This window comes from Paracoccus limosus (genome assembly GCF_009711185.1).
GTDB lineage: Bacteria > Pseudomonadota > Alphaproteobacteria > Rhodobacterales > Rhodobacteraceae > Paracoccus > Paracoccus limosus.
This window is the reverse complement of the sequence record NZ_WMIF01000026.1, coordinates 1-51929: the sequence shown is the minus strand read 5'-3', so window position 1 is coordinate 51929 and position 51929 is coordinate 1. Positions and strand designations below refer to the sequence as shown.

The 51929-nt window shown below is 62.0% G+C and carries 40 protein-coding genes, 1 tRNA gene and 3 pseudogenes; 20 read left to right on the top strand and 24 right to left on the bottom strand.

Annotation, left to right across the window (positions count from 1 at the left end):
- Nucleotides 1-78 precede the first annotated feature (78 nt).
- Nucleotides 79-155: transfer RNA gene (locus GL279_RS15505), tRNA-Met, on the top strand.
- A gap of 133 nt (nucleotides 156-288) precedes the next feature.
- Here the strand turns inward: GL279_RS15505 and GL279_RS15500 are convergent.
- The 5 genes from GL279_RS15500 to GL279_RS15480 form a co-directional block, all read right to left on the bottom strand.
- Nucleotides 289-1386: a Fic family protein gene (locus tag GL279_RS15500; RefSeq protein WP_036702666.1), complete on the bottom strand. Its 1098-nt coding sequence runs from the start codon at nucleotides 1384-1386 to the stop codon at nucleotides 289-291.
- A gap of 215 nt (nucleotides 1387-1601) precedes the next feature.
- Nucleotides 1602-2264, bottom strand: a complete 663-nt coding sequence (locus GL279_RS15495; RefSeq protein ID WP_155065522.1) for a pyridoxamine 5'-phosphate oxidase family protein — start codon at nucleotides 2262-2264, stop codon at nucleotides 1602-1604.
- Between the two features lie 14 nt (nucleotides 2265-2278).
- The gene (locus GL279_RS15490; RefSeq protein ID WP_155065521.1) at nucleotides 2279-3463 is read right to left on the bottom strand and encodes a trans-sulfuration enzyme family protein; all 1185 of its coding nucleotides are present in this window, start codon (nucleotides 3461-3463) and stop codon (nucleotides 2279-2281) included.
- Entirely contained in the window at nucleotides 3460-4095 is a 636-nt protein-coding gene (locus tag GL279_RS15485) for an FMN-binding negative transcriptional regulator (RefSeq protein ID WP_071166603.1), read from the bottom strand. Before GL279_RS15485 ends, GL279_RS15490 begins: the two co-directional genes overlap by 4 nt.
- Nucleotides 4096-4101: 6 nt before the next feature.
- Complete coding sequence (locus tag GL279_RS15480) at nucleotides 4102-4719, bottom strand: XRE family transcriptional regulator (RefSeq protein ID WP_071166602.1); 618 nt, start codon at nucleotides 4717-4719, stop codon at nucleotides 4102-4104.
- Between the two features lie 114 nt (nucleotides 4720-4833).
- Between GL279_RS15480 and GL279_RS15475 the strand changes: the two genes are divergently transcribed.
- The gene (locus tag GL279_RS15475) at nucleotides 4834-5547 is read left to right on the top strand and encodes a B3/B4 domain-containing protein (RefSeq protein ID WP_071167252.1); all 714 of its coding nucleotides are present in this window, start codon (nucleotides 4834-4836) and stop codon (nucleotides 5545-5547) included.
- A 206-nt stretch (nucleotides 5548-5753) separates the two neighbouring features.
- On the opposite strand, the gene GL279_RS15470 is transcribed toward GL279_RS15475, so the two are convergent.
- The gene (locus GL279_RS15470) at nucleotides 5754-5999 is read right to left on the bottom strand and encodes a hypothetical protein (RefSeq protein ID WP_071166600.1); all 246 of its coding nucleotides are present in this window, start codon (nucleotides 5997-5999) and stop codon (nucleotides 5754-5756) included.
- A pseudogene (locus GL279_RS15465) lies at nucleotides 5996-6358 on the bottom strand (YcbK family protein); the annotation flags it as partial. The pseudogene GL279_RS15465 and the gene GL279_RS15470, both read right to left, overlap by 4 nt.
- Nucleotides 6359-6467: 109 nt before the next feature.
- Here GL279_RS15465 and istA point away from each other — a divergent pair.
- From istA to GL279_RS15445, 4 genes and pseudogenes are all read left to right on the top strand, one after another.
- Nucleotides 6468-8000: an IS21 family transposase gene (gene istA / locus GL279_RS15460; RefSeq protein ID WP_071166599.1), complete on the top strand. Its 1533-nt coding sequence runs from the start codon at nucleotides 6468-6470 to the stop codon at nucleotides 7998-8000.
- Nucleotides 7990-8784 carry an IS21-like element helper ATPase IstB gene (gene istB / locus GL279_RS15455; protein ID WP_071166598.1) on the top strand — a complete coding sequence of 265 codons (795 nt, stop codon included), beginning with the start codon at nucleotides 7990-7992 and terminating at the stop codon, nucleotides 8782-8784. Before istA ends, istB begins: the two co-directional genes overlap by 11 nt.
- 35 nt (nucleotides 8785-8819) lie before the next feature.
- Complete coding sequence (locus GL279_RS15450; RefSeq protein WP_071166597.1) at nucleotides 8820-9146, top strand: Rossmann-fold NAD(P)-binding domain-containing protein; 327 nt, start codon at nucleotides 8820-8822, stop codon at nucleotides 9144-9146.
- Nucleotides 9083-9280 (top strand): annotated as a pseudogene (locus GL279_RS15445) (ATP-binding protein); the annotation flags it as partial. The gene GL279_RS15450 and the pseudogene GL279_RS15445, both read left to right, overlap by 64 nt.
- A 527-nt stretch (nucleotides 9281-9807) precedes the next feature.
- Here the strand turns inward: GL279_RS15445 and GL279_RS15440 are convergent.
- Entirely contained in the window at nucleotides 9808-10440 is a 633-nt protein-coding gene (locus tag GL279_RS15440; RefSeq protein ID WP_170294000.1) for a TetR/AcrR family transcriptional regulator, read from the bottom strand.
- 261 nt (nucleotides 10441-10701) lie between these two features.
- Here GL279_RS15440 and GL279_RS15435 point away from each other — a divergent pair, with 261 nt between their 5' ends.
- The 9 genes from GL279_RS15435 to phbB all read left to right on the top strand — a co-directional run bounded on the left by GL279_RS15435 (nucleotide 10702) and on the right by phbB (nucleotide 22988).
- On the top strand, nucleotides 10702-11769 hold the full coding sequence (locus GL279_RS15435; protein WP_155065520.1) for an HlyD family secretion protein: 1068 nt from the start codon (nucleotides 10702-10704) through the stop codon (nucleotides 11767-11769).
- Nucleotides 11766-14504 (top strand): ribosome-associated ATPase/putative transporter RbbA, encoded by a 2739-nt coding sequence (rbbA, locus tag GL279_RS15430; RefSeq protein ID WP_036707940.1) that lies wholly within the window; start codon nucleotides 11766-11768, stop codon nucleotides 14502-14504. Before GL279_RS15435 ends, rbbA begins: the two co-directional genes overlap by 4 nt.
- Nucleotides 14505-14511: 7 nt before the next feature.
- The gene (locus GL279_RS15425; protein WP_155065519.1) at nucleotides 14512-15624 is read left to right on the top strand and encodes an ABC transporter permease; all 1113 of its coding nucleotides are present in this window, start codon (nucleotides 14512-14514) and stop codon (nucleotides 15622-15624) included.
- 6 nt (nucleotides 15625-15630) lie between these two features.
- Complete coding sequence (locus GL279_RS15420; RefSeq protein WP_071166594.1) at nucleotides 15631-16707, top strand: alpha/beta hydrolase; 1077 nt, start codon at nucleotides 15631-15633, stop codon at nucleotides 16705-16707.
- A 430-nt stretch (nucleotides 16708-17137) separates the two neighbouring features.
- The gene (locus tag GL279_RS15415; protein ID WP_052171691.1) at nucleotides 17138-18904 is read left to right on the top strand and encodes a PHA/PHB synthase family protein; all 1767 of its coding nucleotides are present in this window, start codon (nucleotides 17138-17140) and stop codon (nucleotides 18902-18904) included.
- Between the two features lie 4 nt (nucleotides 18905-18908).
- Complete coding sequence (locus GL279_RS15410; protein ID WP_036700992.1) at nucleotides 18909-20312, top strand: bifunctional enoyl-CoA hydratase/phosphate acetyltransferase; 1404 nt, start codon at nucleotides 18909-18911, stop codon at nucleotides 20310-20312.
- Nucleotides 20309-21478, top strand: a complete 1170-nt coding sequence (locus GL279_RS15405) for an acetate/propionate family kinase (RefSeq protein WP_036700973.1) — start codon at nucleotides 20309-20311, stop codon at nucleotides 21476-21478. The genes GL279_RS15410 and GL279_RS15405 overlap by 4 nt, the downstream gene beginning before the upstream one ends.
- Nucleotides 21475-22239, top strand: coding sequence for an enoyl-ACP reductase FabI (gene fabI, locus GL279_RS15400; protein WP_036700972.1), 765 nt, complete (start codon nucleotides 21475-21477; stop codon nucleotides 22237-22239). Before GL279_RS15405 ends, fabI begins: the two co-directional genes overlap by 4 nt.
- 23 nt (nucleotides 22240-22262) lie before the next feature.
- Complete coding sequence (gene phbB, locus GL279_RS15395) at nucleotides 22263-22988, top strand: acetoacetyl-CoA reductase (protein WP_036700970.1); 726 nt, start codon at nucleotides 22263-22265, stop codon at nucleotides 22986-22988.
- 255 nt (nucleotides 22989-23243) lie between these two features.
- Here phbB and GL279_RS15390 read toward each other — a convergent pair.
- Nucleotides 23244-23501, bottom strand: a pseudogene (locus GL279_RS15390) (hypothetical protein); the annotation flags it as partial.
- Between the two features lie 116 nt (nucleotides 23502-23617).
- On the opposite strand from GL279_RS15390, the gene GL279_RS15385 reads away from it, so the two are divergent.
- Complete coding sequence (locus GL279_RS15385) at nucleotides 23618-24178, top strand: DUF3489 domain-containing protein (protein WP_036700986.1); 561 nt, start codon at nucleotides 23618-23620, stop codon at nucleotides 24176-24178.
- 13 nt (nucleotides 24179-24191) lie between these two features.
- Here GL279_RS15385 and GL279_RS15380 read toward each other — a convergent pair whose 3' ends face one another.
- The 7 genes from GL279_RS15380 to GL279_RS15350 form a co-directional block, all read right to left on the bottom strand.
- Entirely contained in the window at nucleotides 24192-25274 is a 1083-nt protein-coding gene (locus tag GL279_RS15380; protein WP_081972910.1) for an HNH endonuclease signature motif containing protein, read from the bottom strand.
- Nucleotides 25275-25493: 219 nt separating this feature from the next.
- On the bottom strand, nucleotides 25494-26756 hold the full coding sequence (locus tag GL279_RS15375) for a site-specific DNA-methyltransferase (RefSeq protein ID WP_036700968.1): 1263 nt from the start codon (nucleotides 26754-26756) through the stop codon (nucleotides 25494-25496).
- A 499-nt stretch (nucleotides 26757-27255) separates the two neighbouring features.
- Complete coding sequence (locus GL279_RS15370; RefSeq protein WP_155065518.1) at nucleotides 27256-28995, bottom strand: nuclease-related domain-containing DEAD/DEAH box helicase; 1740 nt, start codon at nucleotides 28993-28995, stop codon at nucleotides 27256-27258.
- Nucleotides 28983-30872 carry a DrmB family protein gene (drmB, locus tag GL279_RS15365; protein ID WP_211371333.1) on the bottom strand — a complete coding sequence of 630 codons (1890 nt, stop codon included), beginning with the start codon at nucleotides 30870-30872 and terminating at the stop codon, nucleotides 28983-28985. Before drmB ends, GL279_RS15370 begins: the two co-directional genes overlap by 13 nt.
- A gap of 1 nt (nucleotide 30873) precedes the next feature.
- On the bottom strand, nucleotides 30874-34080 hold the full coding sequence (locus GL279_RS15360) for a DNA helicase (RefSeq protein ID WP_211371332.1): 3207 nt from the start codon (nucleotides 34078-34080) through the stop codon (nucleotides 30874-30876).
- Nucleotides 34077-36260, bottom strand: coding sequence for a UvrD-helicase domain-containing protein (locus tag GL279_RS15355; RefSeq protein ID WP_155065516.1), 2184 nt, complete (start codon nucleotides 36258-36260; stop codon nucleotides 34077-34079). Before GL279_RS15355 ends, GL279_RS15360 begins: the two co-directional genes overlap by 4 nt.
- A 210-nt stretch (nucleotides 36261-36470) precedes the next feature.
- Complete coding sequence (locus GL279_RS15350) at nucleotides 36471-38024, bottom strand: DNA cytosine methyltransferase (protein ID WP_155065523.1); 1554 nt, start codon at nucleotides 38022-38024, stop codon at nucleotides 36471-36473.
- A gap of 67 nt (nucleotides 38025-38091) precedes the next feature.
- On the opposite strand from GL279_RS15350, the gene GL279_RS15345 reads away from it, so the two are divergent.
- Nucleotides 38092-38595, top strand: a complete 504-nt coding sequence (locus GL279_RS15345) for a very short patch repair endonuclease (RefSeq protein ID WP_155065515.1) — start codon at nucleotides 38092-38094, stop codon at nucleotides 38593-38595.
- Between the two features lie 58 nt (nucleotides 38596-38653).
- Here GL279_RS15345 and GL279_RS15340 read toward each other — a convergent pair whose 3' ends face one another.
- From GL279_RS15340 to GL279_RS15320, 5 genes are read right to left on the bottom strand one after another with little or no spacing between them, the layout of a single operon-like run.
- Nucleotides 38654-39331, bottom strand: a complete 678-nt coding sequence (locus tag GL279_RS15340; protein ID WP_155065514.1) for a hypothetical protein — start codon at nucleotides 39329-39331, stop codon at nucleotides 38654-38656.
- A complete protein-coding gene (locus GL279_RS15335) occupies nucleotides 39328-40335 on the bottom strand; it encodes a helix-turn-helix domain-containing protein (protein ID WP_155065513.1) in 1008 nt (335 codons plus the stop codon). The genes GL279_RS15340 and GL279_RS15335 overlap by 4 nt, the downstream gene beginning before the upstream one ends.
- Entirely contained in the window at nucleotides 40332-40727 is a 396-nt protein-coding gene (locus tag GL279_RS15330; protein WP_155065512.1) for a VRR-NUC domain-containing protein, read from the bottom strand. Before GL279_RS15330 ends, GL279_RS15335 begins: the two co-directional genes overlap by 4 nt.
- Nucleotides 40724-40963 (bottom strand): hypothetical protein, encoded by a 240-nt coding sequence (locus tag GL279_RS15325; RefSeq protein WP_155065511.1) that lies wholly within the window; start codon nucleotides 40961-40963, stop codon nucleotides 40724-40726. Before GL279_RS15325 ends, GL279_RS15330 begins: the two co-directional genes overlap by 4 nt.
- The gene (locus GL279_RS15320; protein ID WP_155065510.1) at nucleotides 40960-41208 is read right to left on the bottom strand and encodes a helix-turn-helix transcriptional regulator; all 249 of its coding nucleotides are present in this window, start codon (nucleotides 41206-41208) and stop codon (nucleotides 40960-40962) included. The genes GL279_RS15325 and GL279_RS15320 overlap by 4 nt, the downstream gene beginning before the upstream one ends.
- A gap of 625 nt (nucleotides 41209-41833) precedes the next feature.
- Here GL279_RS15320 and GL279_RS15315 point away from each other — a divergent pair.
- Entirely contained in the window at nucleotides 41834-42436 is a 603-nt protein-coding gene (locus GL279_RS15315) for a hypothetical protein (RefSeq protein WP_155065509.1), read from the top strand.
- A 3-nt stretch (nucleotides 42437-42439) separates the two neighbouring features.
- Here GL279_RS15315 and GL279_RS15310 read toward each other — a convergent pair whose 3' ends face one another.
- On the bottom strand, nucleotides 42440-43711 hold the full coding sequence (locus GL279_RS15310) for a tyrosine-type recombinase/integrase (RefSeq protein WP_155065508.1): 1272 nt from the start codon (nucleotides 43709-43711) through the stop codon (nucleotides 42440-42442).
- Between the two features lie 248 nt (nucleotides 43712-43959).
- On the opposite strand from GL279_RS15310, the gene GL279_RS15305 reads away from it, so the two are divergent.
- The gene (locus GL279_RS15305; protein ID WP_155065507.1) at nucleotides 43960-47739 is read left to right on the top strand and encodes a hypothetical protein; all 3780 of its coding nucleotides are present in this window, start codon (nucleotides 43960-43962) and stop codon (nucleotides 47737-47739) included.
- Nucleotides 47740-47999: 260 nt separating this feature from the next.
- Here GL279_RS15305 and GL279_RS19680 read toward each other — a convergent pair whose 3' ends face one another.
- Nucleotides 48000-49679: a recombinase family protein gene (locus tag GL279_RS19680; protein ID WP_343039828.1), complete on the bottom strand. Its 1680-nt coding sequence runs from the start codon at nucleotides 49677-49679 to the stop codon at nucleotides 48000-48002.
- A 50-nt stretch (nucleotides 49680-49729) separates the two neighbouring features.
- On the opposite strand from GL279_RS19680, the gene GL279_RS15295 reads away from it, so the two are divergent.
- The gene (locus GL279_RS15295) at nucleotides 49730-51286 is read left to right on the top strand and encodes a hypothetical protein (RefSeq protein ID WP_155065506.1); all 1557 of its coding nucleotides are present in this window, start codon (nucleotides 49730-49732) and stop codon (nucleotides 51284-51286) included.
- 60 nt (nucleotides 51287-51346) lie between these two features.
- Here GL279_RS15295 and GL279_RS15290 read toward each other — a convergent pair whose 3' ends face one another.
- On the bottom strand, nucleotides 51347-51685 hold the full coding sequence (locus tag GL279_RS15290; protein WP_155065505.1) for a hypothetical protein: 339 nt from the start codon (nucleotides 51683-51685) through the stop codon (nucleotides 51347-51349).
- Nucleotides 51686-51929 lie beyond the last annotated feature (244 nt).

Below are 51929 nucleotides of genomic sequence, written 5' to 3'. Positions count from 1 at the left end.
ACCGCCAGACCTGAAAAGAAGCGAGAGCATCTCTCGAAACGATGAAAAGCAAGCACCGCAGACCACGCGATGCAATGGCGCGGGGTAGAGCAGCCCGGTAGCTCGTCAGGCTCATAACCTGAAGGTCGCAGGTTCAAATCCTGCCCCCGCAACCAGAATATCCAATAGTATCAAAGACTTCAAAGCCGAGCATAACCCTCGGCTTTCGCGATTCCAAATTCTTGTCAACACCTGGTCAACGTTTTGCGAGCCCCCCTTCGAGGGGGCAGACAATCGTGGCCATCGGCGTCACAGCACCAGCTCATAATGCGTGCTGCGGCCGCCACCATCGCCTTTCCGCAGCAGCCCGAGGTCCAGCAGTGCCGCGATGTCACGGTTCGCCGTGTCCTGTGAGCACTTGGCAATCACCGCCCACTTCGATGATGTCATCTTGCCTTCGAACCCGTCGAGAAGGCGGTTCAGTACCTTGATCTGGCGTTCGTTCAGCGCCAGCGCCGCAGCGCGCTCCCAGAACTGTCCCTTGGCGACCACCGCCGCCAGAACGCCATCTGCGCCGTGGATGGCTCTGCCGAGGCAGTCGAGGAACCATAGGATCCACGACGTCACGTCCGTGGCACCCTTCTGGGTGCGCTCAAGCTGGTCGTAATAGGCGTTCCGCTCGGTCCGGATCTGCGCGGACATGCTGTAGAACCGCTGCGAGCTCCCCTCCGACCGGGCAAGTGCCAGGTCGGCGATGGCGCGAGCGATGCGGCCATTGCCGTCCTCGAAGGGGTGGATCGTGACGAACCAAAAATGTGCCAGTGCCGCCTTGACCACCGGATCGGTGGTCAAGGGCGCGTTGAACCAGGCGAGAAAGGCTTCCATCTCCGCCGCGACCCGCGGAGCCGGGGGCGCCGAGTAATGAACCTTCTCTCGGCCGTAGGGCCCAGACACTACCTGCATCGGGCCGGTACTGTCATCGCGCCAGTCCCCGACGATGATCTTCGTCATGCCGCTGCGGCCGGTCGGGAACAACGCCGCATGCCACCCGAAAAGGCGCTCGGCTGTAAGCGCGGCCTGATAGTTCCGCGTCGCGTCCAGCATCACCTCGACGATGCCTTCCACATTGCGATCTGTGGGGGGCAGGGCGCCGATGTCTATGCCAAGCCTTCGCGCGAGGGATGACCGCACCTGTGTGGCGTCCAGCTGCTCGCCCTCGATCTCGCTCGTCTTGACGACATCCTGGGTCAGCGTCTGAAGGACCGCCTCTTCGCGCAGCTTGAAGCCCAGCGCTTCCATCCGGCCGATCAGTCGCCCCTGGTCGTGACGCACGGCAGCTAGGGGCGCGGCGATGCTGCCATCCTGCCAGGTCAGCCTTGGCCAGTCTGGTTGCTCCCAGATGTACATCATATTCTCCGCGCTAGGTGCGGCGATTGTGGGCTGCATTCTCCGCATATGCAAGACTAAGCGACGCAGAACTTGCGGAGAATATGGACGCTAATCTCCGCATGAGCTTGATAAGTCGGGGACCTGACGCCAGGCGCGGCCATTGGCCCGTCGCGCTGCAACGACTTCTCTCGGCCCAAAGCGGACGTTCAGGTAAATAAAACCGCCGGTCGCGCTCAGGCTTGCCCGGCTATGCGAGCAACTCCCTTTGCATGGTCCGGCGTATCGGCACCATCCTTGTTGCGTGGGTCGGCGATGGGAGCACCCAGCGTGACAGATGCGGGCAAGACACCGGCCCAGATCGGCAGATCGTAGTCGTCGGGTTCGTCCGTGGGCGGGCCAGATCGGATCTTGGCGCTGCCTTCGGTGATGGGCAGCGAGAGGATCGTTGTAGCCTTCACCTCCTGCGGCAACATCGGACGCAAGAGCGCGCTGCGGCCCGGCCAGAGGCCCTCGATCATCGCGGTGAGGTGCGCGGCCTTTTCCTCCTCTGGCACCACCTCGGCAATGCCGAACAGCGTGACGGAGCGCGTATTGACCGAATGGTTGAAGCCGGAACGGGCGAGGACGAAGCCGTCGAGGATCGTCACGTTCATACAGACATCCTGCCCCTTCCCTGCGCGCAGGGCGTGGCTGGCGGAAGAGCCGTGCCAGTAGACCCGATCCCCCTCGCGCCATTGCAGCGTCGGGGTGAGGTAGGGCTTGCCGTCGCGGACGTAGGCCACGGTGCAGAGCGGTTGGGCATCGAGGATGGCGTGGATGGTGGCGACGTCGAACCTGCCGAGGTCATGCATACGGCGGAGGCGGCTGCGGTCGGTCAGGGGGAGAGTTTCGGTCATCTTCAGCGCTCCGGTCACAGGCAGCGGGCCAGATCGGCGCAGATGTCGTCGGGGTGTTCCAGCCCGACCGACAGGCGGAAGATGCCCCGCCCCGTAAGCGCACGGAACCGCGCCTCGGCCTCGGGAGGGTGCTGATAGGTCGATTGCAGGATGTCGTCAGTGCCGATCCAGTAGATCAGGCTGCGGAGATGGCCGAGCGAGACGGCGAAATGCACGTGTTGCAGGTCGCTCACCATCCGGCGGGCGATCTCGGACCCGTCTTGATGCGTCTGGAAGGCAATCATGCCGGAGAAGTTCGCCATCTGCCTGCGGGCAAGGTCGTGCTGGGGGTGCGAGGGCAGGCCGGGGTAGAACACGCGGGACACGGCAGGGTGCAACTCGAGCCATTTTGCGACCACCATTGCGTTGTATTGATGGGCACGCATCCGGATCGGCAATGTCTCGGCTCCGCGCATGATGAGCCAGGCGTTGAAGGGCGACAGGACGCCGCCGAAATGCACCGCAGCTTCGAGGTTCAGCGCATCGAGATCGGCCTTGCGACCCAGCACAGCGCCGCCCATCGCATCACCATGGCCCGAGATGTATTTGGTCAGCGAGTGCACCACGAAATCCGCGCCGAGCGCCAACGGCCGTGTGCCGATGGGCGAGGCGAAGGTGCCATCGACAACCACATCGCGCAGGCCACGCGCATGGGCAAGATCGGCAAGAAGCGCGATATCGGCGAGTTGGAGCGTCGGATTGCAGGGCGTCTCGAGCCAGAGCATGCGGGTCGCGGGGGTGATCGCGGCGGCGACCGCGTCCGCATCGGTCGTGTCCACGAAGCTCGTATTGATGCCGAAGCGCGGCAGGCTGTTGCGGATGAACTCTGCCGTGCCGGAATAGGCGTTTTCCGGGAAGATCGCATGATCGCCCGCGCTGAGACGCCCCATGATCACCGCATGGGTCGCAGCGATACCCGAGGCGAAGCAGCGTGCATCCTCGGCCCCTTCCAGTGCTGCGAGTTTCTCTTCGAGCTGCCGCACCGTCGGATTGCCCGAGCGGGCATAGATGTATCCTGCGCTCTCGTCCTCGTCCAAGGCCGAGAAGCCGGTCAGTTCGCGGGGCAGGAAGGTCGCGGACATGACGAGGTTCGGGGAGGAAGCGCGGGTCGTCGGGTCCACCGCTTCGCCAGCGTGGACAGCCATGGTTTCGATCTTCATGCCCCTTCTCCGATCCTGCCGTAGCGCCGGACGAGCGCTGCCATTTCCGGATGCGCCTCGGCCAGTCCTGCGGCCACCCCCTTGCGATCACCTTCGGGCCGGTTCTGGCTGACCTTCCACTTGCCTTCGAGGCGCTGGATGTCGATCTCGATCCCGACGATGCCCCGCAGCTGCGCCTCGATATAGGTGCGCGGCGCGTCGGAGACGTGCCAGGGCTCGGGCCTGTCGGCCTCGTGCCGGTCGGTCAGCGCGGAAATCTGCGTGTCGAGCCACTCGGTATCCGCCCGCACCCGCGCCGTGCCGCGCGCCTGAACCATCGCATAGTTCCAGGTCGGCACGACCTTCCCAGTCTCGCGTTTTGTCTCGTAGAAGGCGGGCGTCACGTAATTCAGCGGGCCTTGGAAGACGACCAGCACCTCCGCCCCGTCGAGCTCGCGCCACTGCGAGTTGGCGCGGGCAATATGGGCCTGCAACCGGCCGAACGGTCCGATGGAGCGTTGCAGCAGGAACGGCAAGCCATTCGCCTGAAGGCCTTCGCGGTCGTGCGAGATCAACAGGCCGAAGGGGTGGGTTTCGATCAGGTCGTGCTGGACGTCGAGACGGTCCTCGCGGTGCTGTTCGGGTTGATACATCGAGGGCTACTCCGCAGCGGGTTCGTGGACGGTCATTGTGAAGCGCAACGGCTCCTTGCCGGGGTTGGCGTAGGCGTGTGGCCTGTCGGTCAGCGCGATGGCCGATCCTCCCGCCGAGACCAGATGGGTCGCCCCATCCACGGTCAGTGCCAGCGTGCCGTCGGTCACATGGATCAGCTCCCGCGTTCCGGCCCCATGCACGGCCGCCTCGAAGCTCTCGCCGGGCATCAAGACCCAGTCCCAGATCTCGAGCATGTCGGGACCTTGCGTCCCCGCAAGCAGTGTTGCGGTGCCGCCGGATGGGCCCGTCCAGAGTTGCCGAGCATCGTCACGGCCAAGGACTGTCACGGCCTGAGCGGTCGCCTCGGTCGGTGCCACGAGGTCAGCCACCGAAACATCCAGCGCCGCGGCAAGGCGGCAAAGCGTCGAGATGCTCGGATTGCCGCGCTGCTGTTCGATCTGGACCAGCGTGCCTTTGGCGACGCCGGCCTTCTGGGAGAGAGCGTCGAAGGACAGGCTTTTCGCTTTGCGAAGTTCGAAGATACGCGCGGCGACCGTGGCGGCGAGGACCGCTTCCTGTTCGTCTGCGCGGGGGGGGCTGGGTGGGCGTGCTATTTCGGTCATTATGATGTGATACTTCCCTTCAAAGTCCACAGTCAACGACCATCTCGGTTCACTTTGTTGACACGTAGCGCGTCGCATGCGACGAAGTCCCCCGCCCAACGGACCGAGGACCACATGACACTCCACCCCATCATCGACGCCGAGATCTTCGCCCTGCGTCCGGATTTCATGGCCCTCAGCATCCATGTGAGCGGAGGACGCAACGGCCCGAGCGATGCCACCAGCGAGGCCCTGCTGGCCGAGGCGCTGCTGTCCCTCGACGCTTTTCCTTGGGCCGAGGCGCATCTGGACGCATGGCGCGATGCCTACCGCGCCTTCGGGGCGAAACCGAAGAAAACGCCGTGCTCGGCCGAAGCCCTTCGCAAGCGCGCCGTGAAGGATGGCGCGATGCGCCCGCTCAACGCGGTCGTCGATCTCTACAACGCCGTCAGCCTACGCTTCGCTATTCCCGTTGGCGGAGAGGACGCCACCACCTACGCGGGCCTACCGCGCCTATGTCTCGCCAGGGGAAACGAACCCTTCCATACGACGGCCGAAGGCCAGCCCGTGATCGAAGCACCCGAGGCGGCCGAGGTCATCTGGCGCGACGACCTCGGCGTCACCTGCCGTCGTTGGAATTGGCGACAGGGTCCGCGCACACAGATCACCGAAGCGAGCCAGGACATGTGGTTCGTTCTGGAACGGCTCGACCCGATGCCAGTGGAGGCTTTGCTGGATGCGGGCCGGATGCTGGTGGATGGCTTGCGGAGGATTGCACCGGAATTGGCGCTGTCGGTCCAAATGTTCGATGCCGCAAGCCCGCGCGGCGAGCCACTTGCAGGGATGTGACGGCCTGGCATCCGGCAAGAACGAAGTAACATCGACTGTCTGCTATCCGCCCCTACCTGCACGCCAGCGCCTGATCGCGCAACACGGCGTAGTCGCCCAGCATCCTGACGATGACGGCCCCTTCCGGCAGTGCTTCGACCTCGTCGGCCGCCTGTGCTTGATCCGCGGCCGTGTAGTCGACGACAGGCGGACATGGCGCACGGGCATCAGAACCTGCCATCGCGCAGCCGGTCAGCCAGAGCATCACGATTAGCAGGGCGGCGGGCGGCGGCGTCGAGCATCTGGCGGTGGATGGCATCGTTTCTCTCTCGGGCTTCAAGTCGTTCGGCCGCGCGCTCGGCGCGTTCACCGGCGCGGCGCAGGTTCAGGAGGAACAGCAGGATCGCTGCCGCGGTGAGGATCAGGCCCAGCGCCTTCCGCGCCGGGCCATGGGCGAGGAGCCAAAGGGTCACCGCTGGCCCCGTTTCCAGTCGTCGAGCCGGGCGTGGATCGTGACAGCGATGCCAATCAGCGCGATGGCGATCAGTACCCAGCGTAGGGTGTCGAGGTAGGGGACCAGCGGCTGGATCGTGGTCTGCGTTTCGGCAAGAACGTCCTGCAGCACTTCGACCCCGGCCGCGCCGACAGTTGCGGCGCCTGCAGCACCGCCACCGCGCAGGGTGCGGCTGTCCGACAGGACTTCGCGCGCGGGTGGCAGTTCCGGGGCAAACGGCACCGCTCGCGCCGGGAAGGGATCGCCCCAGGACCGGGCAGGGCCAAGATCGATGTGCATGAAGCCCGACCGCGGGTAGTATCCGAACCCCAGGATGTTGATTTCCACCCAGAACTGAGCCGGATCGGCGCGTAATTTCCACTGAGAAGTGAGCCATGTGAACCTTTCCCCAAAGCGGTGAGCGGCGGGGGTAACGGGAGTGATCCACATGGGACTTTTGAACATCATCCGACGCATGCACTTTCGGCAGAAGCTGTCGGTCCGCGAGATCGCGCGGCGCACCGGCCTGTCGCGCAACACGATTACCAAGCACCTGGCGGGGGGCACGATCGAGCCGAAGTTCGCCACGCCGGACCGGCCGAGCAAGCTTGATCCTTTCGCCGAGAAGCTGGCCGGCTGGCTGAAGACAGAAGCCGGCAAGTCGCGCAAGCAGCGGCGGACGCTGAAGCAGATGCATGCCGATCTCGTCAAGCTTGGCTTCACCGGCTCCTACGGCCGGGTTGCAGCGTTTGCGCGGCAATGGCGGACAGATCGCCAGCGCGAACAGCAGACCACGGGACGCGGCACCTTTGTTCCGCTGTCCTTTCGACCGGGCGAAGCGTTCCAGTTCGACTGGAGCGAAGACTACGGGCATCTGGCCGACGATCGCACCAAGCTTCAGATGGCCCACATCAAGCTGTCCCACAGCCGGGCCTTCCTGTTGCGCGCCTACCCGCTCCAGACCCACGAGATGCTGTTCGATGCCCACTGGCATGGCTTCCGTGTGTTCGGCGGCGTGCCCGAGCGCGGCATATACGATAACATGCGCACGGCGGTGGACCGGGTCGGCCGAGGCAAGGAGCGGCAGGTCAACCTCCGCTTTCTGGCCATGACGAACCACTATGTCTTCGAACCGGAGTTCTGCAATCCTGCCGCAGGCTGGGAGAAGGGACAGGTCGAGAAGAACGTTCAGGACTCCCGCCGCCAGATCCTGCAGAAGATGCCGGGCTTTCCCGATCTTGACATGATGAATGCCTGGCTGCAGCAGCGTTGCCTGGAGGTGTGGCAGGAGACCCCGCACGGCACGCTGCCCGGCACGATCCATGACGTCTGGGCTGCGGAGCGGGCCGCACTGATGCCGTTGCCGCCCGCCTTTGACGGCTTCATCGAGCTGAGCAAGCGCGTCTCGCCCACCTGCCTGATCAGCTTCGAGCGCAATCGCTACAGCGTGCCGTCGTCCTTTGCCAATCGCCCCGTCAGCCTGCGGATCTACCCGGACCGGCTGGTTGTCGCGGCCGAGGGCAACATCCTGTGCGAGCATGGTCGCGTGTTCCAGCGCAATCACCAGGTGCCGCCGCGGACGATCTACGACTGGCGGCATTATCTTGCTGTTCTTCAGCGCAAGCCCGGTGCCTTGCGCAATGGCGCGCCCTTTGCCGAGTTCCCGCCTGCCTTCCGGCAACTGCAGGAGCAGATGCTCCGCAAACCCGGCGGAGACCGCGAGATGGTCGACATTCTCGCCCTGGTTCTTCAGCACGACGAACAGGCCGTGCTGACCGCGGTGGAGTTGGCCCTGGCCGAGGGCGTGGCAACCAAGACCCATGTGCTGAACCTGTTGCACCGGCTGGTCGACGGCAAGCTCATTGGCGGGCCGCCGCTCGATACCCCGCAGGCTCTGGTTCTCCATCGCGAGCCCAAGGCCAATGTCGAGCGCTATGACGGCCTGCGCACCCCCGTTGCAGGAGGCCGTCATGCGTCATGATCCTGCCAGTGGCGCCATCGTCATCATGCTCCGCAGCCTGAAGATGCATGGCATGGCACAAGCCGTGACGGACCTGATCGAACAGGCTGCGCCGGCTTTCGAAGCGGCCGTGCCGATCCTGTCCCAACTGCTGAAAGCCGAGATGGCCGAGCGCGAGGTCCGCTCCATCGCCTACCATATGAAAGCGGCGCGCTTCCCGGCCTACAAGGACCTCTCGGGCTTCGACTTCTCGACCAGCGAGATCAACGAAGCCACGGTGCGACAACTGCATCGTTGCGAGTTCATGGACGGAGCACAGAACGTGGTCCTGATCGGCGGACCGGGCACCGGCAAGACCCATGTGGCGACCGCCCTTGGCATCCAGGCCATCGAGCATCACCGCCGCAAGGTCCGCTTCTTCTCCACCATCGAACTGGTCAATGCCCTCGAACAGGAAAAAGCCAAGGGAAAAGCCGGGCAACTTGCCGAAAGCCTGACCCGCCTTGATCTCGTGATCCTGGATGAACTGGGCTATCTACCGTTCAGCGCCTCGGGCGGGGCGCTGCTCTTCCATCTGCTGAGCAAGCTTTACGAACGCACCAGCGTCGTCATCACCACGAACCTCAGCTTCAGCGAATGGGCCACGGTCTTCGGCGATGCCAAGATGACCACCGCGCTCCTCGACCGCCTCACCCACCGCTGCCACATCCTGGAGACCGGAAACGACAGCTTCCGCTTCAAAGCCAGTTCAGCCGCCGCAACGCGCCAAAAGAAGGAGAACAATCACGCCTTGACCACTGAATGACCGGAAATCCATAGTCAGAGGTGGCTCACTTCTCGATGGAAATGCCGGCTCAGTTCTGGGTGGAAATCAACAACGCGCTGGAGGGGTGGGCGGAGTCGCTGGCGGACGAGGTGGCGCCGTTCGGCATCACCACGACCATCGTCGAACCGGGCGCCTTCCGCACGAAGCCGCCGAAAGATCGCGCCCGGAGTGTCTTTCCTGAGAACGTCATCGACGACTATGCAGAAGCGACGAGGGAGAAGGCCGCGGCCGTCAAAGGCTTCAACGGGCATGAGCCGGGTCATCGTGATAAGCTGGCGTCGTCATCACCACCAACCTCAGCTTCGCCGAATGGGCCGCAGTCTTCGGTGATGCGAAAATGACCACCGCGCTGCTCGATCGCCTCACTCATCGCTGCCATATTCTGGAGACCGGAAACGACAGCTTCAGGTTCAGGGCCAGCACCGCAGCCGTCAAACCAAAGAAGGGAGCCGCAAGTGCATTGACCCAAACATGACCCACAGAACATAACTGAAAGGTGGGTCAGTTCTCGGTGACAAACCCGGGTCAGTTCTCAGCAACATTCAACACTCCCTTCCGCACTGTCCTGCCCGCGACGCATATCGACAGAATCCGCGCCGAGCGCGACAACGCATGGAAGTGGACCGTATGAACCCGCAGGTCAGCCCAGATCCGCGTGATCTGCTGCCTCCAGAGTCGCGATTCTGACCTGATGGGTCGACAAACCCCGACACGGCGGGTCTGCACTGCCCATCAGGCCAGTCATCGCGGACCCGCGCGCTGATGCATCCAATCTTTCTCAATCCGTGCATCCTGGGTTCAGCACCAGGACGGTAATCTCACCCATATACAGCTTACCGGACGGTTTCAGATGCTTTGCAAATTGCATGAGATGGAACGCGCAATTGCAGACCCTGGCGGCCAGAAGGGCAAGTAGCTGCATTGAACCTCGCACCCTACCCGTTCTACAGAATAGTTCCCAGGTATCGGTTAAAGTGCCCCCTAAAAATTATGATTCCAAAATCATACAATATCGGCTGACTTGTCGACAGGACCGCTTCTCCCGTCTGTGTCACACATTGCATTGGTCAGTGCAGTCTCGAGCATTCGTCGTTGATCTGCTTCGGGAATACCCGGAAAGTTTGCTGGTCCCATCACCGCACGATGGGTCACAAATCCGCTCAAAAGGCTAAGAGCAAAATGTGCTCGCCCCGGATTTTCAAAGCCGAAAGCCTTGCTCAGAGGGAGAGCAAGCGATGTGTCAATGAATTGCGCAATGATGTCACGCGCTTCGCTGCAGAGACTGGATTGAATCAGCAGATGTAGCGGGCGTACATCTTCCTGTATCCGCGGATCGCGAAGGAAAGCCAGATCACAGAGCCGGGAGATCATGGAGCGGCCATCTGTCGCCACCATGATGTCATCCAAGGGATCAAGCGCCGCCAACGCGTGGCGAAAGATCTCTGCCTTGGAGCCGAAGGATCGATGGACATAGGCCACATCGACCTCTGCGGCGGCCGCAATGTCGCGTAGACTGGTGTCGCAATAAGGCATCCGGGCAAAAAGCAGCATCGCTGCATTCGAAATGCGTTCTTTGCCACTTTGGCGGCCCGAATTGCGGCCGGTGCCGCTGGCTAATGTCGCTGTTCTGGGCATACGTTGTTCGTTTCGTTCGCTGTGCCTGACAAATGCAACTGGTGGTCGTTCCCTGATCGATGACATATTTCGTATCTAGCTCAGATCAGGGTGCTATGCTTAGCTGTTTTATCGACTGATAACAATCGGCAGCTTACTTATGTGTATTTAAAATATAGGATTTCTCCAGCGTCAGCGAGTGTTGACAACTGCAATCTGTAAAGTGAAAACCGCAGAAGAATATACGCAACGTATCTATCAGCACATCATCAGAGGCGGGTCATGGCAAAACCGAGCAGGAACACCATCATTCTGGGCGGCCTCGCCGTTGTAGCTGCACTTGGGTGGTTGACCTGGAACCGGCTGCAGCCTGCGGGTCTGCCGACAGGTTTTACCAGTGCCAATGGTCGGATCGAGGCAACGGAGGTCGATATCGCGGCACTGACCGGCGGGCGGATCGCTGCAATCAATGCAGCTGAGGGTGATCTGGTCAAGGCCGGCGATGTTCTGGTTCAGATGGACGTCGTTCAGCTGAACGCGCAGAAACGCCAGTCCGAGGCGCAGCTTGCCCGGGCCGAGATCGGTGTCGAGACCGCAAAGGCGCTGGTGGCTCAGGCAGAGGCGCAGGAACGCGCGGCGCTGGCAGCGGTTGATCAGGCGGCGTCGGTTGCCGAAGCCGCCGCACTGCGGCTGGCGCGCTCTGAGCAGCTGGTCAGATCCAACGCGATTTCGCAGCAGGTGCTCGATGATGATCGTGCCCGTGACGCCCAGGCCCGTGCAGGGGTGGCTTCGGCAGAAGCAAGCCATGCAGCGGCGCTGGCCGGGGTGAGCAGCGCCGAGGCTCAGGTCGTTGATGCAGGTGCCGCCGTAGATGCGGCAAAGGCTTCGATCGATGCGATCCAGGCCACGCTGGACGACGCCACGCTGAAAGCGCCGCGCACGGGCCGGATCCAGTATCGCATCGCACAAGAGGGCGAGATTGTCGGCTCTGGCGGGCGGATCCTCAGCCTTGTCGATCTGGGCGATGTCTATATGACGGTTTTTCTGCCGACATCGCAGGTCGGCCGGGTGCAGGTCGGATCAGAGGTGCGCCTTGTCATGGATGCGGCGCGGGAATTCGTGATCCCGGCCACGGTTTCCTATGTTGCCGATGTGGCGCAGTTCACGCCAAAGACGGTCGAGACCGCCGATGAGCGCGAAAAGCTGATGTTCCGCGTCCGTGCCCGCATCGACCCCGAGCTGCTGTCGCGGCATATCGAGGATGTCAAAACCGGCCTGCCGGGCATGGCCTATCTGCGGCTTGATCCGGATGCCGCCTGGCCTGACTTTCTTTCCAATGTCGTGAAATGACCGGCTCAGTTGCCGGGGTCTCCGGCCTGACGCTGCGCTATGGCAAGGTCACGGCGCTTGACAATGTGACGCTGGAGATCCCTGAGGGGCGCATGGTCGGGCTGATCGGGCCAGACGGGGTCGGAAAGTCCAGCCTTCTGTCGCTGCTGGCCGGGGCACGTGTGATCCAGCAGGGCAAGGTCGAGGTTCTGGGCGGCGATATGCGCGATGTGGCGCATCGCAACCGCGTCTGCCCCCGCACCGCCTATATGCCGCAGGGTCTGGGCAAGAACCTCTACCCGACGCTTTCGGTCGAAGAGAACCTTGATTTCTTCGGCTCGCTTTTCGGTCATGACAAGGCCGAACGCGAGCGGCGGATCACAGATCTGCTGGCTGCGACCGGCATGACGCCGTTCCGGTCGCGCCCGGCGTCAAAGCTGTCGGGCGGCATGAAGCAAAAGCTGGGTCTGTGCTGCGCGCTGATCCATGATCCCGATTTCCTGATTCTTGACGAGCCGACCACCGGCGTCGATCCGCTGTCGCGCCGCCAGTTCTGGGATCTGATCGACCGCATCCGCGCGACACGGCCGGGGATGAGCGTGATCACCGCCACCGCCTATATGGAAGAGGCCGCGCGCTTCGACTGGCTGGTTGCGATGAATGCGGGCCGGGTGCTGGCCACCGGCACCACCAACGATCTGCTGTCGCGGACCGGGGCCGACACGCTTGATGCAGCCTTCATCGCGCTTTTGCCCGAAGAAGACCGGGGCGAAGACAGTGCCGTGGTGATCCCGCCGCGGACCACCGATGACAGCGATATCGCCATCGAGGCCGAGGGGCTGACGCAGCGCTTTGGCGATTTCGTGGCGGTCGACAATGTTTCCTTCCGCATCCCCAGGGGTGAGATTTTCGGCTTTCTGGGTTCGAACGGCTGCGGCAAGACGACGACGATGAAGATGCTCACCGGGCTTCTGGAGCCGAGTGAGGGCCGGGCAAAGCTTTTCGGCCATGAGGTCGATGCAAGCGATCTGTCGGTGCGCCGCCGGGTCGGGTTCATGTCGCAGGCCTTCTCGCTCTATTCCGAGCTGACGGTGCGTCAGAACCTTGATCTGCACGCGCGGCTTTTCGATATGGCGGCCGAGAAGATCCCCGCCAGGGTTGACGAGATGATCGCCCGGTTCGATCTGGGCGACGTGACCGACAGCCTGCCCGAGGCGTTGCCGCTGGGTATCCGCCAGCGGCTTTCGCTGGCGGTGGCGATGATCCATGCGCCCGAGATCCTGATCCTTGACGAGCCGACCTCGGGGGTGGACCCGGTGGCGCGCAACGGCTTCTGGCGTATTCTGGCGGAACTTTCGCGCAAGGATGGCGTGACGATCTTTGTCTCGACCCATTTCATGAACGAGGCGGAATGGTGCGACCGCATCAGCCTGATGCATGCGGGCAAGGTGCTGGTCTCGGACACCGCCGAGGGGATCACGAAAGCCAAAGGTTGCGCCACGCTGGAAGACGCGTTCATCGCCTATCTTGAAGAGGCGATTGGCGAGACGGCACCCGCCCCCGCCGCTGCGCCCGAGGCCGCGCCCGAGGCCCCCGCAGCCGGGGTGACCCATCACGCGCAGCAATCCGGCTTCAGCCTGCGGCGACTGCTTAGCTATTCGCAGCTGGAAAGCCTGCAATTGCAGCGCGATCCGATCCGGCTGACCATGGCGTTGGTCGGCAGCCTTCTTCTGATGATCGTGGTGGGGCTGGGCATCAACATGGATGTCGAGGATCTGACCTTCGCCGCCCTTGACCGCGACCAGACCACCACCAGCCGCAATTATATCGCCGATATTGCGGGATCGCGCTATTTCATCGAACAGCCGGCCCTGACAAGTTACGACGAGATCGACGCAAGAATGCGCTCGGGCGAGCTGGCGCTGGCGATCGAGATCCCGCCCGGCTTTGCCGCCGATATCGCGGCAGGCAGGGATGTGCAGGTCGGGGCCTGGTTCGACGGCGCCAACCCCAGCCGCGCCAATACGGTGCAGGGCTATGTGCAGGGCATGCATGCCGACTGGATCACACGTCAGGCGCGTCAGCTTTACGGTGACAAGGCGAGCGGCGGCAGTTTCGAACTGGTGACCCGATACCGCTACAACCCCGACGTGCGCAGCCTGAATGCGATGGTCCCGGCGATCATCCCGCTGCTTTTGCTGATGATCCCGGCGATCCTGACCACGCTTTCGGTCGCGCGTGAACGCGAACTGGGCTCGATCATCAATTTCTACGTCACGCCGGTGACGCGGCTGGAATTTCTGCTTGGCAAACAGCTGCCCTATATCGCGCTGGCCATGCTGAATTTCTTCCTGATGATGGCCATGGCGGTCACATTCTTCGCAGTGCCCTTCAACGGCAGTTTTCTGGGCTTTACCCTTTCGGCGCTGATCTATGTCACCGCGACCACGGCGCTTGGTTTTCTGGTGTCGGTCTTCATCGCAAGTCAGGTCGCGGCGCTGTTCGCGACCGCCATGCTGACGATGATCCCGGCGGTCAGCTATTCGGGTTTGATCTACCCGGTCTCTTCGCTGTCGGGTTTTGGCCGGGTTCTGGGCGAGATCTACCCCTCGACCTGGTTTATCACCGCCGCGCGGGGGGCTTTCTCCAAGGCCTTCGGAATGGCGGAACTGGCCGGGCCGATGCTGGCCATGGGCATCGCCATTCCGGTGATTATCGGGCTGGCGGCGGCCTTCCTGGAAAAACAGGCGAAGTGAGGGGCGGATGAACCTGCGCAACACCTTCAATCTGGGCGTCAAGGAATTGCGCGGGCTCTGGCGCGATCCGGTGATGCTGGTGCTGATCGTCTATTCCTTTTCGCTCTCGATCTGGACCTCTGCGAACGTCTCGCCCGAGGCGCTGACGAATGCCGCGATCTCGATCGTGGATGAGGATCAGTCGCATCTCTCCGCCCGCATCACCTCGGCCTTTTATCCGCCCTATTTTGTCGAGCCGCAGATGACCACGACGGCCGAGATGGATCGGCGGATGGATCAGGGGCTGGATACTTTTGCGCTGAACATCCCACCGGATTTCGCGCGCGATGTGCTGGCCGGAAAAAACCCGGCGATCCAGCTGAATATCGACGCGACAAGGATGAGCCAGGCCTTCACCGGCGGCGGCTATATCCAGCAGATCGTGTCCTCCGAGGTTTCGGAATATGTGGCGGGCTACCGGGCCGAGACCGCGCTGCCGGTCGATCTGGCGCTCCGCGCGCGGTATAATCCCTCGCTGGATCCGAAGTGGTTCGGCGCGATTTCCGCCGTGATCCGGTCGATCACCATGCTGTCGCTGGTGCTGACCGGCGCGGCGCTGATCCGCGAAAAGGAACATGGCACGGTCGAGCACCTGCTGGTCATGCCCGTCACCCCGACCGAGATCATGTTTTCCAAGATCTGGTCGATGGGGCTGGTGGTGCTGCTGGGGTCGATCTTTTCGCTAAGTGTTGTGGTGCAGGCGCTGATGGCGGTTCCGGTGCAGGGCTCGGTCGTGCTGTTTCTTGCGGGCGCGGTGCTGATGGTTTTCGCCATGACGGGGCTTGGAATTTTCCTTGCCACCATCGCCGGGTCGATGCCGCAATTCGCGCTTTTGCTGATGATGGCGCTTTTGCCGCTGCAGGTGCTGTCAGGCGCGATGACGCCGCGGGAATCCATGCCAGAGATCATCCAGACCATCATGCTTGCAGCCCCCAACACGCATTTCATCATCCTCTCGCAGGGCATCTTGTTCCGAGGTGCGGGGCTTGACGTGGTCTGGCCCCAGTTCGCGGCGCTGGCGGCGATCGGGGTGGCGCTGTTCTGGGTGGCACTGATACGATTCCGCAAATTCCTGGGGTAATACAAGATGCTCAGTCGCCTGCTGCTTACTCTGACTCTCGTGTTGGCTGCCTGCAACACACGCCCGGGGCCCGAGGTTCTGGCTCCCGATGACGGGGCCCTGCCTGCAGGTGCCCGCATCGTGCAGGTGCTGACAGTGACAACTCGTGCACCCGATGCGCAATCGCCCGGTGCCTATGGTGCAACCCGCGCCACCAGCCCGAACTGGCTGGAATATGAGGTCTCGGTGCCGCCAGGCCATAAGCCGGGGCGGATCGAATGGCCCGATGGGGCCAGCGATGCCACGAAGAATTTCACCGTGCGCAAGCAGACCGAGCTCAGCCGCGAGGGTTTTGCCGGGCGACTGCCGCGCTCGGGCGTGGGGCTCTATATCCACGGATTCAACACGCGCTATCAGGAGGCGCTCTATCGGGCCGTGCAGCTTTCGGTTGATGCCCATCTGGAGGGTGCGCCGGTGCTCTTCACCTGGCCCTCGGCAGGTAATGCGGGAGCCTATCTTGCCGACCGCGATGCTTCAGACTTCTCTCGTGCAGCCCTCGCCGATCTGCTCGGGCTCCTGACGAAGAACCGTCGTAGTAGCGAACCTGTACCAGTGCTCGCCCATAGCATGGGTGCGCGGCTGACGATGGAGACGCTGGTGCAGCTGCGCCTCGCCGGGCGAGGCGCCGTTCTTGACCGGATCGAGCTGGTTCTGGCCGCACCAGACATCGATATCGACCTCTTCCGTGCCCAGATGGCGACCTTGGGCCGGATGAAGCATCCGATCACGGTACTCGTCTCATCAGATGACCCGGCACTGAAACTCTCGTCGCGGCTGGCAGCTCGACGGATGCGGCTAGGACTTGCCGACGTGCATGATCCGGCTATCCAGCGTCTCGCGGTAGAGACCGGGATCCGAATTGTGGATATCACCGATATCACAACCAACGATTCTGCCCATAGCCGCTATGTCGGCCTTCTCTCCGGTGAGGCCGGGGCGATGGACAACAATACCCTATTCGGCGGGATGCGTCAGGCAGGGGCCTTCGTTTTCAACCAGGTTGGCGGTGTATTTACTGGGATTGGCGGTGCATTGACGGAATGACATGTCAGACAGACTTGAGCATCAGAAGTCAGGCCATGGCCACATAGCCTCACTCCGTGCTGTTTCGCAAGTAATCGTTCATAATGGCCGACGCCGCGAGCCGGGAATTGGCGATGGCGAGAAAGTGAAAAAAGCCTTGTCTGTTCATCGACGGTCTCGGGGAAGAGGCTAAAACTCTCCTATCATATCCGGGGGGGTGAGGTGCGCGTTTTTTCTCACAGCGTCAGGCATCTGCCGGAGCAGGTTCAGCGGATCCCTTGTCGGACCTGCGGCGGTTATTTCAGTGGCTTGACAGCTCATTTTTCTTTGCCTCCTGGATAAGGACTTGCACACAATGAACGCGCGAAAAACAAACCTCACATTTATTGATCTCGATCAACGCACGTTGATCATCATGTGTTAGCCTCACACAACAAAGTGGAGACGCGGCATGGCACTTCCGCCGAAATCAGACCTACCGGGTGCTTCCCCGGCCCAGGCCGGTGAAAACCTTGGGATTGAGGCCTTTCACGCGGTTGATCGCATCCGCGAGGCGCTTTCAGCCCAACTGAGCGGCGGCATCTCGCCGGGCTCGTTGATGCTGGCCTGGTCGGACTGGATCTTTCATCTGGCCCAGGCACCTGGCAAACGGATGGAACTCGGCGTCAAGGCGGGGCGCAAATGGCAGCGTCTGTTGGCGCATCTCATGTCTTCCGCGATGGACCCAGAGGCCGTCCCGGTCATCACGCCTTTGCCCGGGGACCGCCGTTTCGCAGATGAAGCCTGGGCAAAACCGCCATTCAGCTGGATGTCGCAGGCATTTCTGCTGCAACAGCAATGGCTGCATAACGTCACCCATGAGGTACCCGGCGTCACGAAACACCACGAGGATGTGGTGTCCTTTGCCGCGAAGCAGATGCTCGACGTGTTTTCCCCCTCGAACAACCCATTCACCAATCCCGAAGTATTGGCACGGACCTGGTCCACGGGCGGCATGAACCTGGTGAAGGGCTGGCAGAACTGGCTGCAGGACGCGACCCGCCAGATCAGTCAGGAACCGCCCGAAGGGGTCGAAGCTTTTACGCCGGGCCGCGATGTGGCGGTGACGCCGGGCAAGGTGATCTTCCGCAATCATCTGATCGAGCTGATCCAATACGCGCCCGTGACCGAAACCGTGCATCCTGAGCCGGTACTGATCATCCCGGCCTGGATCATGAAATATTACATCCTCGACCTGAGCCCCGAGAATTCCCTGATCCGCTGGCTGGTGGCCCAGGGCCATACGGTTTTTGCGATCTCTTGGCGCAATCCCGGCGCGGAAGACCGTGATCTGACGTTGGAAGATTACCGGCTACAAGGGACGATGGCAGCGCTGGATGAAATCAGCCGCCTGGTGCCCGACCAGAAGATCCATGCCACCGGCTACTGCCTGGGCGGCACGCTCTTGTCGATTGCGGCAGCCGCGATGGCCGGCGAGGGCGATGACCGCCTCGCCTCGCTGACGCTGCTCGCCGCTCAGGTGGATTTCACCGAGCCTGGGGAACTTGCGCTGTTCATCGATCCGAGCCAGCTACATTTCCTTGAAAGCATGATGTGGAACCGGGGTTATCTTTCCGCCGATCAGATGGCCGGGGCGTTTCAACTGTTGCGGTCGAATGACCTCATCTGGTCGCGGATGGTGCATGATTACCTGATGGGCGAGCGGACGGCGATGAATGATCTCATGGCCTGGAACGCCGACAGCACCCGCATGCCTTACCGCATGCATGCCGAGTATCTGCGTAAGCTTTATCTCGAGAACGAGCTTTCCTCAGGCCGTTTCGCTGCGGGGGGCAAGACGGTGCTGCTGCAGAATATCCGCGTACCGGCTTTTGCGGTCGGAACCGAACGCGATCACGTCGCACCGTGGAAATCGGTCTATAAGATCCACCAGTTTACTGATTGCGATGTGACCTTCGCGCTGACATCGGGCGGACATAATGCCGGCATCGTCTCGCCACCCGGCCATCCGCGCCGCCGTTACCGGCTGGCCACCCGAACCCATGGGGATGCACTTTTGCCGCCGGAAACCTGGGCTGACGCCAACTCCACAACGGAGGGCTCCTGGTGGACACCGTGGCAGGCCTGGCTGGCCGCGCATTCCTCTGCACCCGCCGCGCCGCCCGCCATGGGAAAGGCGCTGGAAGATGCACCCGGCACTTACGTCTTTCAAAGGTGATATGATGAACGCCCCTGCCCAGAGCCTCACCAACCACCTGTTTCATCAGATGAAAATCGGCGACCACGCCAGTCTCAGCCGTCATGTCGGCCCCGAGGATATCGAGCTGTTCGCCGCCGTTTCCGGCGATGCGAACCCAGCCCATCTGGATGCCAACTTCGCCGCGCATGGGCCTTTTGGCCATGTGGTGATCCATGGCATGTGGACAGCGGCACTGATCTCGGCGGTGCTGGGCACCCGCCTGCCCGGGCCGGGAACTATCTATCTAGACCAGCAGGTTCGCTTTCAAAAGCCGGTCTCTCCCGGCGACACCGTGACTGCCGAGGTTGAAGTGATCGAGTTGATCGAAGGCAAGAACCGTGTCCGCCTTGCGACCACCGCCCGCAATCAACTGGGCGAGGTGGTGCTTTCGGGCGAGGCGCTGGTGCTGGCACCGCTTGAGCAACTGACCTGGGTACCAGGAAACCTCCCCGAGGCGGTGATCTTGCCGAAAGGGCGCTGGCAGGGCTTTGTCGAAGAGGCCCGCGCGCTGCCGCCGGTCAGGGCGGCGGTGGTGCATCCCTGTTCGAAATCCGCGATCCTGGGGGCGGTTGAGGTCCGCGACGAGGGTTTGCTTGATCCGATCCTGATTGGCCCCGCCGCAAAGATCCGTGCAGCGGCGGCCGAGGCCGGAGTCTCGCTCGATGGCTTCCAGATCGAGGAGACCGAACACAGCCATGCGGCGGCGGCGCGGGCGGTGGAACTCGCGGCCTGCGGTGAGGTTCAGGTGCTGGTGAAAGGCAGCCTGCATTCGGATGAGCTCCTGGCAGCGGTGGTATCGAAAACCGGGGGTTTACGCACCGGGCGCCGCATCAGCCATGTCTATGCGATGGATGTGCCCGCCTATGGCAAGCCGGTGATCGTGACCGATGCCGCGATCAACATCGCGCCGACCCTGGAGCACAAGCGCGACATCTGCCAGAATGCGGTCGATCTGATGCGGCTACTCGGGCGCAAGCAGCCGAAGGTCGCGGTGCTGGCGGCGGTCGAGACGGTGAACCCGATGATGCCCGCAACGCTGGATGCCGCCGCGCTGACGGTGATGGCGGCGCGTGGCCAGATCACCGGCGCACTGGTCGATGGGCCGCTGGCCTTTGACAATGCGATCAGCCCCGAGGCGGCAGCGACCAAGGGCATCATCTCGCAAGTGGCGGGAGAGGCCGATATCCTGCTGGTGCCGGATCTTGAGGCCGGGAATATGCTCGCCAAGCAGCTGATCTATTTCGCAGGTGCCACGGCGGCGGGACTGGTGCTGGGCGCGCGGGTGCCGATCGTGCTGACCAGTCGCGCCGATCCCTTGTCGGCCCGCATCGCCTCGGCCGCGCTGGCAAAGCTGGTTGCGATCCGCAAGGCGGAGGTGAAGGCGTGACGCGCGATCTGATCCTGACCTTCAATGCCGGCTCTTCGACCATCAAGCTCGGCTTTTATGCACTGGAGATTGCCGGGCCCCGCCCGCTTGCCTCGGGCGTGATCGACTTCCGTGATGAGCCTTTTGCGATCCGCCTGAAACGGGAGGATGAGGCCCTGTCTGGCACGATCACCGCTGATCCCGGCGATCTGACGGCGGTTCTGAACCAGGCTTTTGCCTGGCTGGCCGGGCAGTTTGATCTGTCGCGACTCGCGGTGATCGGCCACCGCGTGGTGCATGGCGGCGATGTATTCACAGGCCCGGCGCGGATCACCGATCAGGTGATTGCGCAGATCGACACTCTGGCGCGGCTCGCGCCACTGCATCAACCGCAAAGCCTTGCGCTGATCCGGGCAATGCGGGCGCTCTACCCGGACGTGCCGCAGACCGCCTCTTTCGACACCGCATTTCATGCGAGCAACCCGCCCCTGATGCGCCGTTTTGCTATCCCGCGCGCACTTTATGATCAGGGGATCAAGCGCTACGGTTTTCACGGGCTGTCCTACCGCTACATCGCCGGTCAACTGGGCGATCTGGTCCCCGATGCAAAGGTGGTCGCAGCGCATTTGGGCAGCGGCGCGAGCCTCTGCGCCATTCATGGCGGCATCAGTATCGACAGCTCAATGGGGTTTTCAACGCTGGATGGCATCCCTATGGCGACGCGGTCCGGTGCGCTGGATCCGGGCGTGATCCTGCACCTGATGGGCGAAATGGGCCAAAGCCTGAAACAGGTCGAGACCATGCTCTACCGTGAAAGCGGCCTTCTCGGCGTGTCGGGGTTCGAGGCTGACAGCCGCGAGCTGATGGCCAGCCCGCGCCCGGAGGCGGCGGAGGCGATCGACCTCTTTTGCCTGCGTATCGCGGGCGAGGTCGCACGGCTGGCGACCAGCATGGGCGGGATCGACGCGCTGATCTTCACCGCAGGGATCGGCGAGCACCAGCACGGCATCCGCGCCCGTGTCGCCGCGCGGCTGGCCTGGCTTGGGACAGAGCTTGACCCGAAGGCCAATGAAGCGGGGCGGCGCTGCATAAGCACCGCCAGCAGCCGGGTGAAACTCCTCATCATTCCGACCGATGAGGAAATCATCATCGCACGCGAGGCCATCAGCGAAGGAACGGCGATATGATTGATCTGAACGGCAAACGCGGTCTCGTAGTCGGTGTGGCGAATGAGGCCAGCATCGCCGCCGGTTGCGCCAGAGCCTTTCGTGCTGCAGGGGCGGAGCTGGCGCTGACCTGTCTCAATGAAAAGGCCCGGCCCTGGGTCGCGCCCGTGGCGCAGGAGGTGGGTGCGCCGCTGCTGCTTTCCTGTGATGTGCGCGAACCGGGTCAGCTGGAAGCCGTGTTTGACCGCATCACCACTGAATGGGGGCGGCTTGATTTCCTGCTTCATGCCATCGCCTTTGCCCCACGTGAAGATCTGCATACCAGCGTTGTCAACGCCTCGGCCGAAGGTTTCGCGACCGCAATGGATGTCTCCTGCCATTCCTTCCTGCGTATGGCGCGGCTGGCACGGCCTTTGATGCAGGCGGGTGGTTCGTTGATCACCGTCAGCTTTTACGGCGCAGATCGGGTGGTGGAGAATTACAACCTCATGGGTCCGGTGAAGGCCGCACTGGAGGCTTCGGTCCGCTATGCAGCGGCCGATCTCGCGGGCGAAGGGATCCGGGCCTTTTCGCTGTCGACCGGTCCGGTCAAGACCCGCGCCGCCTCGGGGATCGAGCGGTTCGATGTGCTGATGGATGAGGTTCGCGCACGCACGCCTTCCGGCAAACTGGTGAGTATCGAAGAGATCGGCGCGCTGGCGGCGTTTCTGGCCACCGAGGCCGCGAGTCCGATGAGCGGATCGGTGATCTATGCCGATAACGGATTTCACACCACGGCCTGAGGGTCGCAGACAGGATGAAGAAGATGAGCAGAGTTGCATTGGTCACGGGTGGAACGCGCGGTATTGGAGCCGCGATCTCGATTGCGCTGAAAGCGGCTGGCTACAGGGTCATTGCCAATTACGCTGGAAACGACGCGGCAGCCGAGGCCTTTACCATCGCGAGTGGCATCCCCGCAGTCAAATGGTCGGTGGCAGACTACAACGCCTGCGCCGAAGGCGTAAAACGTGTGGAAGCCCAATATGGCCCAGTTGAGATATTGGTGAATAACGCAGGCATCACCCGTGACGCTATGTTCCATAAGATGACGCCCGAACAGTGGCGCGAGGTGATCGACACCAATCTTTCGGGCGTATTCAACATGACCCATCCGCTCTGGCCGGGTATGCGAGAACGCAAATTCGGCCGTATCATCACCATTTCCTCCATCAATGGTCAAAAAGGTCAGGCCGGCCAGGTCAACTATTCCGCAGCCAAGGCCGGTGATCTGGGCTTGACCAAAGCTCTCGCGCAGGAAGGCGCTCGGGCGGGCATTACGGTCAATGCGATCTGCCCCGGCTATATTGGCACCGAGATGGTCCGCGCCATGGACGAAAAGGTGCTGACAGACCGCATTCTGCCGCAAATCCCGGTGGGTCGTCTTGGGGAGCCTGAAGAGATTGCCCGCTGTGTCACTTTCCTTGCCTCGGATGAGGCGGGCTTCATCACTGGCTCGACCATCACTGCCAATGGTGGCCAGTTTTTTGTTTGAGTGACCCTGCCACAACCTTTTCAGGCTATGTGATTGCCGGACGGCCTTGACCCACGGAAAGATACGAGCCAAAGCGTAATCAACTTGTGTTGATTACGCTTTGGCTGCTGGATTTCGTGGAAACCTTCTCAATACACCCTTTCCTTTCGTTCAATCTCGCGGCTGTCTTGCTGATCGCGGGCAAGATCCTCACGCTGAATCTTGCTGACCTGCCTCGGGATTTTTCCTCCATCTGCGATTAGAGTCCGGCCCATGCGCCGCATAGACCGTCAGCGCGGTGCGCGCCTTGATATAGGACGTGGTCTCGCCCGGACCGCTGGCGAGGGTGTCACCGCCAAGAGACCGGCGCTGCTGGTCCGGGTCGGTCATCTCCGCCCGTCGCAGATCCGAGGCCGAGGCATTGATCGAACCGTCGTCGTAAACGACCAGCCGGCCGTTCTTGCGCGCCTTCTGCACCCCGCCGCGGGAGAGGCCGGAATGGGCCGCGTACTCGCGTTCGCTCATGCCCTTCATGGCGCGGATGTTCCGATCAAGGCGATGATATCGCTTGGTATTGAGTTGATTGGAGGGCGCGACAGAGCGAGTCTGATCGCAAGGAAACGATGCAACTCGGCCCCGGAGGGACCCCCATGATCACCCCGTCTGACACCCAATCCCTGATCCTTTCCCGCGCCGCCACGCGGCCAGGTAACCTCGCCGTGCCGTTGCCCGAGGGGCTGGCCGGCGCCGCCGCGAAGATGGTCGTCAGAAAGATGATCGTCCGTGGTTGGCTCGAGGAAGTGGAAGCAAATCTGACTCGCCGTGAACCTCTGTGGCGCGAGACTGGGGATGGTCACGGCACGACGCTGATTGCCACCGAGGCAGGGCTGGACGCCATCGGCATCGAGCCGCTGGTGGCCAGCGCCGTCGCTAGCGCGCGGAAGGCGAAGCCGAGTCCGCAGGCGGAGCGGACGCCCGACGGCACCGCCACCCTGAAACCCGTCGCCATCCGCGCGGGCACCAAGCAGGCGCGGATCATCGCGATGCTGCAGCGTCCCGAGGGGGCGACGGTGGCTGAGATGGTCGAGGCCACTTCGTGGCAGGCTCATACTGTCCGGGGCTCGATCTCTGGCGCTTTGAAGAAGAAGTTGGGCCTGCCCGTCGCTGCCGAGAAGGTCGAGGGCAGGGGGACGGTTTACCGGCTCCCCTGAAGTAGCAGGTCGTTCAGCAGTAGTCGTCCATGCAGTCGTCGTAACTCTCACCCGTCAGTTCACAGAAGGCTTTGAGGGCCCCCTGAAGTGTAAAATACTGGTGCTCGCTGCGGTGGTAGAAGAATTCGCCGCGGACACCGACATGCGCGACCGCCCAGTCCTTGATCGCATTGTCGCTTGGATCGTGTGTAATGACCACGAGACTGTCCTCGGTCATGCCATGTTGGACGACCAAGCTCTGGTAGAGATGGTTTCGCGCGAAAACACGACCGAACTTCAGGTTTTCCGCGTAGCGTTGGAGCGCGTCTTCGGTCACAGCTTCCGGGCAGAGCGGGAACTCCGTCGGCACCTTCCATTTGACCTGCACGACGGACGGCGTCAGTGATTCATATTCCGCCGGTGGCGGTTCATAGCTCGCCCGATCTCTTGTCCCATACAGCCACTCGCCCAGCGCGCCGCCGCTTGGGACAGCGCCACTCTTCGCCCATTCCTGCAAATGTGCTTTTGCGGCTGCTGCCTCGTCCTTCGACAAGGTGCGCATCCAGGATATGTCGGGAAACGCCTTGTCGGTCTGAACCTGGCTTGGGTCGGCGAAGAAGGCTTCAATCGAGCCGTAGACCAGTTCAATGCGCCGTGCCGAGATTTCGTTGAGTAGAACGTTCTCCAGGCGGGTGACCCACCGCAGGTTTTCCGGTCGGTTGTTCGCCCTGTTTGTGTCGATGTGATCAACGACATGTCGATCAGTGGGTGGCTCGCCGTGAAATGCCACGCAGACAATCCGATGGACGGGCACGCCACTCAGATACATGTAGCCGGTCGACAACCCCTGCCGCCCAAACGTCCATTGGTCATCAAGTGGTCTGGTCTTCTGCCGTTTCTGGGGCAGGCGATGCGCGGAACCATTGTCACGGACACGATAACGCTCGCCCCGGTATTCGACCTCCATCTCGCGCTCAAAGATGTCGATAAGCTGGTCAGCCTTACCGTTGCGGGACGAAGAAGGTGAAGGGCTACGCATCAACTGCTCCGGGGAAATTCGACCATTCAAGTACCGAAGGCGGTAGGCCGAGTTCCCATTCTCCTTCTCGGCAAACATTCGCAAGTTCGAGCCAACTGGTCAATCGCGGCTGGCAGTCCGCCCCGTCGCCATCTCCCACCGCCGCACCGCAACATCGCAATAGGCCGGGTCCAGTTCCACCGCGCAGCAGCGCCGCCCGGTGCGTTCCGCGGCGATCATGGGTCTTTGCATTGCGGGCGTAGGGGCGCGGTCGCGCCAGCGGCCAATGTTCGATCCGGCCGGGCAGGAGGGGCGCGTTCATGCCGCGTGCCGCTTGGCCCTGATGGAGGCGAAGGTCTCACCGGTTTCCGCCAGCAGCGCCTCCTGGCCGGTGAAGGACTGCCAGCGCTCAACGGCCACATCGACATAGGCCGGGTTCAACTCGACGCCGAAGCAGACCCGGCCGGTGGTCTCGGCCGCGATCAGCGTGGTGCCCGATCCCATGAAGGGCTCGTAGACCGCCTGTCCGGGACTGGAATTGTTCAGGATCGGGCGGCGCATGCATTCGACCGGCTTTTGGGTGCCGTGGACCGTGTCGGCATCCTGATCCCGGTTGGCGATCTGCCACAGCGTGGTCTGCTTGCGGTCCCCAGCCCAGTGGCCCTTGCCCTTGGCGCGCACCGCATACCAGCAGGGTTCATGCTGCCAGTGGTAATCGCCGCGGCTCAGCACCAGCCGGTCCTTGGCCCAGATGATCTGCGACCGGATAGCGAAACCCGCAGCCACCAGGCTCTCGGCCACGGTCGAGGCATGCAGCGCGCCATGCCAGACATAGGCGACGTCGCCGGGGAACAGCGCCCATGCCTCGCGCCAGTCGGCCCGGTCATCGTTCAGCACCTTGCCAGTGCGCTTTGTCCTGGCCGCGCCCGCCTGGTTGCGCCAGGACGGATCGTATTGCACTCCATAGGGCGGGTCGGTCACCATCAGGAGCGGGCGGATATCGCCCAGCAGCTGCCCGACAACATCGGCCGCGGTGCTGTCGCCGCAGATCAGCCGATGCGCACCCAGCTGCCACAGATCGCCCGGAACCGACACCGGCGCGACCGGCAGGTCCGGAACATCGTCCTCGCCCTCGACAGGGCCCTCGACGCCCAGCGCCTCGGGATCTCGCAGCAGCGCGTCGAGATCATCGTCGCTGAAGCCAAGCAGCGTCGCGTCGAAATCATCTGCCAGAAGCACCGCGATCTCGTCGCGCAGTATGGCCTCGTTCCACTCGCCCAGTTCCGTCAGCTTGTTGTCGGCGATCCGGTATGCCCGGCGTTCGGCCTCGTCGAGATGGCTGAGCCGGATCACCGGCACCTCGGTCAGCCCCAGCATGGTGGCTGCCAGCACCCGGCCATGGCCCGCGATCAGTTCGCCGTCGTCGGCGACCATGCAGGGCATGGTCCACCCGAACCTGGCCATGCTGGCGGCGATCTTCGCCACCTGGTCCTGCCCGTGCATCTTGGCATTGCGGGCATAGGGGCGCAGCCGGGCAATCGGCCAAGTTTCGATCTGGCTCGGCGCGAAGACGAGGTCCATGGGGCGGGGCTCGGGATGTGGGGGCTGAAAACGAAAGCGCCCGCGAGGGGGTTCCTCCGGGCGCTATTCTTCGATGATCAAGGGGTAGGTCAACGGGGGCAGGTCTGTCAATCGGAAAAATGACGCGGATTCAACAGCGTCCCCGCAGGTGGCTTCCGGTGGAGGCTTCCGGCCACCTGGCTTCCCCGAAGTGGATTCCCTGGATTCCGCAAAAGAATCCAGCACGTCCAGATCGTGATTCCGCAAGCCTTTGATAATGAGTCGGTTTTCCGAAGATCGCCCGGCGGGTGGCTTCCAAGTGGATTCCCCGGTGAAAATGCCTCACGCTAGCGAACCGCCGCGCTGCGCCCCCCCGCATACGATTGGGACCGGGGAGGAACCAGAGGAAGGGGTAATCGGACAGCGTTTCGGTCTGGAATTGCGGGTCAGGCGCAGTGCGCCACCTTGGAGCGTTCTTTATGTGAACTGCTATGATCCGACATTTCTTAGTCGGCAAAGCTCAGCTTCTTCTGGTCTCCAATCGCCTCCCGAACGCTTCCCCTTGTCGATCATATGCCCGGCGTGCTGTAGTAGGCATAAGAACGTGCAGCAGCCCGCGCGCACGTGAAAGTCCTGCGTAGTGGAGCATTGCCCATCGACCTTCCCCAATTTCTGCCATGTCGATGGCGATGACTACCTGACGTTCAAGACCCTTGAACGCGTGCATTGTTGTGAGCAGCAGGGAGCCACCACGCAGCGCCGCCACGTTCGACGGATCGGCGAGGCGGCGGCCTGCCAGTTCTTGTTGTCCGGCGAGGAGCGAGTTCTCGTGGCGTCGGGTCGACAGGATAGCAATGTCGCGGGCGGGGACGTCGCGGGCGATGAGTTCGCGGACAATGGCTTCAAGCTGTGCGATGCCGTCCTCTTTATTCGTATGATAGTGAACATGGCATTGCGGTCCGTCAGGTGCCCCGGCAACAGCCAGATCAATGCCCGAGACGATCGATGCCTGCACAGCCACCTGCCTTGTGTTCCGGCAATTCTCGAACAGATCGTCGAACGCGGGCGCTCCTGCGGCTAGCCTAAGGTCCACCATCTCCTGGGTCTCGACGCCATAGATGTTCTGAAGGGGATCGAGGAACAGGTGCCATTGACCGCGACTGAGCCCACCGCGAACCAGAAGGTCCATGACGTCGAGGTGTTCGGGGGTGAGCAGGTCCTGAGCTTCGTCTACGATCAGAACGTCCCATTGTTCTGTAGCTCGTTCACAGAGTGCGTCCGCCGCCAGCTCGGGGAAGCGCTTCGGAAAGAACTCCAGGTGGTCGGAGTCCTCTGCCTCGAGCTGCGGGAGCAGACCGGCGTTCACGATAAGCTCGCGGTAGAGAGCGTGGACATGGCGGACCTCCGGCTTCGAACTACCCGGTTCAGCCGCGAGGCCGTCGCGCACGTGAGCGGCCAGAAGCTGATTGAAGCAAAGCATCAGCACGCGCTTTCCGTCCTTGGCCAACTGGCGCGCACGTTCTAGCGCGATGACCGACTTGCCCGTTCCGGCTGAGCCTCGCACGACCGTCCGCGGATTGGCAGCAAGGCGGCGCGAGGCCCGGATCTGTTCGTTAGAGAGGTGGATCAGCCGGGCGTCTACTCCGGTCAGATACCCGCCTAGGCTCAGCGCAGTTTCGAGGTCTGGCCTCAGCACCTGTCTCGCAAGAAGAATTTCGTCCAATCTTAGGCCGCGGTAGGTTTTGCCCCGCTTCTCTAGGTAGACGGTATTCCAGTAGCGCTGGATGGCGGAGACGAAGTGGCCTAGCGTGTCGCGGAATTGCCTCTTGTCGAGCAGCACTTCCGGCACAATCTCCGCGCCCGGCGTCGTAAAGGTTGTGTATGGCATTACCACACCGAACCCGAAGAGCACGTCCTTGAACGATCCCGAAGCCGCGTTCAGGCGATCTCTGACCGCATTCATGGCGCCCGACGCTTGAGACCACGGGCTCTCCCGTTTTGAGTAGCTCTTGAAGTCGCCCGAGAAAGTCCAGACGCCGTCGGCGCAGGTGACCTTTCCACCTTTCACCTCGAGTGCAAAGACGCCAAAGGTCGACAGAACTATCATGTCTGCCTCGCCCCAGATCTTTTTCTCGTGGCCTGGCAGTCCCAGCGAGTGGAGCACTACCCAGTCGTCCGGCAGCTCACGCCCGAGTCGTTCGTAGACTAGGCGCTCACTGTTCGGGCATTTCTCTGGTACATCAGGTATCAGGATTGCCATTCGGCCTCCGCAGCTAGATCTCCGAAGAAGCCCGCGAACGTCTCCTCCGCATCGCCCACTAGCATTGCTCGGTCGAGTTCCCGGTTAAATCGTTCGCAGGCCGTTTCCGGAAGAAGGAGGCAGCAGTGGCAGGCAGCGCCGCCGATCCGATCGCCGGATTGCCTAGGATCCGTCTCAAGACAAACTGGATCACTGCCGCACCATCCTGCGTTAGCGAGGGTTCGTAGGACGATCGGTTCAAGAAGCTCGGGGTCGGCTAGGCGGACGAGTCCTCCGAGACTGCCTTCCGAGTCTGGCGAGCCCGTGTAGATGAGAACGCCGTTCATTGTTCTGCCGGCGTCGGATACGTAGAGACGTTCGCGAAGCGCGGAGGCGGAGTAGCCGCACTCAACCGAAATCTGCCGGATGAAAGCGTGAGAGAAAGCATGCACCAGCAATAGGCGCGGCGTTATAACGTGGTCGCGCTCATAACCTCGCTCTTCGGCAATTTGTTTGCTCCGAGCTTCCAAGATGGCGACGCGGGCGGCGAGGCTAGGGTTGTCTTTGATCCATGCATCGACGGTTTCTGTCCTGAATCGCAGGAATATGCCTTCTCCTCTTATCTCGGCGCCCGGGAGCCATGTCCTTTCGGACTTTGAGAGTGGAGAAACCTTGCCATCCGCGATCGCCTGTCGGACGCGCTCGGGGCTTACCGGGTGGGGTTCAATCCGGGAGAAGCCTGCAAGGGCACGCACTTCGCGGAGCCTCGACGTCGCGCCTATTAGGTCGAACCAGTGACAGAGTGCTGTCGGTGGGTCGAGTGCCTCATTCTGAAACTGCGGCACTACCCCACCCACGATGGGGTCGTCGCGGTCTTGCGATAGCGCATCATATTCCTGCTCTCGGGCTAACCTTTCCGTCAAAGGAGGGCCCTGTCCGTCCAGCGAGCGCAGCCGGTTGTAGGCTGCCAAGAGTTGGTCTACGGGGACTCCGTAGGTCTGAGATACGCCTGTCAGGACAGAGGGCAGCGCCGCCTCTGGCACGCCATCAAGATACATGCGGGATTGCTCAACGATCTGCGCTAGCGCCTCTGATGCGGGCGGGATAGAAAGAGCCGAGCCAACCACACCGAAGTGCACGTTGGAAGCGCCACGCTGAAGTGTGCGCACCTGCTCTTGGCAGTCCGCCTGACGATCATATAGCCAAGGCCTGAAGCCATCGCACGACCAGTCCTTCAACGCGTCAGCACCAAAGGCCGTACCCAGCGATTGTTGGGTTCTTCGCTGAGGTGTGCTGCATGACTCGCATGCCACAAAGAGGTCCGCAAGTGATGCTGACTCACCATGCGAACCGAGCCGCAACAGCGGACGCTGACAGATTCCTTCTTCACGACCGCGATGTGCCCACCATTCCCAAGGGAAGTCGCTAAGGTGCCCCCTGCGGCATGCAACGACGAAGCGAATAGGGTTGGTGTAGACGATCCCGCCATGAGCTGTGCAACGAAGCCGGGCCCCGTCGTCGGCCAGCTCGAAGGGGGCGCTTTCGCGCCCGATGAGATGGCACTTTGGACATTCATGCCATTCGGGGAATCTGACGGCAGGCGCCGCGCTGCGTGCGCGGATCTGCGTGGTCCCAGCTAATTGCTCTTTGACGGGACCGAGGCGAAAATGGCTAACGCCGAGCATCGATTGCAGCCGCTCTTCACCAATCCTTAGCGACGGCAGTGAGTTGATCCGTTCCCAGTCCTCAAGGCCCATCGGCATAAACGATCCCTTCTCGAGGTCGATGATCGCCCCTATGCCGAAGGTAGAGACCAGCTGGGATCGGCGAACAGTCCCGATGGCCTCGATTGCATCAGTGGGTTCGGACCCGGAGGGTTTTCTGGGTCTTCTTGACACGTCAAGGCCTCCTTTTGAACGATTTTAGCGCAAAGGCGGTAGAGGGCTCGACCTCTCGCATCGAATTAGGGGTTGCCCAGGCGAGCGAGCCCGGTTGCCCTCCCTCCTCAGCCGACTTCATGAGGTGGGGCCTGGTCTTGCCAAATGGTGCGGGCCGTTTCCAATAAAGCAAGTCGGTCCCAGATGCGCGGGAGCTTTGGCTTCTGGATGCCCACTCCTTGATGATCGCATCAATATCCTCTGCTGCTTCCGCTGCTTCCATTCCTACGGAAGCCCTATCCGCGCGCTGTCGAATGGCAGCGATGAGCTGCCTGACCTCCTCGTCCTCGGGGTCGAAGTCGACTGCGTCCTCGTCGCCTTCCATACCTTTGGAAAGATGCCGGACCGCAGCCGCTATGACTGCATGGAGGGCCTTGTCTCGTGCACGGGGAGCCCAAGGAGTCACGCTAGATGCCTCGACGCTTCGGTACAGTGCGCCGTGATAAGCTAGGAAGTGCTCGAAGTGTGAGACGTCCCGAGGACGTCCAAAATTGTATAGGGTCGTCACTAGGCCGTCGAGCCCGCGGCCCACTCGACTACTAGCCTGAATATATTCGGCAGTCGATTTGGGCTGTCCGTTGACCAGCATCAGACCAAGGCGAGACACGTCGACGCCAACGGAGATCATATTCGACGCGAGGACAGCATCGCGTGGCTGAGGTTCGAATGGATCGTTACCATCAGTGAGAGGATTTCCCAGTTGCGCGAGGAAGTCGGGGAGGTCGCGAGAGGATACTCGGCTACTAAGTTCGATTGCATCTGTCTCAAGCACTCGACGTTGACCTTGCAGACGGCTTGCCAGAAAAGAGATCTGGCGCGGAATGTCATCCTGCAAGAGCACGTGAGCGCCTCCGAGTTCGCGAAGGCTGTTGAAGTAAATGACCGCCGTCCAGAAGGGATCGGCGAGCGCAGGGTCGGTCCCGGTGTTTACCAAATGGCCGATCCCTTGGAGCAGTGCCGCGGCGGTTGCCTGGAGTGCGAACTTCGGGCTCCGGCCTGCTGAACATATTCCGACATACAGCCGGTCAGGACCATGTTCGTCTCGAACTGCGAAGAACGAGTCTGAAGCATCGAAGCCGGACGGTGGGAACTGCAGCACCGGACGATCGAACAATGCCCGGACTTGGCGACTGGCCTGTCCGATTGTGGCAGTCGATCCGATCACCTTGGGGCGGTGACCCTCGTCGGTGCAGAGCATATCCACGACAGTTTCATAAAGACCGGCCATCGACCCGAGCGGCCCAGAGATCAGATGCAATTCGTCTTGGATAATCAGCCCAGGCCGGAGCCCACCATCAAGGCCAAAGAGCACCCGCAGGTCTCTACGTCGGGGAAGCTGCGCGAATTTGTCGATGGTGCCGATAAGGAGGCTAGGCGGAGCACGATAAATGAAGTCGTCCACTGTCATTACAGGTAGCGGCTCACCGCGGGTGGTGCACCTTTGGTTCGAGCAGCGGATGTCTATGCCGGCGTCGTTAACAGCACGTTGGTAACATTTGGCGTCAAGTGCGATGCCACAGACTGGACAGGCCAGAAGCTGTCGAGGGGTCGACTTTGGCTTTTGACCGTCGTGTTCGAGGTCGAGTGCTTCCAGCGCTTTGTTGACCCTGTTTGGAGTAGCGTCCCCACCGACATAAAGACCGAGGGTAATCGGGGCTCCGCCAAGATCGTCGCGCTCGCTTCGAATGGCGTCGCATGCGCAGATGAGCGCCGCTGCGCGCTGGAACTGTTGCACGGTCAGAAGGCGGAGGGTGTAGCGCATCAGCACATCCACGCCGCCTTCATTCCGTCGTTCTCCATCAGTGAGGCGGCGGTGCAGGATTTGGAAGGCCGTCAATCCGAGATACGCCTCGGTCTTTCCGCCGCCGGTAGGAAACCATAGCAGGTCGACGTGATCGCGGTCCGGATCCGTGGGATCGACCAGGCCCGGCAAGACCATCAGGAAGTAGGCCAGCTGGAACGGTCTCCATATGAGTGGCCCTGCGCGATCACCTTTGGCGGGGAACCGCGACTGCATGTCCATTGCCGCATTTGCCAGCGTGAAAGCTTTCCAAGCATCCCAGTCGCGGATGAGCGTGTCGATCCCATTCTCAATGCGCCTGAGCGCCGTCCTGCAGAGATCTAGGTTTCTCTCAGCCGCAATTCGGAAGTCGCCAGAGAACCGGTCGACACTGGATGCGAGCACATTGCGGATCCATTCTTCATATACGCGTGCAAAACTTCGAAGAACGTTCGTCACTTCGTCCCGGTCTTCCTGTCGGGCGAGCCATCCTGCGGATAGCGCCTGGGGGTGTTGGTTAAGGAACTCACTAAGTGTCCCATGTCCAGACGCGCTCATGCCTTTGACGGAGGCGACAGGCATCCATGCTGTTTCCAGCCAGGCAATCCGCTGGTCCGGAGCTGGCTCCCACATGACCGCCACTCCGTGTCCGACTGCGTATTCAAGCACGTCGCGATAAAGAAGCGCTGCGGAACGCGCGTCGTCGTCCGCACCTGCCGGAGCGGACGTCTGCCGTGGGCGGATTGCTCCCTTACCATTTCGCGCCATCGCTTGGACTTTCAGGCCCGACTGAAAAAGGTAAAATTCGTCCCGCAGGTGATCGTCAGTAGGCTGCGCCTTGTTAATCAAGGTAATCGTAAGGACTTGACAGCCTCCTGACAGGCGGCGGCGAATGTGGAGGCAGACCGCAGCGTCGGTAATGGTAGTTCCGTCCGGACCGACGAAATCGTGGACTCTCCACGTGCCAGCTTCGCCGGGATGAATCTCGTGCACGTAGTTGAGCTGCCGCCTTGCCCAGATCCGACGACGCTTCTTGTCCCCTTCGGCCGGCTCTCGTTCGATTGGAATGTATCTCGCCGTCGAACCTGTCGAAACAATGACGATTGCGTTCTCGTCGGCAGCGAATGTCAGGCCGATTGAACAGGGCCGGACTGTTCGATAGCCGGGCACGCCGGCATCAGTCTCACCGTCGGCGTCGTTCAGCGCACCGTCGTCTTGGTCGTCCTCCATTGCGCCAAGCGTGACACCCTCTGGCCAAAGGATGCCTGTCAGGTAGGTGTCGACGGGTGCCGAAAGGATCTGCTCATCCTGTTCGAGAGGTCCCAGAAGCAGGGCGGTTGCAGTGCGCAGCAGATCGGTACGAACCGGGCGGTGATCGAGATGGCTCACTTCTTGTCCTTCCATAGCTGGAAATCACCGGTGCCGAAGAGGCCGACGCCCAACCACATCCCACTGGTTCTCTCAGGCTCACCGAGGCTCCCGGTGCCATCGGCGGTCACGGTTCCCACCGACGAGATCCGGAGGTTCATGATGGTGGGTGGCAGCTTACAACCTTGCTTGTGCAGAATGCTCAGCAAGTCTAACGAAAGCTGGTTTGCTGTTCGACCAATCAAGCGGCCGGGCTTCGAGCCCTCTTGGAGATGGATGTGCCACTCTACTTTACCATTCCCATACTGCTTACAAAGCATGACCTTGCGCCCCGCGAGCGCTCCGGCATTGGCGAGCAAGAAAGCCTGCAGATCCTCTACTGCGGCCGTGCCGCCTAAGAGCACCGGGTCGGCGAAACCGATGGGATCGACGTCCCCGCGCAGACCCATCTCCATATTGATCCAGTTCTTCCGCCGAAAGCATAGCCGGCTCCGCCCGCCGGCGAAATCCCAGTGGACTGGAGCCTGAAAGATTTGTTTCGCACCCGCACGGTCAAGAGATTTTCCGGCACGCGTTATAGCGACGTAGGCGACACTGGCGCGCTCGCCCAGCACGTCGTCACTTACGGCTTTGGTCTCTTCTTTGTCATCCTCGTCCCCATTGTCGGAGGGCTCGAGCAGGGTAACTGTGTCAAACTCCATTCCTTTTGACTGATGGACGGTAGTTACGATCACGCCGTCCTCGGCAAGCGGCTGATCATCCGGGAATGCATCGGGCCACGCCAGACGTTCGCGGAGTCGGGAGACGTCGATCGCGGTCGCATCGTTCGGGGCTCCGCTCGCCTGCGCCAGTCGACCCCACGCGACACCTTCGTCTGGCAGACCCAGTCGAAGGCAAACATCTTCGCCCCATTGTCTCGTCAAAAGTTCATGGATCCTTGCAAACTGTGTGCGCAACAGAGACGTAGAGCGCAGTTTTCTCAACAAGCCACCGATCCAGGCCGGCGGCAACATTGCGTGGCTACCCGCATGCAATCGTACCGGGATTTCGGAAGGTTCGGGGTCGGTACCGTACAGCGCCTGGAGTACCCTCAATGCCTCGCCATTGGTCTGGGTCAGGATGGCGCGACTTCCGCCGGTAGCTGCCTCGAGCAGGCCGCGTCCGAGGGGCCGCGTGGTCTCCGAAAGCGCGGCCACGGCATCGAGCACGCAACGTAGCTTCTCCTTCTCGGGCCGATTGCTGAGCAGCACGCCGCGCAACTCGGCCGACATATCTGCGAGATGCGGCACGGCGCGGAAGTTGCGGGTAAGAACGTTCTCGTCGAGTCCGCTGCCGTAGAGTCGCGAAACCTGCTGCCAGTATTCCCGAGGGGAGGGGAATGGCTCTCCGTCCTCGCGAACGCCGCGCGCGAAACCGAAGATCGCCTGTGCCGGATCGCCCAAGATGGTGAAGCCGCAGCCTTCTTGGTCTGGCGGGGCTAGGAGCGATAGCAGAGCGAGGACGAGATCTCCCCGAACGCCAGGAAGATCCTGAAACTCGTCCACGATGAGGTGCCGTCGGTTACCGATAAAACGCCGGACATCGTCGCGGCGCTCGCCTGTGGCCAGCTCGGTGAGCGCGGCGATGTTCGCGTCGTGTTTCCTTGTGAGTAGTGTCTGGGGGGCCGCTCCAAGTAGCCTCAGCATTCTGAAAGCCCATGAGTCGAACGTGCGTACAGACAGGTGGCGCAGTTCTTCTACTACTCGGGGGTCGGTTTCGCCGATCCCATCTAGGCGCCTCGTCAGGGTCCTCACCGCGCTTCGTGAAAAGCTGAGTATTAGAACCTCCGCCGGCGAAAGTTCGTTGCGGATGAGGTAAGCCAAGCGACGGGCAGCAATTTCTGTCTTGCCCATGCCAGGCCCCGCTTCCACGATCATTCGTGCGGAGGCTGGCGCTTCGATGATCTTCTTCCGCGTACCGGAGTCATCGGCCTTTTCTGCTTCTTGATCCCGCATTCGCTCGAAGACCGGACTCTCTAGAATAACAGAAACCTCGTCCGACCGATCCAAACATGGCTTGTCAAGATCGATATACCCGTCGATCAGACGCCAGAGCTTTCGGCGATAGACGACTGCGGGTCCGCCGTCCTTGTTCCGCAGCGGTCGTTCGATGGTGTCAACGACTCGACCCGCCTTCCGAACTGAGACGCGAATTGTGCTCATTTGCTTTCCTGCAGGTGGGCTGGCCCGTCAACTTCCGCATCCAGCGCCAGAAGCCGCCCGATGTGCCCGAGTTCCCAAGTGAACACTGTCGCGTGAGGAGTGGCATCTGCCCGTCTTGAAACAAAAATTTCCTGCATGCGAACCCTTGGCACTACGATCACGATCTACTCTGGCGCGAACGGATCGTTGTTACAAGGTGCGGGAGGTGCCTCAGAGGTTGAGGGTGTCCGGTTTTGTCAGGGATGCATGGACGAGCGCTGCAATCTGCCTTGCCAGGAAAGGCGGGACCGCATTTCCAACCTGGACATACTGCTGTGTCCGGTTGCCGAGAAACAGGTAGTCGTCAGGGAAGGTCTGCAGCCGGGCAGCTTCGCGCACCGTCAGGCTGCGACACTGGAGCGGGTCCGGATGGATGAAATAGTGCCCGTCCTTCGAGATGTGGCTGGTCACGGTCGTCGAAGGCTCGTGTGCAAGCTGGACACGAAAGCGGTCGTTGAAGACACCGCTGTGCCAGTTCCGGTGATCCGGGCTCAAGGCTAGCGGGAAGTCGGCCGCCTTCGGGCTGTAACCACGCACCTTGCCGAAGACTGCGGCAAACAGATAGCGGCCGAGGTCCGTGGCCATGTGACCCCTGGTTTCGTGCTGGGCCAGTGCGTGCAAGCCTGGACGCTCCAGCCAGCGCATCAGGTCGTCATTCGAAGTTCCATAGGCGGCAGGAAGCATGGAGGAGGAGCGGCGGGTTTCGGCGCCGTGCTTCAGGACTTCCCTGATCTCGCGGAATTCCGACGCGAGGGTACAGTCTGCGTCGCCCTTGGAAATCTTCGCGAGCAGTTTGGCGAACCCTGCGACCTCCTTTTCCCATGCCTCGGCTGTGTCTGACGCGCGGCTGATGCCGCTGCGCAAAGGCGGCATGTTGCCGATGGTCTCATCGACCGTGCGGCTTGGGCCTGATACTGGAATGCTTGCGCCGACTGCCCGGGACGACAGATCGGACCTGATGCCGACGATGATGACGCGGTGGCGGCGCTGCGGGACACCGAACTCCTCAGCACGAACAATGAAATCGGATGGCTTTGCGGCTTCCTGCAGGGTGGCCCTTCCGTCCGCGAGACGGATAGCCCGCAACTCGTAGTGATGACCGTGACCCGTGCCAAGCGAGGCCAGGTCTTCCATCAGCATCTCGAATACAAGGCGGCTTTCGACGGTCGAGGACAGCATGCCCTTGACGTTTTCCATGACGAAGGCGGCCGGTCGCAGCCGATCCAGCACACGGATGTATTCGCGGAAAAGGTAATGCCGGTGGTCTTCCTCGGGAACATAGTCCGCCTTGCCACGCGAACGGGCCCGACCGACCAGCGAATAGGCTTGGCAGGGCGGGCCACCGATAAGGATCGTGTCGTCGAAGCTCTTTCTCAGCCGACCGATGGCCTCATCGATGGCGGCTGCGGCCGCTTCACTGCCCAGTTCGAGACAGCGCGCTTCGGCTGTCGCTTCGGTCCATGCGGCGGCGTCTACCTCTGGCCAGTCAGGTTCTTCCGTCAGACCGGCATGGAACCTCACGAAGGCTTCCGGCAGGGCACCGTGTCGCGAAACATGGGCACGCAGGAAGGCGCGCAGCCTCAGCGTGCGATGTGCTGACGTCTCCTTCTCAACAGAAATCCCGATGTGGAAGGGATGCTGACCGCCAGCCTCGAGCGAAGCGAACCCCTCTCCAAGGCCGCCTGGACCTGCAAACAGATCGACAATGCCGAAAGTGGCTGGCAAATCAGAGACCTCTCGAATTCGGATCATTGGCTGTATACCAGGTCCATCGGCCGAGGCCAGGAGGCAAATGACCGACATCGTCGACAGCCAGACCCGTTCCCGGATGATGGCCGGGATCCGCGGAAAGGATACGAAGCCGGAACTGGCCCTCCGGCGGTCCTTGCACGCGCTGGGCTTGCGCTACCGCCTGCATGCCAAGGGAATACCCGGCAAGCCTGATCTTGTGCTGCCGAAATTCAAGGCCGTCATTTTCGTGCACGGGTGCTTCTGGCACCGGCACCCGGGCTGCCGTTACGCAAGTACTCCGGCAACACGCCCGGAATTCTGGGCTTCGAAATTCAGTGCGAATGTGGCGCGGGACAGTGCCGTTAGATCGGCGCTGTTGCTGGCCGGTTGGAGGGTTGCGACAATCTGGGAATGCGCCTTGCGAACCGAGGCTGCTGTTGCAGCCGTCCGGGACGTCGTTTCGGGATGGCTTCAAGGTGATGGTCGAGAGCTTGAAGTCGGAGAGGCGGATATTGAGGCGCCCAAACACCGGAGAAGCGGCCCAGTAGGGTCTGAACGGACATGAAAGGTCCGAGCGTGGGTCGGACAGTCCGGAGCTGCGATATGACGGTCCGTCTGACATGTCACCGGCTCCCCTCCCACGGCCGCGCCTTCGGCATCGCCCCTGTCACCTCAACCTCTCGCAACATCCCGCCCGCAATCAGCCCGTCCCGAACCCAGCTCAGCGCCTGCCACCAGTCGTCATAGCCACGCCGGGCGGCCTCGATCTGCTGCGGGTGGGGGGAGAAGGTGACCGGGCATGCCAGGATGTCGATGTTTTTCCATGTGGCGCGCGATCCCACGCCACGCACGCGGATGCGTTCTATGCCCACGACGATGGTGCCAGCATGCGTGCCGTGCTGGTTCTGCTTGATGATGGTCGGCACGCAGCGTGGAACGGCGCCGGGCATCCAGTCCGGTGTCAACCCGGCGCGGGCCAGTTCGGCGACGCGGATCGCCATGCGCTTTCCGCCGTGGCTGTCGGGGATCCCGGCGACGGTGGCGGCGATCACCTCGGCGTCCTCGTGGGTGTAGCCGCCGATCTTGTGCTGACCACCGTCGATCTTGCAGCCCAGCACGGCGCGCTGGAGGAGGACGTATTCCAGGCCGAAGCCTAAGCCTTCCTCGGTGACGTCCGGGGGCAGGGGCAGCTCGAGCTGCGCCTGTTCCACCCGGAACGCCCATTCCAGCGCCGCCTGCACGCCCAGCGCACGTTGAATGGCTCGACCGCCCGCACGGCCGATTGGCCGTTGCAGTGTCATCGAACACCTCGCTCGCGCAGGCGTTCGGCTGTCACCAACCCCCTGGCCAGCATGGCGTCGCGCATCGCGTTGCTGATCGCGCTGACCGGCAGGTAACGGTCGGAATTGACCAGATCGGCGTAGAAGGCGGGCAGGTCGGTGATCGGCTTCGCACCCGGGGCAGGGGCCGCCTTGGGCTTGCGCCGTTTCCGCCCGGCATCCTCGACCTTGCGCTGGGCGGCGCGCTGCATGGCGCGGTCCAGCGCCTTAGGCCCATCGGGCGGTTCGGGATGCTCCTCGCGGCTGGCCTCGGCCGCGGCGATGATCTCTGCCTCGGTCAGCCCCAGTTCGTCGCGCCAGCGCTGAACGTGCTGCCGGGGCGGCCAGCCTTGCCACCAGCCGGGCAGGGCCGCGGGGTCGAGGCCCAGCGCATCGAGCAGGTCCCCGAAAACTTCCTCGGAAATCGCCGCGCGCGCCTGCGCGCCCTCCTCCTCCTTTACTGGTTTACTTAGAGGTTCCCTTACAAGGTTAGTGTCCGAATTCCGGACACGGCTTTCGGGATTTTCCGGACACGGCTCGGCCGGGAAATCGGACACGGCTCCGGCGTCATCCCCGTGTCCGAAATCCGGACACGGCAGGACGTCGGCCATGCCGTCGACATCACAACCATCGGCATCGTCGAGGCTTTCCACGGCGCCGTCGTCCCCGTGTCCGATTTCCGGACGCGGCACCACAGCCACAGGTGTGAAGCCCGGCTCGAACCCCAGGATATAGCGGGTGGGCAGCTGTCGTTTGGTCACGGGATCGAGCCGCGGCACCCGCCGCAGCAGGCCCACGGTCTCGAGCTGGCCAAGGTGATCGTTCAGTGTGGACCGGCTGATCTCGCAGTCATGCGCCAGCCGGTCCTGGGAGGGGAAGCAGCCGTAGTCCGGGTTGAACCGGTCGCAGAGATGCCAGAGCACGATCTTGGTCGTGGGCTTCAACCCGCGCTGCTTGATGGCCCAGTTGGTGGCCTCGTGGCTCATGGCGCGGGCCTCCGCGGGGCCGGGGCGATGCGCGTGGTGAAGCCATGGTCCGCCAGCGCGCCCAGCGCATCGTCGAGGCTGCGCACCAACGCCCAGCCGAACCTCTGCGCCAGAACGGCATCGCGGAATGCCTCCTGTTCCGGTTGCAGCCGCCCCTTCGGCGCCTTCAACTCGAGGAACAGGACGCGGCCGTCGCAGATCACCATCAGATCGGCGAACCCGGCATGCACGCCCATGCCGACGAGGATGGCCTGGCGCCTGGCCCCGCGGGGCCCGGCCTCGGTCACCTCGTTGGCGCAGTGATGGATGATGGCGGTGCGGGGCAGGGCGATGCGCAGCGCCTGCACGACCGCGCGCTGCAGATCGGCCTCGGGGGTGCCGCGGCGCATCATCGCGCGGCCCTCCCCTGATCCTCGCGCTGGGCGCGGCTGACCGGGCGCCGCGCATCAACGACAAGCAGCAGGCGCTGGGCATCAGCGCGCTCGCCCTGGGTCTCGCCATGCTGGGCAAGCACATTGCATGCGAGCCGGATCAGGAGATCGCTGTGATGCGCGACATCGGCGATAACGGCGCGGGCCTCGGCCACGCGGTCACCGGGCCAGGCGGAACTACGGTGCTGGAAGGTCATGGCCGCCCCCGCGTCTTGCGCACCGGATGGGCCTGTTCCTGCGACCGGATCCACTCCTGAATGGCGGCGCGGCGGTAGAAGGTCTTTCTGCCTATGCGTGTGCAGGGCGGCCCCTGGCGGCGGGCTTCCCACCGGGACAGAGTGTCGGCCGTCAGGCCCAGCGCGCGGGCGAGCTGCTCTCGGCTGATCCAGTCGGCCAGCAGGTCGGGGATGTCCTCTTCAAGATCGGTCTGGATGTCCTTCATCGGCTGCTCCGTTCGCTTGGCACCCCTCTGGCGGGGGCCGGATCAGCGAAGCAGAGCGCGAGGACCGGAAGACAGGCGGAAGGTGGAATTGAGGGCCGACACCCTATTCCGGCCCTTTTTTCATTGGGTTTGCCGCGACCGTGGCTAGCGAGGATCACCGCAGGAAGATGCCTCCGCGACCATCATCCGAGCCGGTTCCGGGCAGCGATCCATGCGCCAGCGTCACCGCCCTCTTCAAGGCGCTGCGACTGACCGACATACGGACGGATTCAACGGTTCTACCGGCTGCGGAATTGCCGGAATGGGTCGTTCCGGTCGCGTTCCGCGGGCGTTCGACGATATCCACAGAAACCCGCCGACGATGGTCGAAGCGCACGGGATACCTGTTGCAGACTCGCCCATCGGCTGAGTAGATTCGCTGTTGAGCAGTCCATAAGAATCGAAAAGACGAACGCAGTCGGATGCGCACGCCGGGTCACGGTGTGCCTCTGGCTTACAGGCGGTTTTCCTCGACGACATGCTCTGAACCCCGGTACGCCCTCGTGCTCGGCACGGCGGGTCACTTGTAACCTGCATGCCGACGGCCCTGGCCGAAGGATGCCGCATGTCTGAAAGGAGTATCCCGATGCCTCTGCCCCCCGTCGCATTCTTCTCGATCTACGAAATCGCCGTGCGCTGGGGTTGCCCTCCGGCCGATGTGGCGGGCTGGGCGGCGGCAGGGCATCTGCATGTGGTGGCGGGTATTCCTCCCGTCCTCTGCGGTGAGGAGACGGTGGCCGGGATGGTTCAGGTGCCGATGGCGGAACTGATGGGGATGTTCCGGCGAATGGGCCCGAGCGACGATCAGGCCAGGCTCAAGCGGGTCATGCCGCTCGGCAGCAAGACCTGGCTCAAGATCACCGATCCGGCTGACGGGGTGCTGGTCCGGTCTTCCGACCTGCTGCTGGATTCCGGAACGCTGCAGGCCTTCGAGGAGGAGCGCGATCTGCTGCGACGCCCGGCCTCTAGCATCGGGGCCAGCCCGCGTTATGATTGGGACGCAATGTACGCGTGGCTGACGTGGTTCCTGTTCGAAAAGGGCGTCCCCGACACCCAGACCGCGCTGGTCACGCTGGTGCAGGACTGGTTCGTGCAGAACTCGAAATCGGGCGAGGTGCCGGATGAAAGCACCATCCGCAAGCGGCTGTCCTCGCTCTGGCGCAGGTTACGCGGCGAGGATGCCGCGTGAGCGTCAGGCCGATTTCGGCAGGTCGGTCCCATCCTGCGCCGCGTCATGCACAAGGCGCGGCCGCGGGCGCAGGAGGCTGGCCACCGTATCGACGCCCGCGCGCAGGGGGGAGTCCATCAGGTGCGCGTAGCGCTGGGTGGTCTGCATCTGGCTGTGGCCCAAGAGCTTGCCGATCATTTCCAGCGATGCGCCGCCACTGACCAAGAGCGAGGCGAAGGTGTGGCGCAGGTCGTGGATGCGGACGTCGGCAAGCCCGGCGTCCTTCTGCACCTTGGCCCAGAAGCGGCGGATTTCCCGCACGGGCTGGCCGACCGTGTCGCCGGGGAACAGCCACGGGTTCCCGCTCGGCACCGCCTGCTGACGCAATCGCACGATGGCCGCGACGTCCTGCGAAATCGGGACGCGGTGGATCTTGCGCTGCTTGGTGGTCGAGGCGGGCTTCGACCAGATGGCATAGTCGAGGTTGAACTGTTCGAACCGTGCGGTGCGCACCTCGCCCACTCGGGCGCCGGTCAACATGCACATGCGGATGATCGCCGCGGCGCGCTGATCCTCGGCTGCATCCAGCACGGCCGCCAGCCGTGTCAGCTCTTCGGGTGACAGGAACCGCTCGCGCGCGTGTTCGATGCGCCGATGGAACCCCTGCGCGGGGTTGTCCGTCCGCCATTCCCATTCCATCGCCAGAGTGAACATCTTGCGCAGCACCTCGCCCATGCGGTTGGCGCGGATCGGGGTGGGCTTGTGGCCCTGCAGCTTGCGTGCCCGATTGTTGGGCTTCGCCTTGCAGGGCCGAGGCCGTCCCTCGGCCACGAAATCGAGGAACTTCGCGACGTCGGACTTGGTGATCTCCGTCACCAGCCGGTTGCCCCAGGCCGGTTCGACCATCTTCTTCAGCATCGACACCTGGTCGCCTGCATTGGTCTTGGCGAGTTTCGGCAGATGCTCCGCGATGTAGCGGTCGATCATGTCCGTGATCCGCGGGGCCCCGCGCCACTCGTCGCGCATCGCCAGAGGATCCTGCCCCTCGTCGATGGCGCGCCGCAGTTCCTTCGCGCGTTCGCGCGCGGCCGTCACACTCCATTCCGGCCAGCGCCCGATGGTCATCCGCCGCTGCCGACCTGCGTGTCGGTAGTCGATGGTGAAGGTTCGCGCACCCGAGGCCTGCACGCGGGCGGCGAAGCCGATCACCTCCGTGTCGAAGATCTGATAGCTGACGCCGGGCTTGGGTTCTGCCTCGCGCAGGGTTTTCTCATTCAGTTTCAGTCGCTTGACCATCCATCCCGCCTCCTTGCCCGACGACACAGGCGTAGACCCGCGCCACAATCAAGTCGGACCACGGTGCAGGGACCGGAATACAGGCGGAAGGTGGAACTGGGGCGGGTAGGGATGTTCCGGACCAAAAATGCTATGGTTTAGGGCATTGCCTGGCAGTATCGAAGCAGGACCAACCAGCCATCACAGACTGAAGCCATCTGCTGCCTGATGTTCGACCAACCCCCTGTCTGCGGTGTGCGCCAAGGCCAATGGATCAACGAAATCAACGGTTGGAGTGCGCCCGTTCGGACGATAGCATCGCCAAGAAAATTGCGGTCGGAAACATGTCTCAGCCTTCATTTGATATCGTTGCCAATCAACAAGCTTTCCAGGCCACCAGCATGGATCAAGTATCCAAATTTGCTCGTAGTCTTGGACCTTTTTCGATGCGCAGCGCAGTGGCTGCGGTCGGAGGTCTACAGTTACTACCGGCTCTGCAGGCATCGACTTTCAGGATCGAAATGCTTGCTCACGCGGTGGTCGCTGCGTGCCGTGGCAAAAAAGCATTTCGACAGCGCGACCTGGCTAGTTGGTTGACAGATGCTGGCAAAATCGTTGGCCACAATGAGGATCCGGCCGAGGACGTCTTCGCGGGCCGCGTGATGTACGAGGGCAGGAACTATCGGGTTTTGGAGGGATTGAGCGAGGGTGGCTGCTTCCACCTCCAAGTCATCTTGAAGGTTGTCGAAAAGATGCCCGATCGCTTTAAGAAACTGAAAGACGGGGCACGTGCCTGCTTGAAGTTGTCAGAAGCGATGTGCGATCGCGCCGGAGTGCCCCTGTTCGAGGTCGGGGCGGAGCACCCTCTTCGTGGTGCCGTGAGCTCTTCGGTTCTCCGCAAAGTACGTGTTCTGTCGGGATGGGTAACGTTTTCCCTACAGGATCTGACTTGCTTGGGTGTCGCAGTCGAAGATCTCGACCCATTCCTCTTAGGGCAAAAAGACAGGGATGTACTTTCAAAGTATGCCGGTGACAGCGCGCTTTTCCGGAAACCAATCCTCAGATTCGACGACGATTTCATTGTGGCACTTCCTACTGCGATCGGCCCTGCCATCCGGATGGCTGTAATAGAAGAGTGCAAATCGCTTGGGTCTAGTGCCGAGCAAATTCTTCGGATGCAGCACTTGACTACGATTGTGAGCGAGCTGCTCGACACCCCGATGCTTCGCGCCATTGGGATTGAGCCTCTGGAGCTAAGCTTGGCGCCAGTCGTCAGCTCCGCGCCTGTCGAATTTGAGCCCGGATACTGGGTGCAGTTGATCCTAGTAGTCGATGATCTCGCAGCTTTCGAAAAGGATGCCCTACTGGGTTCGGCCAGCAACAGCGAGCGGGCTCAAGGGTTGCTTGATCATGCAATAAGTGCTGCCCGGGAGCGATGCCAAGCTACTGCGGGTTTCAAGTCGGGCCTTACCTTCGTGGTAATGTGTGGATTTGGCCGGGGTCAGTTGATCGCGTTGCGCGATCACGGCGAGAAGTGGCTTGTGAAGGGCGCAAGTGCTTACGATGCCGAAGTTCTTGGCTGGCGTTCGGATTTCTCGATGGCCGACCTCGTTAACCTTGCAATCGCCGAACGTGAACTCGACTCCAAGGGATTTGAGGTTTGGCATGTAAATGGCCTCCTTGCTCAGGTTGGCAACGCGCTCGGCAATCGCGGACATCTGATCCAACATGAGGCACTTCCTGATGGCATGCCTGGCGGAATGATCATGGCGTCCATAAACGGGCAACTTGCCGCCCGTGTCGAATACCATCAGCGCTTTGATCGACGCTCCGTCCATACCCCAGATGGCGATCATCTCGAGATGCGAAAGGACGGGAGCGGCACGAGATCGCCGGGAGGCATCTCTCGAATCTACATGTCCGTTGACGATGCGTCTCGTGGTCGTCTTAGGGCGGTCTGGCTGAAAGGCCGACGCTCATGGTGGGTGCAGTCCCGGCCGCGATCTGCAAGCGGTGGGCGGCCCAGTTACAGCTCATTTGAGGCTATCCGGACTTGGATCGAACGGATTGGGCCAGTTCTAGACGAAGCTTTGCCAGACCTTCCTGACATGGTTTTATGGGACCTTCTGATCGACTCGCAGCCGCCAACCTTGGCCAACGAACTCGTGCCGGCGGAACTTTCGGAGATCAGGCGTGCGATCGATCTTGAATGTGATCCAGCGTCCAACTTGATAACGATTTCCGTTGCCCCGGATTTTTGGCGTGGCCTTTCGAATCCGGACAACAGAGCTGAAGCAACGCTCGTTGACGCATTCGTGCGGGGGGGCCTGAGACTAGTCGGCCAAGACGAAGCGCTGGCGACGGAACTGATAAGCCGGGTTGTTTCAAATAGCCATGCACGGCAACTTCATGCTTTCGCGCCACAAGATTTCAGGGACCATGTAAGGGGCTCGTTTGATGGACATGTCGTCCATATAAGTGCGATCCAAGACGGCGCCATCCGGATCGGCCTTGGATGGAGTGGTGTGGAAAGACCAGGAGGGACCGTCAAGGGGGTGAGTGCATGCACCACAGTGCTGAACGCCATCACGACGTTCGCAGAGGAGTGCCTTTGCCGCGATCTCGCGAGGTACGACAGGCGAAGTCTGATCTTGGCAGCGGTCAGGAACCATGAGGCGGCGGAAATCTCTGCCCGACGCTGGAAGCGGACATCAGCCGCAATGATCGCCCTGTCGGATGATGAAGCGGCAATTCGTTCAGAAACTGCAGATCATCTGTTCAAGCTGAATGGCGTTTCCTTGGCTGCACGAATTTTGATGGAGGTCGGTCTCCATCATTGTCCAGAGACGGGTGGCTTGGAAGTTGCTGACATTGATCTCTCCCGACTTTCCGCCTGGGCCTTGATGATCGTCCATCTCGGTGGATGTTCAGATGCTATACACTATGAGGCGATGAAACCAGAGATCAGGATTTCGCCCGGTGGCGAGGTGCAGATTAATCACGAATTTTTCGAAGGCGTTATGGATCTGGTTGGGAAGGATTTCGCTGACCGGCAGGTTGATAGAGAACGAACGGGTTACGCAAAGTACGTGACAATGCCTACTCCCGTTATCGAACCTCCGGATGGTGACCAAGATTCGGATTTCGATGCGGCGTGGGAGGAAGAGTTCGGGGCTAGTCTACAGACCTATCGATTGACCATGGACGCGATGGAAAACCTCTGCGTGAAGGATGGGCACGCATGGTTGGTTCTTTCTCGCTCCAAGTTGGTCAGTTCGCTCGAGGCGGAGGTTGCAGGGGCAACGATCGTCGTGGGGCTGCTCGAGAGTGTCCCACGCAGCGCTTGGAAGCAGGTTCCATCTGGATACGACGACATCGACCGACAGCCTTGGCGCTTCCGCCGCCGACTTTCAATAGCGCGCTGTCCCCTGATCAACCTCGGAAATGGAGATGATCCCGACGTCTTGATGGTTCCGGGAATGGCTCGTGACGGCCTCTCGTCAACCGTCATGAATATGTTCGAAGGTAGCTACGAGGCATCTCGTCTTCGTTCCAGCAAGATGCGCCGCTGGGCGGGGAAGGTCTCGAACGCGCGTGGCCGCGAGTTCCAAGAAGAGGTGGCTGCCGAAATGAAAAGACTTGGGTGGTCCGCGAGGACGGAGGTCAAGTTTGGGGAGATTTTTGGTAAAGATCCTGATGAGAACCCTGGCGACATCGACGTCTTGGTGTGGCGTGGAGATGGGCGAATTTGTCTACTGGAATGCAAACATCTCTTGTTTGCGAAGACCCCTAGCGAGGTGGCAAAGCAGCTTTCAAATTTCCGAGGCTTAACAAACGACAGGGGTAAACCTGATCGCCTTGGAAAGCATCTTAACCGCTTGGCGATCGCCAAAAGCAACAGCAGTGCCTTCGCAAAATTCACTGGCTTACGTGAACCGGTCATTTCGGCTGGCTTGATCTTCCCATACACAGTTCCGATGCAATTTGCCGTCGATCGGATGAGCGAAAAGCTGTGGGTTGGAACGAAGGATGATCTTGCCTCGTTATGATTTTGAGTTCTTTTTGGTCCTTATGGCAAAACCGGTCCGTGAGCCGCAGACCGGATGGACGGCGGCTTGGATTATCCGAAAGGAAATTCATACCAAGTCTTGTCAACGTCTGGTCAACCGACGAACTCGGTCTTGAGTGGCGTGGAGTCCGCCGAAACGCGGCGAAAGCCGCCTCGAGTTGACCATAGCATTCGTTATTTCAAAGGGTTGCTTCATAACACATTGAAAATAGCGGGGTTCGAAAAATCCCTTCGGGCGGCTCATAACCTGAAGGTCACAGGTTCAAATCCTGTCCCCGCAACCATCGTTCCCGACTTGTTGAACCCAACCCTCGCCATCAGCGGGGGCTTTGTCATGTCCGCTTCCGACAATGCCAAAATCCCCGCCAACTCCCCAATGAGTTCAATCTCATGGCCACCGGGCGCGCCCGCAGCAGGCACCATGCGGATCTCGTTAATCAGGCTGTGCAGGATCTGCGTCGCCTCCAGCCGCAGACCCGGCTCCTGCAGGGCCTGCGACAGATTGGCGATCTTCTCGCGATAGAGGTCTGACAGTCGCGGGTGCAGCCGCAGCGCCGGAGGCTCGGGGGTGTCTTCGATAAAGGCCGTTAATTGCGCTTTGCGGCTTTCCGAATCGGCCATCTTTGCCTTCATCGACGGGTGATACAGGCCGTCCTCGATCGCAGACAGAATGCCCGCGATCTTCTTCTCCACCTGCTTGAGCTCGCGCCGGGCATGATCCAGCGCATTGCTGCGGTCCCCGGCAGCGGCATTGAACGCCTTGCGATATTCCTCGACGAAGGCGGCGATCAACTCGGGGTGCAGCAGCTTGTCGCGCAACCCGTCCAGCACCCGGTTCTCGACCTCTTCGCGCCGGATGATCGCACGGTTGCTGCAGATGGCTTCGCCTTTGTTGCGCGCTGCTGCGCAACCGTATCGGGTCCTGTTGATCAGCGTGTAGCTTGCGCCGCAGCAGGCGCATTTGATCAGGCCCGAGAAAAAATAGTCCGGGCGGCGGGCGCGTTCGGGCCGGGGTCGGGCGCTTTGCACGCCGGCCGGGTTCATCTCGGCACGGATCGCACCCTGGCGCGCCTTGGCCGCCTGCCAAAGATCATGGGGGATGATCTGCAACTCGGGCACGTCCTCGATGATCCAGTCCTCGGGACGGTTCGGACGGGCCTGCCGCTTTTGCGTTGCCGGGTCTTTGACGAAGCGCTGCCGGTTCCAGACGAGGCGGCCGATATAAAGTTCGTTGTTCAGGACCCCGGTGCCGCGCTTCCAATTCCCCGAAATCGTTGACGGCCCCCAGGTGCCTGCGCCCTTGCCGCTGTCGGGTGAGGCGATGCCTTCTTCATTCAGCGCGGCAGCGATCGTCCGCGCCGAAAGCCCCGAGGCGTATTCTGTGAAGATGCGGGTGACGATGTCGGCGGCTTCGGGGTCGATCATCCGCTCGCCGGTGCTGATCGTGCCGTCGGATATCAGTTCGCGTCGCACGCGGTAGCCGTAGCTGATCCCGCCTGCCGATTTGCCGCCGCGAACGCGGCCTTCAAGGCCACGATGGGTCTTTTGCGCCAGGTCCTTCAGATAGAGCGCGGACATCGTGCCCTTCAGTCCGATATGCAGTTCAGAAATCTCGCCCTCAGCCACGGTGACCAGCGGGATGCCAAGAAACGACATCTGTTTATAGAAGGCGGCGATATGCTCCTGATCGCGGCTGATGCGGTCGATGCTCTCGGCGACGACAATATCGATCCGCGCTCGCCCCGCGTCATCCTGCAGATTCTGGTAGCCGGGGCGTAAGGCCGATGCACCGGACATGGCGGCATCGGAGTAGATCCCGGCGATGGTCCAGCCTTTCTCGGCGATCAGGCGGCGGCAGATCCGGATCTGGTCTTCCAGCGAGGCCTCGCGCTGATGGTCCGAGCTGTAGCGGGCATAGATCGCCGCGCGTGGTGCGGATGAAATTATCGGTGCCTCCTCGGAAATGTGCCATGCGTCCGTTGCGCGGTGATATCGGCCTCAGCGCAGTGTCGCGCCAGTGCCCGCACCAGCTTCAGCAGGCCCGGATGGATGAAAGGTTGGGGCTTCATGTGCTGCGGATCAAGCTTTGTCGAAGCGGATTGTGGTTCATTATGGGTCTTGTCTGTCGGTTGCATGCCGGCCCCTATGGATTGCGAGGGGCCCAGCCCTCGGTCGAAACCGGCTGGTCGCATTGGAATCAAATCGGCGATTTTGGCGCCGCGAGGGGTGAGATGCCCGATCTCGACGATCTGCTTGGCGGGGTCATGACCTGGGCGCAGCCGCAATATCTGTTGCGGCGCAAGGCGCGCGAGGATGCGCTGCCACCCGGCGCCGCGCTGGAGGATGCCGATCTCTGGCCGCTTTTGCTGCTGATCGACAGCGAAAGGCGTCAGGTTCCGCACTTGGTTTTTGATCGGGTCCGGGCGCAGGATCTCAATCTTGTCCACGCCTTCAGCCTGGCCGATGTCGAGGCGAGCCGCTTGCTGCCCGCCTGGCAGCAGGCGCAGTTCCGAACCTCGGGGTTTACGCTGATCGCGTTGCCGATGCCGGCACTGATCGCGCTGCCACGAGGGCGTCGCCAGCTTGAGGTGGTCGAGGCGCATCTCTTCGAAGCCCTCCGGCTTTGGACCTTTGCCCTGAGGCCCGCGCTCAAACTGCTGATCAAACGCGCGCCAAGTCTTGAAAAAACCTATCCTTCGGAGATGGCTTACCTCGCGGTGCAAGCGCCGGACCTGGTGGCGATCAGCGCCACGCCAATGCGTCAAAAAGCCAGCGACGATGCAAAGGTGCGCAATGCCCGGGATGTCGAGTCGCATGATGTGCTGTGCGACTTTCTCGACCAGCTGGGACGTGAGGGGCGGCGCAGCCGCGTCTCCTTTGCGACTGAGGGGTCGGATCGGTCGTTCTTCGGCGATGCGCTGGCCGATCGCATGCTGGCCCGTATCAAAGAGCAGCTTCTGGCGGACGTGCCTGAAACTGCGGCTGGACTGGCGCCGCTTTGCGCGCGGCTGCTCAACACGCTGGCCAAGGGCCGCCGTCTGGCGCAACTGGCCTTCGAGCAGCGTCCCCTCGATATGCGCGCTTACGAGGAAGGGATGGAGAAGCTTGCCCCCCTCGCGATGCCGGAGGTGCTGGCGGCGCCCGGGCATTATGGCAACCGGCTTCACGCAGCTGCGGGCCGGGTCTATCAGGCGCAACTGGCCAGACGGCTGGTCCAGCCACCGACCTTGCGCGAGGCGGACCGCCTGACTGCGGCCGAGATGGCGACGCTGGCCTTCCTTGCCGACATCGATCCCTATCAGATCTCGGCGCAGCATGTGCTGTTGCGCCCGGAAATCTGGGCCGCACGCGAGATCGGCGCGGAGGCGTTCCTGCGCCGGGATGGCGATGCCCGTCGCATGGCGGCGCTGCGGCATCTGCTGGCGGATGACACCAGGCCGACCGCAGCAGTGCTGAAACAACCGCTGGTGCCGGAACTGGCGTCGATTGCCGGGATGATCCGGGACCTGTGCCATATCTTCCCCTGACACTGCTGCCGCCATTATCGGCCTGCGCAATCTGTTGATTGAGGGTTGAGGCACGGGACCTCATGCCTCCGCCTCCGCCTCCGCGATCATGTGCATGGCATCATCAAGCACCGTCTTTTGGAACTCCGGCCTGATCTGGCCATCGAGGGAGAGGATGGCGATCTTGATCTGCAGCTCGGCGCGGCTGTTTGCCGGGGTCTCGGCGATTTGTGCTTCGATGGTCATGATGCGTGTGGCGAGGTTAGTCATGGCGGCGAGGTGGGCTTGGCCGGTTGCCGTGGCGTAGCCTGCGCTGGCGGCGCGGCGGTCGTGACGGGCGTGGGTGGTCCAGGCGCGCTGCCAGTCGGCGAGTGCAGTGGTGAAAGTGCGACGCGGGGTTTGGGGCCGGGGTTTGGGCATGGGGCGCCTCGCGGTGGGATGAGATGAGATATGGAAGAAGGCAGGGGCTCTGCAGTTTTGGGGCTTTTGCCGATGCGCGCACGCAGTCGCAATCCAGGGCCTTGAAGCTCTCCGGCTTGTCAATCGGCATCCAAACGGCCCCCCCGATCGGCGCCCAAAAGTGACCCCTTTGGCGCGCGGTTGAGCAGGCCCGTGGCGGCGTAGCTTTCCAGCTGGCGCAGCCGACGCGGGCCTGCGTTTCGGA

Bases quoted from the DNA above. Each gene is read 5' to 3' on its own strand.
- GL279_RS15500 (WP_036702666.1), bottom strand. From the start codon at position 1,386: ATGTACATCTGGGAGCAACCAGACTGGCCAAGGCTGACCTGGCAGGAT.
- GL279_RS15495 (WP_155065522.1), bottom strand. From the start codon at position 2,264: ATGACCGAAACTCTCCCCCTGACCGACCGCAGCCGCCTCCGCCGTATG.
- GL279_RS15490 (WP_155065521.1), bottom strand. From the start codon at position 3,463: ATGAAGATCGAAACCATGGCTGTCCACGCTGGCGAAGCGGTGGACCCG.
- GL279_RS15485 (WP_071166603.1), bottom strand. From the start codon at position 4,095: ATGTATCAACCCGAACAGCACCGCGAGGACCGTCTCGACGTCCAGCAC.
- GL279_RS15480 (WP_071166602.1), bottom strand. From the start codon at position 4,719: ATGACCGAAATAGCACGCCCACCCAGCCCCCCCCGCGCAGACGAACAG.
- GL279_RS15475 (WP_071167252.1), top strand. From the start codon at position 4,834: ATGACACTCCACCCCATCATCGACGCCGAGATCTTCGCCCTGCGTCCG.
- istA (WP_071166599.1), top strand. From the start codon at position 6,468: ATGGGACTTTTGAACATCATCCGACGCATGCACTTTCGGCAGAAGCTG.
- istB (WP_071166598.1), top strand. From the start codon at position 7,990: ATGCGTCATGATCCTGCCAGTGGCGCCATCGTCATCATGCTCCGCAGC.
- GL279_RS15450 (WP_071166597.1), top strand. From the start codon at position 8,820: ATGGAAATGCCGGCTCAGTTCTGGGTGGAAATCAACAACGCGCTGGAG.
- GL279_RS15440 (WP_170294000.1), bottom strand. From the start codon at position 10,440: ATGCCCAGAACAGCGACATTAGCCAGCGGCACCGGCCGCAATTCGGGC.
- GL279_RS15435 (WP_155065520.1), top strand. From the start codon at position 10,702: ATGGCAAAACCGAGCAGGAACACCATCATTCTGGGCGGCCTCGCCGTT.
- rbbA (WP_036707940.1), top strand. From the start codon at position 11,766: ATGACCGGCTCAGTTGCCGGGGTCTCCGGCCTGACGCTGCGCTATGGC.
- GL279_RS15425 (WP_155065519.1), top strand. From the start codon at position 14,512: ATGAACCTGCGCAACACCTTCAATCTGGGCGTCAAGGAATTGCGCGGG.
- GL279_RS15420 (WP_071166594.1), top strand. From the start codon at position 15,631: ATGCTCAGTCGCCTGCTGCTTACTCTGACTCTCGTGTTGGCTGCCTGC.
- GL279_RS15415 (WP_052171691.1), top strand. From the start codon at position 17,138: ATGGCACTTCCGCCGAAATCAGACCTACCGGGTGCTTCCCCGGCCCAG.
- GL279_RS15410 (WP_036700992.1), top strand. From the start codon at position 18,909: ATGAACGCCCCTGCCCAGAGCCTCACCAACCACCTGTTTCATCAGATG.
- fabI (WP_036700972.1), top strand. From the start codon at position 21,475: ATGATTGATCTGAACGGCAAACGCGGTCTCGTAGTCGGTGTGGCGAAT.
- phbB (WP_036700970.1), top strand. From the start codon at position 22,263: ATGAGCAGAGTTGCATTGGTCACGGGTGGAACGCGCGGTATTGGAGCC.
- GL279_RS15385 (WP_036700986.1), top strand. From the start codon at position 23,618: ATGATCACCCCGTCTGACACCCAATCCCTGATCCTTTCCCGCGCCGCC.
- GL279_RS15380 (WP_081972910.1), bottom strand. From the start codon at position 25,274: ATGTTTGCCGAGAAGGAGAATGGGAACTCGGCCTACCGCCTTCGGTAC.
- GL279_RS15375 (WP_036700968.1), bottom strand. From the start codon at position 26,756: ATGGACCTCGTCTTCGCGCCGAGCCAGATCGAAACTTGGCCGATTGCC.
- GL279_RS15370 (WP_155065518.1), bottom strand. From the start codon at position 28,995: ATGGCAATCCTGATACCTGATGTACCAGAGAAATGCCCGAACAGTGAG.
- GL279_RS15355 (WP_155065516.1), bottom strand. From the start codon at position 36,260: ATGAGCACAATTCGCGTCTCAGTTCGGAAGGCGGGTCGAGTCGTTGAC.
- GL279_RS15345 (WP_155065515.1), top strand. From the start codon at position 38,092: ATGACCGACATCGTCGACAGCCAGACCCGTTCCCGGATGATGGCCGGG.
- GL279_RS15340 (WP_155065514.1), bottom strand. From the start codon at position 39,331: ATGACACTGCAACGGCCAATCGGCCGTGCGGGCGGTCGAGCCATTCAA.
- GL279_RS15335 (WP_155065513.1), bottom strand. From the start codon at position 40,335: ATGAGCCACGAGGCCACCAACTGGGCCATCAAGCAGCGCGGGTTGAAG.
- GL279_RS15330 (WP_155065512.1), bottom strand. From the start codon at position 40,727: ATGATGCGCCGCGGCACCCCCGAGGCCGATCTGCAGCGCGCGGTCGTG.
- GL279_RS15325 (WP_155065511.1), bottom strand. From the start codon at position 40,963: ATGACCTTCCAGCACCGTAGTTCCGCCTGGCCCGGTGACCGCGTGGCC.
- GL279_RS15320 (WP_155065510.1), bottom strand. From the start codon at position 41,208: ATGAAGGACATCCAGACCGATCTTGAAGAGGACATCCCCGACCTGCTG.
- GL279_RS15315 (WP_155065509.1), top strand. From the start codon at position 41,834: ATGCCTCTGCCCCCCGTCGCATTCTTCTCGATCTACGAAATCGCCGTG.
- GL279_RS15310 (WP_155065508.1), bottom strand. From the start codon at position 43,711: ATGGTCAAGCGACTGAAACTGAATGAGAAAACCCTGCGCGAGGCAGAA.
- GL279_RS15305 (WP_155065507.1), top strand. From the start codon at position 43,960: ATGGATCAACGAAATCAACGGTTGGAGTGCGCCCGTTCGGACGATAGC.
- GL279_RS15295 (WP_155065506.1), top strand. From the start codon at position 49,730: ATGCGTCCGTTGCGCGGTGATATCGGCCTCAGCGCAGTGTCGCGCCAG.
- GL279_RS15290 (WP_155065505.1), bottom strand. From the start codon at position 51,685: ATGCCCAAACCCCGGCCCCAAACCCCGCGTCGCACTTTCACCACTGCA.